This window comes from Alitibacter langaaensis DSM 22999 (assembly GCF_003096995.1).
GTDB lineage: Bacteria > Pseudomonadota > Gammaproteobacteria > Enterobacterales > Pasteurellaceae > Exercitatus > Exercitatus langaaensis.
In genome coordinates this window covers 1-57,671 of sequence record NZ_QENU01000010.1, presented here as the reverse complement: position 1 = coordinate 57,671, position 57,671 = coordinate 1, and the positions used below count along the sequence as shown (strand labels likewise).

Sequence of the window (57,671 nt, the reverse complement as noted above, 5' to 3'; positions counted from 1 at the left end):
GTTAAATTGAGACTTTGCAGCTAGGAACTTTTTCGCTATGATTCATCACATCAAGTAATTGCTTGATATTCATAAAGTTCCTAAATAAAAATAATCATAAATAAATATAGCTAAACTACTTTCCTACCACTCTTCGGAGTGGTTTTTTTTATTCCCAAAATTCTGTAAAATACGACCGCACTTTTTAGATAAATAGGATAGAAAATGTCATCACAATTTGTTTTTACGATGCATCGAGTCGGTAAAGTCGTGCCACCGAAGCGTCATATTCTTAAAGATATTTCTTTAAGCTTTTTCCCTGGTGCGAAAATTGGTGTGCTTGGTTTAAACGGGGCGGGTAAATCAACGCTATTACGCATTATGGCGGGCGTAGATAAAGAATTTGAAGGTGAAGCACGTCCACAACCGGGCATCAAAATTGGTTATTTGCCGCAAGAGCCAAAGTTAGATCCGCAGCAAACCGTCCGCGAAGCTATCGAAGAAGGGGTTTCGGAAGTAAAAAATGCATTAACTCGTTTAGATGAGGTTTATGCGTTATATGCCGATCCTGATGCGGATTTTGATAAGTTAGCGGCAGAACAAGCTAACCTAGAAGCGATTATTCAAGCCCATGATGGTCACAATCTTGATAACCAATTAGAGCGTGCAGCAGATGCCTTACGCTTGCCAGAATGGGATGCCAAAATCGAACATTTATCGGGTGGTGAACGCCGCCGTGTGGCACTTTGTCGTTTATTGCTCGAAAAACCAGATATGCTGTTGTTAGATGAGCCGACCAACCACTTGGATGCGGAATCAGTCGCTTGGTTAGAGCGTTTCTTACACGATTATGAAGGCACTGTGGTGGCAATTACCCATGACCGCTACTTCTTAGATAATGTCGCAGGTTGGATTTTAGAGCTTGACCGTGGTGAGGGTATTCCTTGGGAAGGAAACTATTCTTCTTGGTTAGAGCAAAAAGAAAAACGCTTAGAGCAAGAAGCGGCGGCAGAATCAGCACGTCAGAAATCCATTGCCAAAGAGTTAGAATGGGTGCGTCAAAATCCTAAAGGTCGTCAAGCGAAAAGCAAAGCTCGTATGGCACGTTTTGATGAACTTAACTCGGGCGAATATCAAAAACGTAATGAAACAAACGAACTCTTTATTCCACCTGGTCCACGCTTAGGGGATAAAGTTATCGAAGTCACTAATCTAACAAAATCTTATGGCGACCGCACGTTAATTGATGATTTGTCATTCTCAATTCCCAAAGGTGCAATCGTTGGGATTATAGGTGCCAACGGTGCGGGTAAATCAACCTTATTCCGTATGCTTTCAGGTCAAGAACAACCAGACTCGGGCTCAATCGTGATGGGAGAAACCGTAACATTGGCTTCGGTCGATCAGTTCCGTGACTCAATGGACGATAAGAAAACCGTTTGGGAAGAAGTGTCGAACGGACAAGATATTCTGACAATCGGAAACTTTGAAATTCCAAGCCGTGCTTATGTTGGGCGTTTTAACTTCAAAGGCGTAGATCAGCAAAAACGTGTGGGCGAATTATCAGGTGGTGAGCGTGGTCGCTTGCACTTGGCAAAACTGCTCCAACGTGGTGGAAACGTATTATTGTTAGACGAACCAACTAATGACTTGGACGTTGAAACCTTGCGCGCCCTAGAGAATGCAATTCTAGAATTCCCCGGTTGTGCCATGGTTATCTCCCATGACCGTTGGTTCTTAGACCGTATCGCAACCCATATTTTAGATTACGGTGATGAAGGCAAAGTTACGTTCTACGAAGGCAACTTCTCTGATTATGAAGAGTGGAAAAAGAAAACCCTAGGTGATGCGGCAACGCAACCTCATCGTATCAAATATAAACGTATTGCGAAGTAATCTCACATAAGCAACTCACGAATAAGCCGCTGAATTGATTCTAAAATTCAGTGGCTTTTTGATATTTAAGATCATCCAATATGCTCTTTAAGAACTTTCTTATGGCTGTTAAGCTAACAGCTTATGAAATGAAACAAGAGATAGCCATTCATTACTGATAATTCTTAAAAGTGCGGTCGATTTCAACCGCACTTTTTGTTACAATTCTCCACAATTTTTTATCTTCAACATCGATTTTATTTACAATCAAATTATGGCTACGCAAAATCAATACGCTTCTGAAAATATTACTGTTCTCAAAGGGCTTGAGCCTGTTCAGGTTCGCCCAGGTATGTACACTGACACCACTCGCCCAAATCATTTGGGTCAGGAAGTGATTGACAATAGTGTGGATGAAGCATTAGCGGGATATGCCACGAAAATCGAAGTGATTTTGCACAAAGATCAATCCCTTGAAGTGACTGATAATGGGCGTGGTATGCCGGTCGATATGCACCCGACAGAAAAAATGTCAGGCGTAGAAGTGATCATGACCAAATTGCATGCGGGCGGCAAATTTTCCAATAAAAATTATGAATTTGCTGGCGGTTTGCACGGTGTGGGTATTTCCGTGGTTAATGCGCTTTCAGAACGTGTTGATGTAACAGTAAAACGTGATTCGCAAATCTATCATATCGCCTTTGCTAACGGCGAAAAGGTTGAAGAATTAGAAGTGATTGGCACTTGTGGGCGCCGCAATACAGGCACTACCGTTAAATTTAAGCCAAATTCAAAATATTTTGACAGCGATAAATTTTCCGTCACTCGTTTACGCCATTTATTACGCGCCAAAGCCGTGCTTTGCTCGGGTTTAGAAATTAAATTTATCGACAAAGTCAACGATACGGAAGAAAGCTGGCTCTATCAAGATGGGCTTTCTGATTATCTCACTGAAACTGTTGGTGAGTTTGTCACTTTGCCCGAAACGCCATTTATTGGCGAATTTAAAGCCTCTAACGAAGCCGTTGAATGGGCATTATTCTGGTTGCCAGAAGGTGGTGATCTTATTAGCGAAAGCTATGTAAACTTAATTCCCACCATTCAAGGCGGAACGCACGTTAATGGATTGCGCAAAGGTTTAATTGACGCCATGGTGGAATTCTGTGAATTCCAAAATCTGCTCCCAAAAGGGGTGAAATTAACCGCGGATGACTTGTGGGATCGCTGTGCTTATGTGCTTTCACTCAAAATGCACGATGCTCAATTTGCTGGGCAAACCAAAGAACGTTTATCCTCCCGTGAAAGTGCGGTGTTTGTTAGCGGTGTTGTAAAAGATGCGTTCAGTTTATGGCTAAACAACAACATTGAACTCGCCAAACAGTTAGCCGAAATGGCGATTACTTCTGCGCAACGCCGTTTGCGTGCCGCTAAAAAAGTGGTGCGTAAAAAGCTCACTAACGGCCCTGCCCTGCCGGGAAAATTAGCCGATTGTTCGCAACAAGATTCTAGCCGCTCCGAATTATTTTTAGTCGAGGGGGATTCTGCGGGCGGTTCAGCCAAACAAGCTCGTGATCGTGAATATCAAGCCATATTGCCATTGCGCGGCAAAATATTAAACACTTGGGAAGTGTCTTCTGAACAAGTATTAGGCTCCGAAGAAGTGCATAATATCGCGGTGGCGTTGGGAATTGATCCAGACAATGATGATCTCAGCCAACTTCGTTACGACAAGGTGTGTATTCTCGCCGATGCGGACAGTGATGGCTTACATATCGCTACGCTACTCTGTGCCTTATTTTTGCGTCACTTCCCGAAATTAGTGCAAGAAGGGCATGTTTATGTGGCAATGCCACCACTCTATCGTATTGATTTGGGGAAAGAAGTTTTCTATGCCCTAGATGAAGCGGAAAAAGAGGCAATTTTAGAACGTTTAAGCACTAAGCGTGGTAAACCAAATGTACAGCGTTTCAAAGGGTTAGGCGAAATGAACCCGAGTCAATTGCGCGAAACCACGATGGATCCAAGCACTCGCCGTTTAGTTCAACTCACTTATGCTGAAACGGTTTTAGATGAATCACTTCCAGAACCACTTTCGGCACCACTTTCAAAGCAAAGTGTGGTGAAAAAAAGTGCGGTGAAAAAAAGCGAAGATTTATCCAATGAAACCATTGAATTAATGGATATGTTGCTCAGCAAAAAACGTGCGGAAGATCGAAAAAATTGGTTGCAATCAAAAGGCGATCAAGCAGATTTAGAGCTATAAAAACTCGCGTTTCTATTTCCCAAACAAGCCCACAAAACAAAAAGCATTTGGGAAAATCTTAAATTAAAATGAATTGGAAATATTATGAAAAAAACAGCCATCGCTATTCTACTCGGTATCACACTGCCCTTCTCAACCAGTATTTTGGCTGATAACAGTGAGTCAAAAACTACGCAAAATTCGACCGCACTTACAGCGGAACTGCCCGTAGTTGAAGCGGAATTAACCTTTGCACCGAATGTGCCAAAACCGATTAATCGCAAAGAACCTGCCCGTGTGGTCGTGAAGCTAGAAGCCCTTGAAAAAGTAATGGAAATTATGGGCGGTGTGCAATTCAAATATTGGACATTTAATGGCGCAACCCCAGCGCCTTTCATTCGTGTGCGTGAGGGAGACACGGTGGAAGTGCATTTGTCTAATCCAGTCAATTCCAAAATGGAACATAGCATTGATTTCCACTCAGCCGCAGCGCCTGAAGGCGGCGCGATTGCGAGTAATACTAAACCTGGGCGCACCAGTGTGTTCGCTTTCCAAGCGTTACAACCGGGATTGTATCTGTATCACTGCGCCGCCTTTCCTGGCGCCGCCACGCATATTGGCAAAGGTATGTTTGGCTTAATGTTAGTCGAGCCGAAAGAAGGCTTGCCAGATGTGGATAAAGAATTCTACATTGTGCAAAATGAGTTCTATACCAACGCAGGGTTTGGCGAAAAAGGGCTGCATGTGTTTAGTATGGAAAAAGCAAGCTATGAATTACCAGATTATGTGGTGTTCAACGGACATTACGGCTCGATGATGGGCGAAGATGCCTTAAAAGCCAAAGTTGGCGATAAAATCCGTTTCTTTGTTGGCAATGCAGGGCCTAACAAAATATCCTCATTCCATTTAATCGGCAAGCCATTTGATACCGTTTATATCGAGGGCGGCACTCTTCAAAATCATAATGTGCAAACCACGTTAATCCCAGCAGGTGGCGCAACCATTGCCGAAGCGCAAATTCAGGTTCCGGGGCAATATACCTTTTTAGATCACAGCATTTTCCGTGCGGATAAAGGCGCGAAAGGGATGTTAATTGTCGAAGGCAAAGAAAATCCTGCCATTTATAGCGGTAAAATTAAAGACGAAGCTTACGATAAACGAAATCCCGATGCCGATGTGGAAGTGGATTTTCATTTGAAATAGTTTATACATAAAGTAGCGCCAAGCACACCACTTCGCTGCTTTCTGAATGATTGAGAATTTTTAACGCAAAATTTCAAAGAGTCTAAATATGCTCGAATATTAAATAAAAGTGCGGTCAAAAATTCAATTATTTTTCTCACTTTTTCTGACGTATAAAACAAGCCGTCATCGGCAAAATGATTTTAACATAAACATAAAATGGTGAACTCCCATTCACCCTAAACTGCTACACACCTATGAGCAACAACATTAACTATGAAGGCATTGAACAAATGCCACTGCGCACTTTTACCGAAAGTGCTTATCTCAATTACTCCATGTATGTCATCATGGATCGTGCCTTGCCGTTTATCGGTGATGGCCTAAAGCCCGTACAGCGCCGCATTGTCTATGCGATGTCTGAATTAGGCTTAAACGCGCAAGCTAAATATAAAAAATCCGCGCGTACCGTGGGGGACGTTTTAGGTAAATTCCATCCCCATGGCGATTCCGCCTGCTATGAAGCCATGGTGCTAATGGCGCAACCCTTTAGCTACCGCTACCCATTGGTAGATGGTCAGGGCAACTGGGGGGCGGCAGATGATCCAAAATCATTCGCCGCTATGCGTTATACGGAATCTCGCTTATCCAAAATTGCCGAAGTTTTACTCGGCGAATTAGGACAAGGAACTGTCGATTATCAGCCGAATTTTGACGGAACCTTAGAAGAGCCACAATATTTGCCTGCTCGCTTACCGCATATTTTATTAAACGGTACCACGGGAATTGCCGTGGGTATGGCAACGGATATTCCCCCGCACAACATTAACGAAATTGCAGATGCGGCAATAATGTTATTGGATAATCCGAAAGCAACCTTAGACGACCTACTCACCGTGGTGCAAGGCCCTGACTTTCCAACAGAAGCGGAAATTATCACGCCGAAAAGCGAAATTCGTAAAATCTATGAACAAGGGCGTGGCTCGATCAAAATGCGCGCGACTTGGAAAAAAGAAGACGGTGAAATCGTGATCACAGCGGTGCCACACCAATCTTCGCCAAGCAAAATTCAGCTGCAAATTGCCGAGCAAATGAATGCCAAAAAATTGCCGATGGTGGAAGATGTGCGTGATGAAGCGGATCAAGAAAACCCTGTTCGCTTGGTGATTGTGCCTCGTTCAAACCGTGTAGATATCGACGCGTTAATGGCTCACCTATTCGCCACCACCGATTTAGAGCGCAGTTATCGTATTAATATGAATATGATCGGTTTGGATCACAAACCTGCCGTGAAAAATCTCGTGGAAATTCTCAGCGAATGGTTACAATTCCGCCGTACCACTGTCACACGCCGCTTACGTTATCGTTTAGATAAAGTATTATCACGCTTGCATATTCTTGAAGGCTTGATGATTGCGTTCTTAAATATTGATGAAGTCATCGAGATTATCCGCAACAAAGATGAGCCAAAAGCGGTATTAATGGCGCGCTTTAATTTAACGGATGAGCAAGCCGAAGCGATTTTGAACTTGCGTTTGCGCCATTTAGCGAAATTAGAAGAGCACGAATTGCAAGCAGAAAAAGCAAAACTTGAAGAAGAACGTGTTCATTTAGAAGGACTTCTTGGTTCGGAACGCCGCCTTAACACATTGATTAAAAAAGAAATCCAGCAAGATGCAAAAACTTATGCCAGCCCACGCCGTTCTGCTTTAGTGGAACGGGCGGAAGCCAAAGCCATTTCTGAAGCTGAAATGTTGCCCGCAGAACCAGTTACCGTCATTTTATCCGAAATGGGCTGGGTGCGTTGTGCTAAAGGCCATGACATTGACGTGCAAGGGCTGAGCTATAAAGCGGGGGATAAATATCTCGCTCATGCTTATGGCAAAAGCAACCAAGCCGCAGTCTTTATGGACAGCACTGGTCGCTCTTATGCCTTAGATCCGCTCAGCTTGCCATCCGCACGTTCTCAAGGCGAACCATTAACGGGTAAATTAAACTTACCGTCTGGCGCTAATGTGGAGCAAGTGCTCATTGAGAATGAAGGGCAATCATTATTGATGGCATCAGATGCTGGCTATGGCTTTATTTGTAAATTTGAAGATTTAGTGGCGCGCAACAAAACAGGAAAAGCAGTGCTCACCTTGCCTGAAAATGCCAAAATCTTGCCGCCGCAAATTATCAAAAATGACAACGCACTTTTAGTTGCCTTAACTCACGCGGGCAGAATGCTTATCTTTCCAGTGCAAGATTTGCCACAGTTAGCCAAAGGAAAAGGCAATAAAATCATCAGTATCGCTGCCGCCGATGCCAAAGTGCGGTCAGATTTCATCGTAAAATTATTGCTTATTGATGAAAATGCAAGCCTAGTGTTCCATTCTGGCAAGCGGAAAATCACCCTAAAACCTGAAGAACTACAAAAATTCCGTGCCGAACGTGGACGCAAAGGCTCTAGCCTGCCACGCGGACTACATAGTGGTGTGGAAATTGAAGTGCTAGAAGGGTAGCCGAATAAGAGTGATAAAAAGATAATAACATCGCAAAGCCGACATCAAGTCGGCTTTTTATTCACCAAAATTTTTGAAAAATCCCACCGCACTTTTTAAGGTATTACCATAAAAAATCAATGGAATACGATTTCGTTGCCAGGTTGGCACATTGAGTTTTTGCCAGACTTTTTTGATCTCGCGGTTGAGATCCTGTTCTTTGACCTTCACTTTGCCTGAATAACCAAATCCCACACGGATTTTTTCTTCGGTGAACGGCAAATGCGAGCGAAATTCTTGAGCGCAATTTTCGTCACGATAATGCCAAAGTGCGGTCAAATTTTGTGAAGTTTTTAATAGTTCAAGCGTGCCTAAGCCATCGGGCAAAAGAAGTGGTTCGCCAATTTTTAATTCTGCTTGAAAATGGCTAACATCAGCAAACTGCGGCGTTAAATAAAGTTTATGCTGATAACGACGAATCATTTTTCCCTGCAATTGATATTGCGGATTGGCATCTGATTTCGCCAAGATCACATTCTGAACAATAATGGACAACGGCAATTCGCCAAGCATCGGCAGCCCTAATTCCGCTAGCCACATTCGCAATAAGGCATATTGTTTATGCACACTATATTGCTCAAACTTTGAGATGTTAAAAGTGCGGTCAGTTTCATCATAATTTTGCTTAAATTCATCATTGAGCAATTCATTCACTAATTGCTGTTGGTTATAACAATGCTGCGCCGCCATTGTTACCATATCATCAAAATGAGCCCAGCGTTGGCGCAACAGCGGCAACACTTGGTTGCGCAAGAAATTGCGATCATAACGGCTATCCCCATTGCTTTCATCTTCAACCCAAGTGAGATTTTCTGCGCGCACAAAGGTTTCTAACTCATCTTTTGTGTAATTCAATAAAGGGCGAAAAATTGGCATAGCAAAAAGTTCACTTTCTGTCTGCATTGCTCCCAGCCCTTTCACGCCGCTGCCCCGTTTCAAGGCAAGGAAAAAGGTTTCTGTTTGATCTTGCAAATGGTGCGCGGTTGCCACAATTTCATCGGCTAAACGTGTTTCTAAAATCCCTTGATAACGCGCTTCCCTTGCGCCTTGCTCAATGCCATTTTTTTTATTGATATGCACTTTTTTCGTGATTAATGGAATATTTAACTGCGCACAGATTTGTTCGCAATGTTGCTGCCATTTGTCTGCATTTGGGCTTAAACCATGATGAATATGAATGGCACGCAATTGTAAGTGCGGTCGGTTTTCTCGCGATTTTGCGAAAAGTGAAAGCAAGGCAGTCGAGTCTAAACCACCGCTGAATGCGATGAGATATTTCTGATGCTTGAGTTTAGACTGAAATTCGGTAAGTAGGCTCATTTTTCTTTGGGAGTGTGACATCCCGTATCCAAGATCAATAAAATAGGGCGCATAATTACGCCCCTATAAATATTACAACAATATTACGCCACTTTTTCTGCTGTAAATTGCGCTTTAGGATCCATAATGGCGTGGCGGGCCTCGATAAGTTGCAATTCATATGAACCCAGTTTGTGAGTGATTTCCATTACTTCGTTCACGGCATTTCCCATACGTTCAAAGGCTTCAAGCTCTGATTTTCCATTTAACAAATTCGCAAGGAATAAGCCTGCGGTTAAATCGCCCACACCCACAGGATCTTTCGCAAATGGATATAATGGGCGGCTTAACAACCACACGCCATTTTGCGTGCCAAGCAACATATCAAACTTGCCTTGGTATTTTCCTGCTGAACCTAAATGTTTCACCACCACCATTTTAGGGCCTTTGCCCAGCAAATGTTGCACCGCATTAATGGCTTGCTCAAAATTGCTCACTTCCAAGCCGGAAAGTTGCTGTAATTCAAATAGATTTGGGGTAATAATATCCGCATGCGGTAATGCAATGTCGATCAATTTTTCACGCACGCCATCTGCAACGACACAGCCTTTTTCTTCACTGCCCATAACGGGATCGCATAAATACAGCGCATTTTTATTGTGTGTTTTCACTTGATGAAAAGCTTTAATAATTTCATCCACTTGATCCGCAGAGCCGATATAGCCCGAGATCACGGCATCACAATTTTTCAATTCACCAATGGCCTCAATCCCGTTCACAATTTCAGGAATTTGTTGGTGCGGAATCACCATACCTGTCCATTTGCCATATTGCGTATGGTTAGAAAATTGCACCGTATTGAGCGCCCACACATCAATACCATTTAACTGCATTGGGAAAGTGGCTGATTTGTTGCCTGCATAGCCAAAGACAACGTGTGATTGAATGGAAAGAACGTTTTTCATAGACTTCCTGTATAATAATGATGAAATTAAAAATAAAAAAAGTGCGGTTTAAAATAACCGCACTTTTATAAATTTGCAACTAATTTTTATTAGCAATAACCATAAGACATTAAACGTTGATAACGACGTTCAAGTAAGTCATTATCATCTAACACATCTAACTCCGCCAAATCAGCCACTAAGCGTGTTTTTAAATTTTGCGCGATGGCCACATAATCTCGGTGCGCACCACCTAAAGGCTCTGGTACGATATTATCAATAAGATTAAGTTCTTTTAAACGTTCTGCTGTCAGCCCCATCACTTCCGCTGCGGTTGAGGCTTTGTCTGCACTTTTCCACAAAATTGAGGCACAACCTTCAGGGGAAATAACCGAATAGGTTGAATATTGCAACATATTCACTTTATCGCCCACGCCAATTGCCAAGGCACCGCCTGAACCGCCCTCGCCGATCACCGTACAAATAACCGGCACGCTCAATTGCGCCATTTCTCGCAAGTTACGCGCAATGGCTTCAGCTTGGCCACGCTCTTCAGCGCCCACGCCTGGGTATGCACCTGGGGTGTCAATAAAGGTAATAATTGGCAATTTAAAACGCTCAGCCATTTCCATTAAACGTAACGCTTTGCGATAGCCTTCTGGTGCAGGCATACCAAAATTGCGCATCACTTTTTCTTTGGTGGTGCGCCCTTTTTGGTGACCAATCACCATCACTGGACGTCCGTCTAAACGAGCTAATCCGCCCACAATCGCTTTATCATCCGCAAAGGCACGGTCACCCGCTAATTCTTCAAATTCAGTGAAAATATGTTTGATATAATCTAAGGTGTATGGACGATTAGGATGACGAGCCATACGAGAAATTTGCCACGCATCTAAGTTCGCAAAGGTTTTTTTAGTTAATTCTGTGCTTTTCTTTTGTAAACGCTTAATTTCATCTTTTAGATCAATTTTCCCTTCTGTTTCAGACACAGAACGTAAAGATTCAATCTTCGCTTCCAGCTCCGCAATCGGTAATTCAAAATCTAAATATTCTTGGCTCATTCTTCTTTCCTAATTGTTATTCGTGCATAAATTTGCGCGTTATTCTATGCTTTTTCACAGAAAATTGCAGTAATTTTTCAGCTTTTTTGGTTAAACCAGCTGACATAATCAAATTGATCATAATATTTTTTACCCAACCAACCTGAATATTCATATAAAGCACCCACTTGGCTTTGCTGTTCAAAGCCACGAATATACACCGCAGATTTTATTTCAGGATAAGGTTTATGCACAAAAACGACTTTGTGCGTATAAGGCAAGGCATCAAAAGCTTGCAAATCGGCTTCGGTAAAGCCATCACGGTCGGTCATTATGATAAAAAGATTATCCCAATTAATACGCGCTGAACGCTGTTGCCATTTTTCTCTCGCATCTTGCTCGGAATGATAATGCATAAAATGCAAGCGAATGTCCGCCAATGTGGCGACAGGATAAGGCTGCTCGGTTTGTTCAAATTGCAAAATCTGCGTGTGATAAAAGGTGGGGTTCTGTAAATATTTAATAAAATCTGCAGGCGCAAGATATAAATTCACAAAGGGGGAACGAAATTGCTCGCCCAAATCATGCAACATCAGCGCGCCATTGCAATTACTTGAAATGACTGACATTTGATGATTTTTTAAACGCGCTCGCAGCTTTTGATTGATACATTTTCGTAACAAGCGATTGCTGATTTTTTTGATTAAGCTAAACATAAATTATCCTTAAAAACTTGTGATATTTTACGCGATTTTAACAGTAAAAACAAAAATCGCCTGTGAAAAGAATCTGGCTATTGCCTTAAGAACGCTTGATTATTTTAAAAATCACGCTAGACTTGAACCGTTCTCATCGGGGTGCTGACTGTTTTGATTATGTAGCTGAGAAAATACCCGTTGAACCTGAACCGATTAACATCAGCGTAGGGATTTGAGAAACGGAAATTTCACAAAATTTGACCGCACTTAAATTCCTTTACTGTGGCGATAAACCTACTTTAAAGGATTTTTTATGTCTAAAAAACTGTTCTTTTTGACCGCACTTTCTGCCTTTTCAACCAATGTGTTTGCTGCGCAAACCGTCAATGTTTATACCGAAGAATTTTTTGGCTCGGATTGGGGCCCTGGTGGCGAGGTTAAAGCCGCCTTTGAAAAGCATTATCCGCAATGTGAAATTCACTATACCGTTTTTAATGAAAGTAGCACGTTGCTGAATCGTATTCGTTTAGAAAAAAATAAATTGAAAGCTGATGTCGTCTTAGGATTAGAAAATTCACAATTTGAAGCGGCAGAAAAAACGGGATTATTTACCGAAACGGGCGTAGATCTTTCAAAATTAGATTTACCTGAAAAATGGCAAAATCCATTATTTGTGCCTTATGAATTTGGGCAATTTTCCTTTATTTATGACAAAACTAAGTTGAGCAATCCGCCAAAATCATTGCGAGAATTAGTGGAACGCCAAGATCTCAAGGTGATTTATCAAGATCCACGCACCAGCAGTATGGGGCGTGGTTTTGTGGTGTGGATGAACAGCGTATTCAATGCGGATCAAATAACGCAGGCTTGGCAAACGCTCGCCAAACATACGCTAACCGTGGGCAAAGGCTGGACAGAAACCTATGGTGCATTTTTGAAAGGCGAAGGGGATTTAGTCTTTAGCCATAGCACTTCGCCGATTTATCACTTGCTAAAAGAGCAAAAAGATCAATATGCCGCCACACAATTTGCGGAGGGCGCACTCTATCAATACGAGGCGGTGGCAAAAGTCGCGGGCAAACAAAACGCCTGTGCGGACAATTTTATTCAGTTTATCTTCACCCCCGAAGCGCAAAAAATCATTACCCCGAAAAATGTGATGCTTTCTTCTATTTCAGCAGAAATAGAACCGCACTTTGATGCCTTAAAAGCTAGCCAAAAAGGCAGCAAAACATTGGATAGCCGTGATGCCAGCGATGCGAATATCAAAAACTGGATTTCCACTTGGCAAGCCGCACTGGCTCAATAACAATTCCGATGATGTCATTTTTGAAAGTACGCACCCATTTTAATCTATTCCGCTCACGTCATTATTTGGGCGGCATATTGGTGTTATTGCTGCTCATTGCGATTTATGGCGTTTCATTGAATGCGGTATTTAGCACTGGCGAACCGCTCCCTTGGCAAAATCTTTGGCAAGATGATTACATTGTGCGTGTTTTGCAATTCAGCATAGGGCAAGCCTTTTTAAGTGCCGCGCTTTCTGTCATTGTTGGGCTGTTATTTGCTCGGGCATTTTTCTATCAGCCCTTTAGTGGCAAAGCATTTTTATTACAAATTTTCTCCGTCACTTTTGTATTGCCCGCTTTAGTGGCAGTCTTTGGGATTTTAGGGGTTTACAGCAGCGCAGGCTGGCTAGGACAATTCAGCCGCCTGCTCGGCTTTAGCTGGCAGCCGCAAATTTATGGTTTAACAGGCATTTTGCTTGCTCATTTATTTTTTAACATTCCCCTTGCTGCGCGCATGTTTTTGCAAAGTTTTCATGCGATCCCCAATCAACAACGGCAACTCGCCGCACAGCTCAACTTGCGTGGCTGGCAATTTATCCGCTGGCTTGAACTCCCCTATCTACGCCAACAATTTTTGCCGACTTTTGTACTTATTTTTATGCTCTGTTTCACGAGTTTTGCCATTGTGCTTGTGCTAGGCGGCGGCCCTAAATTCACCACCATTGAAGTGGCAATTTATCAAGCCATTATGTTTGATTTTGATCTGCCCAAAGCCGCCTTGTTTGCTTTATTGCAATTCGTATTTTGCTTTGTGTTATTCGGCTTAAGCGCTGTTTTAACTAAATTGCCCGAAACCAACCTAAGCCAAAAAGATCTTTGGCTTTCGCCCCAATCAAGTGCGGTCAAATTTTGGCAAATTTTTTGTTTAATTAGCGTGAGTGCCTTTATTCTGCTGCCACTCAGCAATGTCGTAATAAGTGCGGTCAATTCTGGCGCAATTTTCTCGGCTTGGAAAAGTCCGCAATTATGGCGTGCTATCGGCTATTCTTTTAGCATCGCGCCCCTTTCTGCGATCTGCGCATTATTAATGGCAATGGCGTTGCTACAACTTTCTCGCCGTTTGCATTGGCTGCATTTCAACCAATTCGCCAATTGTTTGCTCAACACCAGTATGATCGTGCTGAGCGTGCCGATGTTAGTTTTATCTATCGGCTTGTATTTATTGTTGCAAGAAATTGAATTTACTCATTGGCATTTATTTGCCATTTTAGTAGTTTGCAATGCCCTTGCGGCGCTGCCATTTGTTGTGCGAATTCTTGCTGTGCCGATGAATCAAAATATGCAATATTATGAAAAACTATGCCAATCTCTGGCAATTAAAGGCTGGGCGCGTTTTCGGCTTATTGAATGGCACAATCTCAGTGCGCCGATCAAATATGCATTTGCGCTGGCTTGTGCCCTTTCGCTGGGCGATTTCACTGCCATTGCATTATTTGGCAATCAAGATTTCAGCTCACTCCCCTATTTGCTTTATCAACAGCTTGGCAGCTATCGCAGTGATGATGCCACAGTAACGGCATTGATTTTAATGGCGGTTTGCCTCGGGTTATTTTTTATGGTGGAAAAAAAAACGTGATTAACTTAGATCAAGTCAGCTTTCAATATAAAGAAATGCGTATGCAATTTAATCTGCACGTCCGTCCGCAAGAAAAAATGGCGATTGTGGGCGCAAGTGGTGCGGGCAAAAGCACGCTGTTAAATTTAATTGCGGGTTTTGAACAGCCAGAAACGGGAGAAATTTGGCTGAATGGAGAAAATCATACCCATAGCGAACCGCACTTGCGCCCTGTTTCTATGCTGTTTCAAGAGAATAATTTATTTCCGCATTTAACGGCGTATCAAAATATTGGTTTAGGCATCAAGCCCAATTTAAAACTAAACGACAAGGAAAAGGCGTGCATACAACAAACCGCAAGCGCACTTGGTTTAACCGAATTTTTAACACGAAAACCGACCGCACTTTCTGGTGGGCAAAAACAACGTGTTGCCATTGCCCGTTGTTTGTTGCGCAACAAACCCATTTTGTTACTCGATGAGCCCTTTTCTGCGCTCAATCCTGAATTGCGTTTGGAAATGCTAGATTTAATTATTCAACATTGCAATGAAGAAAAATTAACATTATTATTGGTCACCCACCAACCAAGCGAATTAGTAGGAAAAATCGACCGCACTTTAGTGGTAGAAAACGGGCATTTAATTTACGAAAAATAAATAGCCTCGAACCTTCGTTCATAAGGAATTGATATGAAAACAACACTACATCTTTCTTCAATCACCCCTCATCCACAGACAGAATATTGGTCTGTGTGTAAAGTAGAGGCGCTGTTTGAAACGCCATTTTTAGAATTAATTCATCGTGCAGCTTTGGTGCACCGCCAACACTTCAACCCACAAGCGATCCAACTTTCTACCTTAATGTCGATTAAAACTGGTGGTTGCCCTGAAGATTGTGGCTATTGCCCGCAATCCGCACGCTATCAAACAGGTGTGCAAAAACAAGAATTGTTAAATGTAGAAGATATTCTTGCGAAAGCAAAAATTGCCAAATCGCGTGGTGCAAACCGTTTTTGTATGGGCGCAGCATGGCGCGGCCCGAAACCTAAAGATATGGGTAAAATCAAAGAAATTATTGCGGCGGTGAAATCAATAGGCTTAGAAACTTGCGGCACCTTTGGGATGTTAGAAGATGGTATGGCGGAAGATCTGAAAGACGCGGGGCTGGATTATTACAATCATAACCTCGACACTTCGCCAGAGCATTATAAAAATGTGATTGGCACTCGTGGCTATGACGATCGTTTAAATACTCTCGGCAAAGTGCGTAGCGCAGGGTTAAAAGTATGTTGTGGCGGTATTATTGGTATGAATGAAAATCGCAAAGAACGTGCGGGCTTCATTGCCAGCCTTGCGAATCTTGATCCGCAACCTGAATCTGTGCCGATTAATCAGTTAGTAAAAGTAGAAGGCACGCCACTTGCCGACGCCGCAGAATTGGATTGGACAGAATTTGTACGCACCGTTGCGGTGGCTAGAATCACGATGCCAACCAGTTATGTTCGTTTATCTGCGGGCCGCCAAGGAATGTCTGAAGAAATGCAAGCGATGTGCTTTATGGCGGGGGCAAATTCGATTTTCTATGGCGATAAATTATTAGTGACTGGCAATGCAGACGAAGATGTCGATAGAATATTAATGGCAAAATTAGACCTTGAGCCAGAAACCGCAGAGAATCGTTATGTTCCTACTGAAAATGTAGAGAATTAATCTGATTATGCATTAACAATACAAGGAAATCAGCAATAAAAAAGCCACGTGGCGATGCTATAATCCACGTGGCTTTTATTATGAATCAATTAATAATTAAAGTTCATTAGCATGTTGTTTTAAGAAACGTGCAACACCTTCTGGGTTGTCTTTCATCCCTTCTTTACCTTTTTCCCATTGTGCAGGGCAAACTTCGCCGTGTTCTTCGTGGAATTGTAAAGCATCAACCATACGTAACATTTCATCGATGTTACGGCCTAATGGTAAATCGTTCACAACTTGGTGACGAACGATACCGTTTTTGTCGATTAAGAATGACGCACGTAATGCCACGCCAGCTTCTGGATGTTCAATACCATATGCTTTTGCAATTTCATGTTTTACGTCTGCAGCTAATGCATATTGCACGGCACCGATACCACCACTTTCAGTTGAAGTGTTACGCCATGCGTTATGTGTATATTGTGAATCGATTGATACACCAACAACTTCTACACCACGTTTTTTGAATTCTTCATAACGGTGATCAAATGCGATTAATTCAGATGGGCATACAAATGTGAAATCTAATGGATAGAAGAAAATCACGGCTGCTTTGCCTTCAATGTGTTTTTTAAAGTTGAAATTGTCAACGATTTCGCCATTACCTAATACGGCAGATGATGTGAAATCTGGCGCTGGACGAGTTACTAATACCATATATATTCTCCTAAAGTGAGTGGTTGGAAAAAACTTTTGCACCAAATTCAATTAGAGTGCAAAATTAACGTTGAAAATTTTATGAAAATTGACCGCACTTTGATAGTCGATTTTATCTATTAAATTAATTAATCATACCTAACAGGAAGTATTATGACAGAAAAATATTCATTAGCCACTACTCTCGTGCATGCAGGGCGCAATAAACGTGTGACCCAAGGTTCTGTAAACCCTGTGCTACAACGCGCTTCATCATTAGTTTTTGATAATCTTGCTCATAAAAAAGAAGCCACGATTAATCGGGCTAAACAGGCATTATTTTACGGACGTCGTGGCACATTAACGCACTTTGCCTTGCAAGATTTAATGTGCGAAATGGAAGGCGGCGCAGGGTGTTATTTATATCCTTGTGGCACGGCTGCGATCACCAATGCTATTTTAGCCTTTGTGCAAACGGGCGACCACATTTTAATGACTGGCGCTGCCTATGAACCTACTCAAGATTTTTGTAACAAAATTTTGAGTAAAATGGGGATTTCGACTACTTTTTATGATCCACTAATCGGAAAAGATATCAAAGCTCTCATTCAACCGAATACGAAAATTTTATTCTTAGAAAGTCCAAGTTCGCTCACAATGGAAGTTCAAGACGTGCCTGCTATGGTAAAAGCTGCACGAGAAGCGAATCCTGATATCGTGATTATGCTCGATAACACATGGGCGGGCGGTATTTTATTTAAAGCATTAGAACATGGCGTGGATATTTCTATTCAAGCGGCAACCAAGTATTTAGTCGGCTGCTCAGATGTGATGATCGGCACCGCAGTATCCAATGCGCGCTGCTGGGATCAATTACGCGAGAATTCTTATTTTATGGGGCAAATGGTGGATGCAGATACGGCATACACCACGGCGCGCGGGATTCGCTCATTAGCGGTGCGTTTCAAACAGCATACAGAAAGCAGCATTAAAGTGGCAAAATGGTTGGCTGAACGTCCTGAAGTTAAAGCGGTTTATCATCCTGCGTTATCAAGTTGCCCAGGGCATGAATTCTTTAAACGAGATTTTACAGGCTCTGCGGGATTATTCTCATTTGAATTGCATGAAAAACTTAGCCACGAGAAATTAGCTGCCTTTATGGATCACTTTAAGCTTTTTAGTATGGCATATTCATGGGGCGGATTTGAAAGTTTGATTTTGTATAATCAACCTGAAGAAATCAAAAAAATTCGCCCAAATATTGACCGCACTTTAACGGGGACACTCATTCGTGTTCATATTGGTTTTGAAGACGCCGATGAATTAATCGCAGATCTAGAAGCAGGTTTTGAACGTTTAAAAAGTTAGCCATAAAACAAAAGGGAGCAGGCTCCCTTTTTTACTTTGAATTAATTAACTATATAAAATATGCTTTAACCAAGCTGAAAAAGAATATTTTTGTTTAATCTCGTAAGGAATAGGCTGATAAGGTAAAGCTAAAAATTGAGCTAACTCTTCTGCGGTAGTATTTTCCTGCCATACTAAAATATTATTTGGATGATAAAAATCATATTCTACCACTGTCATATTAGTGGTAATCAACTTCTTATCAAATCGCAATGCATCAAAGCTACGGAATGAAAGCCCTTGGTCTACTGTATTTAAAAAATCCACAACAACACAGCTTTCTTGTACTTTATAAAGGTTTTGCTCAAAAGAAAACGCTTGGCTTGAATGTACATAATGAATTGCTGGATCCGAATCAAAGGCAATCCGTGCACGCTTATCTTTTGCCACAATATAGAAATCTAACAATAAATCTAATGTTTTAGCTTTGGCAATAAAATCTTTAATTTGTCCTACTCGACTTGCCTGATGACCACCTAAAAAGAATAGCGCCGCCGTTGATTGTGTGGCTTGTGGAATATCATAATCAAAATAGAAATTAGTAATATGTCTAAGTGCATATTGCGGATATTTTTTAATATCGTTTGGATCAAATACAAAGAAACGATCAAAATATTCCATATATTCTAAAATATCAGGATGTGAATCAATGCCATCCCATTGAAAATTCACACAAGTCTTTGTATTTTCCCGAATCAAGCTAATTAACGATTTAGGATAAACATTGGCTCTGATACAAAGTGCGAAATCTGCTTTTTTATTCCCTAATAGGGAAAGTTTATACTCAATATCATCAGCATAGCGAGAATACGTTTTACTTTTTTCATACTCTTTATACTTTGCTCTGCCATAAAATAATTTAATTAACCAACTTTTTATATGATGCAATATCGTAGGATAATAGCTTCTACTATCATCGTAACAAAGATTAATTACATCATAACCTAAATAACGTAGATTCTTTTCAATACATTGGTCTAAACCATATAAATACGGCAACGCTAAAATAATTGTTTTAGCCATAATTCTTTATATTTCTTTTATAAAATCATTTATATAGATACATCAAAAGTTCAGCAATAATAAAATCTATTAACGTTTATTATTAAGCATAATTCACCATTCTATTTGGGCGAATCACATTGTTTTGATCAATCTCAGCCACACCTAGAAACAAATTCTCTGGGGAAAATAACCGCACTTGTCCATAAATTTGCTGTTCATTGCTGAATTTAACACGCTGACCAAAACCAACGGCTTTAGTTTGCACTTCTGTTAAGTAAAGTGCGGTCAATTTTGACACTGCTGTATCAAGGGGTAATAAATGCTGATCTAACAAGGCTAAATCTTGCTTTTCCGCAAGTTGTTGTAACTGTTCCCAAGTTAACATTTTTTCGTAAGGATAATCGGATACCGCAATACGGCGTAGCATCGTAACGTGCGCACCACAGCCAAGATATTCGCCTAAATCATCAATGAGTGTACGAATATAAGTTCCTTTTGAACAATGGACTTCCAGTGTAAGATTAGGGGCGTCATAACTCACAAACTTTAATTCAAAAATCGTGATGGGGCGCGCATCTCGCTCCACTGTAATACCTTGGCGAGCATATTCATAAAGTGGCTTGCCGTTATGCTTCAATGCCGAAAACATAGTCGGCACTTGCATTAAATCCCCAGTAAAATGCGGAAGTGCGGTCAAAATTGTTGATAATTCTACATTAACAGAACGCGTTTCAACAATTTGGCCTTCAGCGTCAGAAGTATCCGTACGCTCACCTAATTTCGCCGTTACCAAATAGCGTTTATCTGCATCTAATAAAAATTGCGAAAACTTGGTAGCTTCTCCTAAACAAATAGGCAACATTCCTGTTGCTAATGGATCTAATGCCCCCGTATGGCCTGCTTTATTTGCCTGATAAACCCGTTTTACTTTCTGTAAAATATCATTAGATGACATACCTTGGGGTTTATCGAGCAAAAATACGCCGTGTATATCACGGCCTCGTTTACGGGGCTTTGACATTATTCTTCCTTATATTTGTTATTCAGTTCAGGATCTTCGATGTGACGCTCTTCATCTTTACGAATGACATCGCTGACGAGGTTTGACATTCGCATTCCTTCCACTAAAGATTGGTCATAGACGAAACGCAATTCTGGCACGATGCGTAAACGCATTGCTTTACCAACAAGACTACGAATGTATGGGCTTGCTTTCTCTAGACCTTTCATACCTTGTTCAATTGCGGCTTTATCGTGATCAAATAAAAAAGTCACAAAGATTTTTGCATAAGCCAAATCCTTTGAAACTTCTACATCAGAGATGGTTACCATGCCGATACGCGGATCTTTAACCTCTCGTTGTAAAATCACAGCAATTTCTTTTTGTAGCTCTTGCGCTACACGATCGCTGCGTTTAAATTCTCTTGCCATTTTATTTTTCCTTTATTTAAAAATGAAGATTTAATGAATACTTTTGCCATGCAATATGGGCAAAATTAAAGATCTCCATAACTGGAAAACTGTGAGTTTTAAGTAAAATAAAGTGCGATTAAAAATTTTATGAATTTTAACCGCACTTTAATCATCATCTAACGAATTAGATTGAACGTTTGACTTCGACCACTTCAAATACTTCGATTTGGTCGCCAACTTTCACATCATTATAGTTTTTCACGCCGATACCACATTCCATACCATTACGCACTTCAGCAACATCGTCTTTGAAACGGCGGAGAGATTCTAACTCGCCTTCAAAGATTACCACGTTATCGCGTAATACACGGATAGGGTTGTTACGTTTTACTACACCTTCCGTTACCATACAACCAGCGATTGCACCAAATTTCGGATGACGGAATACATCACGGACTTCCGCCAAACCAATAATTTCTTGTTTAAATTCAGGCTGTAACATACCGCTCATCGCGGCTTTGATTTCATTGAGCAATTCATAAATGATTGAATAATAACGCAAATCAATATGTTCATTTTCAATGACGCGACGCGCTGATGCATCTGCACGCACATTGAAACCAACCATAATTGCATTGGAAGCGGCAGCTAATGTTGCGTCTGTTTCAGTGATCCCACCGACACCAGAACCTACAACATTAACTTTAACTTCTTCTGTTGAAAGCTCTACTAATGCTTGGCAAATGGCTTCCACCGAACCTTGTACGTCTGCTTTAACAATCACGTTAAGTTCCGCAACATCGCCCGCACTCATATTGCTAAACATATTTTCAAGTTTCGCTTTTTGCTGACGAGCAAGTTTCACTTCGCGGAATTTACCTTGACGGAATAACGCAACTTCACGCGCTTTTTTCTCATCGCGAACCACAGTGGCTTCATCACCCGCTGCTGGCACGCCTGAAAGGCCTAATACTTCAACAGGAATTGACGGACCAGCTGCGTTAATCTCTTTACCATTTTCATCACGCATTGCGCGTACACGACCGAATTCAAAGCCACAAAGTACGATATCGCCACGTTTTAACGTACCAGATTGAACCAAAATAGTCGCCACAGGACCACGACCTTTATCAAGGTAAGATTCAATCACCACGCCTGCTGCCATACCATCTTTCACCGCTGTTAATTCAAGAACTTCAGATTGTAACAAGATCGCATCTAATAATTCGTCAACGCCTGTCCCTTTTTTCGCAGAAACATAAACAAACTGAACATCACCACCAAATTTTTCAGCGATCACATCATATTGTAATAATTCTTGCTCTACGCGATCTGGGTTAGCTTCAGGCTTATCAATTTTATTGACCGCAACAACTAAAGGCACACCTGCTGCTTTGGCGTGTTGAACCGCTTCAATAGTTTGTGGCATAACACCATCATCTGCGGCAACAACAAGCACCACGATATCCGTTGCTTTCGCACCACGAGCACGCATAGACGTAAAGGCGGCGTGTCCCGGCGTATCTAAGAACGTAATCATTTTACCGTCATTGGTTTCAACATGATACGCACCGATATGTTGCGTGATACCACCCGCTTCGCCTGCGGCAACTTTCGCTTTACGAATATAGTCGAGCAATGAAGTTTTACCGTGGTCAACGTGCCCCATAATGGTTACCACTGGTGCACGCGTGACTTTTTCAGTATTAACATCACGATCTTCCATTACCGCATCTTCAAGTTCATTTTCGTTGCGTAAAATAACTTTATGCCCCATTTCTTCCGCAACAAGCTGCGCAGTTTCTTGGTCGATAACTTGGTTAATGGTAACCATTTCACCCATTTTCATCATGGTTTTGATGATTTCAGTGGCTTTAACGGCCATTTTATTTGCAAGTTCAGCAACCGTGATGGTTTCACCGATAACCACATCAGCTTTGTTTACCTGAACAGGTTTGGTAAAGGCTTGTTGTAAGCTGCTACCACCTTTTTTGCCGAATTTGCCTTTGCCTTTTAAATCTTTTTGATTACGGCGATCAGCACTACGCTCATCTTTAGAGCCGTTGTCATCACGACCGCCTTTCTTCGCTTTGGCAACTTTATTTTTGCCCGTGCGACTATTGGCTTCGCGGCGACGATTGGCTTCATCTTCAGCTTCACGCGCATAGCTTGAAGTTAAGTTATAGTCGGAATAATCTTCAGTAGTTTCTGTGACTTCACCACTTTCTTCTCGCTCAGCATAACGGCGGGCTTCTTCAGCTGCACGACGTGCTTGTTCTTCTGCTTTTTGGAGGGCAAGTTCTTCCGCTTTACGACGCAATTCAGCTTCTTCCGCTTTGCGTTTTTCTTTTTCAGAATCTACCGTTTTTTCGACCGCACTTTTTTCTTGTTTTGCCGTTGCTGTTTTGGCTTTTGCGTCTTTTTCTGCCTGCGTTTTAGCCGCCGCTTTGGCTGCTTTTTCAGCTTGCTCTTTAGCGGCTTTTTCTTGAGCCGCTTTTTTGGCAGTTTCCGCTTCTTGTTGCGCTTTTAATTTTGCTTCTTCTGCGGCTTTACGTGCAGCTGCCGTATCAATTTTGCGAGATTTGCGTACTTCTACTTGTACTGCTTTCGCTTTACCGCTCGCAGTTGTTGCACTGACAGTTGTTTTCTCACGGCGTTTTAAACTTAGTTTTTTTGGTGCGTTTTCCGCATTTTTTTCTTTATCAGTCATATTCTGCTCCTATTACTCACCAAACCAACAGATATTACGTGCTGCCATAATTAATTCAGCTGCTTTTTCTGCACTTAGCTCTTCGATATCCGCTAAATCGTCCACGCCTTGTTCTGCTAATTCTTCAAGTGTGATGATTTGTTTTTCGGCTAATTTAAATGCGATGTGACGCTCCATACCTTCAAGGTTTAATAGACGTTCTTCGATATGCGCATCTTTTAACGCTTGTTCTTCAGCCAACGCCACAGCAGTAATCGCATCTTTTGCACGAGTTTGTAATTCTTCAATGAGATCTTCATCTTCAAGACCATCAATTGCCGTTAATTCACTTACAGGCACATAGGCTAATTCCTCAAGCGTAGTGAAACCCTCATCAATGAGAATTTGTGCAAACTCGTCATCAATTTCAAGTGCGGTCATAAATAAGTTTAAAATCTTATTATCTTCTGCTTGGTGTTTTTGTTCTAACTCTTCTGTTGTCATCACGTTAAGCGTCCAGCCCGTTAACTGAGTCGCTAAACGCACGTTTTGCCCGTTGCGACCAATCGCTTGGGCTAAATTCGCAGATTCAACCGCAATATCCATTGAATGATTATCTTCATCCACCACGATTGAGCTAACATCTGCTGGAGCCATTGCGTTGATCACAAACTGTGCAGGATTATCATCCCAAAGCACGATATCCACTCGCTCACCGCCTAGCTCGTTAGTGATTGATTGCACTCGAGAACCACGCATACCCACGCAAGCGCCTACTGGATCGATACGTTTATCGCTTGATTTCACTGCAATTTTTGCACGAGAACCTGGATCACGCGCAGCACCTTTAATTTCAATGATTTGCTCACCAATTTCAGGCACTTCTAAACGGAATAATTCCTCTAGCATAACTGGTTTTGCGCGGGTAACAAATAATTGGAAGCCTTTGCTTTCCAAATTAATTTTATAAAGCACCCCACGCACGCGATCGCCTGGGCGGAAGTTTTCACGCGGAAGCATATCTTCACGCATAATCACCGCTTCTGCTTTGGCTGGATCTTCTTTATTCCCCGTCAGCTCAATAATAATCATCTCACGGTTTACTTTTTTCACCGTACCAATGACGATTTTGCCTTCTTCATTGATAAATTGTTCAACCACACGACTACGTTCTGCATCACGGATTTTGGTGCTGATCACTTGGCGCGCTGTTTGCATTGTAATACGGTCAAATGCCACTGATTCAATTTGATCTTCAACGATATCGCCAACTTGAATATTTGGATCATCTAAACGAGCCGCTTCTAATGTGATTTCTTTTGTTGGATTTATCACTTCTTCAACCACAGTCCAACGGCGAAATGTTTCAAATTCACCTGTTTTCGGGTCAATGGCTACACGCACATCAATATCAGATGGCTTTTCTACGCCTAAACGTTCTTGTTTTTGTGCATGTTTTTTCTTTGTTGAAAGCGCAATCGCCGCTTCCAACGCTTCAAAAATCACTTCTTTTGGTAATGATTTTTCGTTTGATACCGCTTCAGCGGCGAATAAAATTTCTTTGCTCATATTGCTAAATACCTTATCGCTTACAATAATCTAAAATTTGGGAACCACATTGGCTTTTTGAATATTTCCAAAAACAAAAACTTGCTCTTGTCCATCTACCATTAATGTCAACATATCGTTGTCAATTTTTTCTAATTTACCTTGCCATTTACGACGATCCGAAATGGGAATGCGCAAATGTACACTAATTTCTTGCCCCACAAAGCGAGCAAATTGTGCAAGGGTAAATAATGGACGATCTAACCCCGGTGATGACACTTCTAAGTTATATTTATCTGCAATCGGATCTTCCACATCTAAAATAGCACTAACTTGACGACTCACATCTGCGCAATCATCAACACCTACGCCACCTTCTTTATCAATAAACAAACGCACGGTCATAAAACGACCTGCACGTTGACATTCAATGCCCCATAATTCACAGCCCAAATCTTCGACTGCTGGGGTGAGCATTTCTTGTAAACTTTGTTCTAATGTTGCCATTTTTTCTCCATTTTTCGTAAAATAAGTCTGCGTTTAAGGGAACTAAATCCTTATCGCATCAAATTTCAGATACAAAAAAAGCGCTTAACGCGCCCAGTGAAATTCTTCCAAATTTTACGTACAAAAAAACCCAAATTTCAAATTTGGGTTTCACTGAACCGTTATTTCCTTCTTAAATTAAGAAGTGGTTGCGGGGGCCGGATTTGAACCGACGGCCTTCGGGTTATGAGCCCGACGAGCTACCAAGCTGCTCCACCCCGCGTCCGAAATATGGGACGTATTATAAGCGAAATGTGATCAATGTCAAGTTTTTCCTTAAAATTAATTCAAAATTGACCGCACTTGATAGCAAACTAAAAAATTAGAATCCAATTCCTGTGCCCAAGCTGACACCCGCCCCGCCATTACCTGCGCCAAAACTGCCACCAAAGCCACCGATACTTCCAGAAGATGAACATCCAGCCAAAAGTGCAGTCAAAAATACGGCTAAAATTACTTTTTTCATAAAATTCCCTCAAATTAATGATTAGAGCATAACGAAACCAGTATAATAGCACAATTAACTTTACAGTGATTTACATAACATTCAACACAGGAATCCACATGAAATTATTTCGCCAACTCGTTTTTATTCTCACTCTATGCGTGCCGATGTTTGCGCAAGCCTTTTCGGTGAGCGAAGATGAAATAAATAGCTATTTATCCAAGAAATCAGAGATTGCGGATACGCTAGGGTTACCAGGCTTATTTTCCTTCGATTATAAATTGCAAAATTTACACACTAAAATTGGTCAAAATAATTCAGAACGTGTAGAAATCAGCGGTTTGCTGGATGGCTTGCTTAAAGTGAAAAAGCAAGAAATGGCGGGCAAGCTCAATCTGACGATTGATACGATTCCTTATTATGATGCAGAAAAAGGGGCGGTTTATTTACGCGATATTCGTATTCTACAATGGTCTGGCGAGCCTGAAAAATATATGGCTCAGCTGCAAACAATCATGCCGTTTATAAATGAAAGTGTCGCGGCTTTAATGAGCACAATGCCAATTTATACATTAGACGAAAGCAAACCTAAAGAATTATTAATCAAGAAATTTGCTAAAGGTATCCGTGTGGAAGAAGGGCGATTATCCTTAGATGCGGGCGTGCTTTAAAGCTAACTAAACCGTCTGCTGTTTTATGAGTAAACAATCTGCGACTATTCGCTCTATCTCCAAATTTAATAAAGGCACGTTGAGTTAAACGTGCCTTTGTTTTATTCAAGTGCGGTGAAAATTATCACATTTTTGACCGCACTTTGGGCTATTTCCACAAACGTGGATCAATGCCGCGTTTTTGTAGTTCTGGATAATTTTCCACTTTAAATTCGGGCGTTTTGCCTGCTTTCAATTGTTTTTGGAAATCTTTCAGCAATAGCCACACCAGCGGCGATAAGGCGATCAATGCAATTAAGTTGATAAATGCCATTGAGCCCATTACCGTATCGGCAAATGCCCACACAATCGATCCTGAGTTTACGGCACCGAAATAAACAAAGAAGAGCACCACTAAACGAAAGAGAAAGACGCTCCATACCCGATTTTTCAAGAAGCGGATATTGCTTTCGGCATAAGCATAGTTGCCAATAATGGATGAAAAAGCGAACAATAATAAAATAAATGCTAAGAAATGTATGCCAAATTCGCCAATATGATAACGCAAGGCATTTTGAGTGAGAGAAATGCTTTGTAAATTCTCGCCACCATAGTTATCGGACAGTAAGATAATAATTGCGGTGCAAGTACAGACCATCATGGTGTCCACAAACACACCTAGCATTTGAATTAGCCCTTGATTTACAGGGTGTTTCACTTCGGCGGTTGCTGCGGCATTGGGCGCAGACCCCATACCCGCTTCATTAGAAAATAAACCACGTTTAATCCCCATTAACATCGATTTCGAGAAAATGGCGCCAAACATTCCCCCTGCCATCGCAGAAAAATCAAAGGCATTGGTAAGAATTAATTGAAAAACTGAAGGCAATTTTTCGATGTTCATACCAAGAATGATCGCAGCCGTGAGCAAATAAAATAACGCCATTACAGGCACAATACGCGCGGAAACCACGCCAATACGCTTCACGCCGCCGAAGATCATGATCGCCGTGAGCCCGACCAATGCAATCCCCACATAATGCCCATCCCATTTCCAAGCGTTATGTGTCGCCTCGACAATAGAATTGGCTTGCACAGCATTAAAGGCAAAACCGAAAGTAAAGATTAGGCTCACCGCAAAGGCTGCTGCCATACAACGAGATTTTAAGCCCATACTAATGTAATACGCAGGGCCCCCACGATAAGTACCGTCTTGATCTTTAATTTTGAACAACTGGGCTAAAGAAGATTCCGCAAAGGCACTAGACATTCCTAAAAATGCGGCAAGCCACATCCAAAAAACCGCACCTGGTCCGCCTAATGCAATGGCGGTGGCAACCCCACTGACGTTTCCCACGCCAACACGGCTTGCCAATCCTGTGGCAAAGGCTTGAAATGGGGTTAGTGCATTTTCTGCGGCAGCACGCCCGAACCACATTTCTCGCAAACTTTGTGGAAATAGGCGTAGTTGCACGAAACCTGTTGAAAGGGTGAAAAACAAACCGACACCAAGAAGCATGACGATAACAATGCTCCATAAAGGTTCATCTACATAATTGATAAACCATTGAATAATGGTTTCAAAAAAACGCAATAAATCTGACACAGTAGTTCCTAATTATTCATTCAAATTAAGGCGTGCATTGTAAGTTTTTTTCAGAAAAAGGCGAGAAATTTTATCTCAGATGAGAAAAGTGCGGTCAGAAACAAGATAATTTCTAAAAATTTGCGATTATTTTAGATAAAAATAAAAACACGCCGATGTTGACGTGTTTTGAAAGGTTAATCTAGGGAAGTTAAACGTTCAATCTCCGTAATAAAATGCCCAAGTTCTTGTTTTTCAGGGCGATGAATATAAGGAATTTTCCCCAACAATGGCGCATCAATTTTACGCTCTAAAGAGGCTAAAATTTCCGCATAATGACTCAAGCCCGGGTTAATGCGATTTGCGATCCAGCCCACGAGTTTCAATCCCATTTTTTCGATAGATTGCACCGTGAGCAAAGCATGATTAACACAGCCCTCTTTAATGCCTACCACGAGCACAACGGGCATTTGGTGGCTTGCAGCCCAATCGCCGAAAGTTAATTCACGGTTGATCAAACTCAACCAGCCGAATGACCCTTCCACCAACACATTCTCATAGCTCTGCGCAAGGCGAGCTAAATCTTGATCTAATTTCGCTTGTTGAATGCGCTCGCTCTCAATCGTAATCATCGGCACGCTATGCGAAAAAGTATAGCTGTTCACATCGCGATAATTGACGTTTTCTTTCGTTGAATCCATTAAAATAAGCACGTCACGGTTATCTTCTTTACCGTAATCACTGCTTGCGTCATCTAAAATATCGGTATAAACAGGCTCGTCCTGCCCTGTTGCGATGGGTTTATAGCCAACAATTTGTTTTCCTGCATCTTGCATAGCTTGCATAATAGCGCGACTTGCGATGGTTTTGCCCACGCCGGTATCCGTACCTGTCACGAAAAATACGCTCATTTTTTATCTCCCTGCCACCTGTATTCTTCTTTAATATGGTATTTGCAAGGAAATTCTAAGGGATTTTATGAAATGAAATATTGAGATAACACAAGTTTTTGTCAACTTTATGTATTTTTTCCCGTCATTGAACGAGAAAAATAGCGCAAACCGCTCACATCGCCCTGTTTGAGCATTGCTTGCATGGCTTGAGTTGGTGAGTGCAATAATTTATTCGTCAGTTTTTGACTAAATTCTTGCAAAATTTGCTCCGCACTTTCCCCTTGTTGTAAGGCTTGCAAGGCTTTTTCCAACAATTCTTGGCGAATTTCGTCCGCACTTTGACGATAATCACGAATCACATTAGCGGATTGATGCAGTTTCAACCAATCAAAGAAATCTTGGCATTCTTCAGCAATGATGATTTCAGCCTGCGTTGAGGCTTTTTCGCGCTCATTCATATTCTGTTGAATGATATTATTTAAATCATCCACCGTATAATGATAGACGCTATCAAGCTTATTCACGCTTTCATCCACATCGCGCGGCACGGCAATATCCACAATCAACATTGGTTTATGGCGGCGTTCTTTCTGCGCGACTTTCACCATTTCTTGATTGATTAATACATTGGGGCTTCCTGTCGAAGCGATCACGATATCCGCTTGATTTAATCCTAATGGTAATTCATCTAAAGAAAAGGTATCAATGGGCGTATTGCTATCGAGTTTTGCCACTAAATCCTGCGCACGGCTTAAAGTGCGGTTAGAAATCATCAATTTTTTTACACCATGACGCAGTAAATGACGCGCCACTAGCTCAATGGTTTCCCCTGCGCCCACAAGCAAAATGTTCAGTTCACGCAAACTTTCAAAAATTTGACGAGCAAGGCTGCAAGCCGCATAAGCCACTGATACGGCACTTTCGCCAATATTGGTTTCTGTGCGCACGCGTTTAGCCGTTGAAAAGGTTTTCTGGAATAGGCGTGATAATTCGCTTGAAATGCCCGAATGTTGGGTTTCACGATAATAATCTTCACTCATTTGATAGGCTTGTTTCACTTGCCCTAAAATTTGGGGTTCGCCAAGAATCAATGAATCAAGTCCGCAAGCAACCCGCATTAAATGCTGCGCGGCCTGCTGATTTCGGTATAAATAAAGATATGATGTTAATTCAGAAAGCTCAAGTTGATGAATTTTAGCAAACCATGCTACACATTCATCACTCCATTGCGCCGTTTGTTCTGGGGTGATTTTTTTATTGTGTAAATAAATTTCAGTTCGGTTACAAGTGGATAAAATTATTGCACTTTGTCCTAGTTTAAACTGCTGAATTTGTTGCAAAGCAATCTGACGTTTTTCATCTGAAAACGCCACTTTCTCTCGCAATCCCACCGTTGCAGTTTTATGGTTAACACCTAGAACTAAAATTGTCATAAATTTGAATACACAATAAAAAAAAACCAAGCCATTTTAATGCAATTTATCCTATCTGGGCAAATTTAACGACTCGGCGATGTGATAAATACTCAATTTGAGTTAGTTTTGCGTTGTAGATCTTTGCTATATATCACGCCTGTTGGATTGGTATTATCAAAGCCTTTAATTGTCGGCGAAATATAACTATTTTGCGTATATTGGAAAATAGGCAAAAACACGCGTTCTTGTTTAACTATGCTTTGGATTTTGCTATAAATCGCCGTTCGTTCTGCTTGTGTTTGCGCTTTCAAAGACTGTGCAAGTAAATGATCCACTTCTTCATTTTTAAAGCCAGCGGTGTTATCGGGGTGCTGAGAATAGAGCAACTGAAAAAAAGCAGAGGGCTCATTATAATCGGCACACCAACCAGAGCGAATCACCTGAAACTCCCCTTTTCGGCGTTTTTCTTGCAATTGTGTCCAGCTCATAGGATCAGGCTCCGCGCGAATCAGATCGGATTGCGACCATGCCCGCACTAAACGGTTGGCGATGCTCGAATGAATCCCCTCTTGATCATAACTGACTTTCAACTGCAAGGGTTTGGTTTCTGAAATGCCCGACTGCTGTAATAGCTGTTCGACAAGGCTCGCTTGCCAATTTGAATTCTCTTGCAACTGCATATTGCGCGGTAAAAATTCATTAATCGGTATACCATTGATATGCTCATTTTGCACAATACTTTGAGGCGAAATCATCGAAACAAGCGCCGTTCTGACCGCACTTTGGCGCAATTTTGGATCGTTCAAATTAAATTCATAAAAATAAGTGCATAACTGTGGAAATTGCTGATTAGCCTCCCCTTTATGAATAGGCTCCGCCACCACATCAAGATCGGTAACGCTTTGATTTTCGCCTAATTTTTGATATATCACCTGATCAAAATGAACGTTCTCGTGATCCCAATATTGGGGATTTTTTTCTAAGGTAATAAATTTCCCTTGTAACCCCACAAAACGATAAGCACCGTTACTTTCAAATTCAGCACGCTTACCATATTTCATTGGCAACAATGCAACATGGACGAGCATTTCCGGCAAAGAAGGGGTTGGCTTGTCTAATTCAATTTCCAATGTCAAATCATCAAGAGCCCGAACGCCCAGTTGATCAAGGGGCATTTCACCTTTCATCACCGCAGCAGCATTCTTTAAATTAATAAAACTCAAATACTGTTTTAACGCTGTGGGTTGTTGTGTTAAAAATTGCCAACTTTGCACAAAATCATGGGCGGTGACAGGATTTCCGCTAGACCATTTTGCTGTTTTGCGTATTTTAAATCGCCATATTTTATTGTCTTTTGTGCTCCAACTTTCTGCCACGGCAGGAATGATATGTCCTTCGCGATCATAGATCACCAAACCTTCCAACAAATCGCGCAAAAAGCTCGCTTTATTATGATTATTCACATCATTTATACTCAGCGTTAAATCTGAATACACGCCGCGCAACAATTGATTTGTCGTAAATGTAGGCTCCTCAACCGCCTCTGCTTGTTGAGTGGTTTTCGGCTGATGATGCGCTAATTTGTCACAGCCCCATAGCCCGAATATACTCATAAAAATAAGCGAAAAACGCACCGCACTTTGGGGCAAATTTAAAGAGAATTGTGTGCTGAATTTAGACATAAAATGGCTTTTATTAAATATGTAACAGGCTAAATATGTAAAAGGCTTTTAGCCGAAACTAAAAGCCCTATTAAAGATACACCAAATTAAAGTGCAGAAACGTTAAGGCTTGAGCCACCAACAATACGCACACGCGCACCTGGTTTCAAACTTGCATCTGCTTTTTGTACAACAACAATTTCATTGCCATCATCTTTTTTGATCACTAATTCTAGTGCATCAACTTGGCTTGCTTTTTCTTCTATTTTGCTACCCACGACAGCGCCAGCAATCGCTCCTACCGCACTCGCCACAGCACGTCCAGTGCCGCCACCAATAGCTGAACCTGCAATACCACCTAATGCGCCACCGCCAACTGTGCCAATCACACCTTGATTGTCCGCCTGAATTTTAACAGGACGTGATGATACAATAGTACCATAGCTGATCGAGCGCGCTTCTTTTGATTGATTAGCAGAGTACACATCCCCACCAAAAATATCAGTATTTGCACAACCCGTCATACCAAGGCTTGCCATAAGTGCTAATGCAATAGTTAATTTTTTCATTAATAAATACCCTTCTAATTAACTTGTTCCGATAAAACCACGGTTTTAATGGAATAAGGATGAATTTTTACTGTTGTATGATTTAACGATTTATCTACAAAACTCACCGCAATAGACGGATTCGGCAATTGTTCCCTCTCCGCTTTCGGTGCGCTCACTTTGAGTTGCAAAGTTTGCGAATAGTTCAAATTAAATTGCGTTATTACTCGCTCTTGCCATTCATCAATGGACTCATTAAGCAAAAACGGCACAACAAATTCAATATGTTCCCAACCATCTTGAGGATAAATTTTATTTTTAGGAAACGGCAATTCGATTATTGATACTTTCTGCCCTAAAAAATCTAAAGGCTCATCCAGTTCAATCAAATAAATCACTCGCCCATTCACCACGTTATCGCAAAAAATTTTACCGCATTGCGTCAACGCTGTCAGCCAAATTTCCGCATCTTTACAATTATTTACTCTCACCGCCAAATGATCAATTTCATATTGTGCAAAATTAACCTTCATCTCTGCGCCCAAATCAGAAATAGCACGCTCAAATTTAATAAAATCATCATAAAGTGCGGTCGAATTTTGAAATAATTTATGAGTGTATTTTTTATACATAATAGTTTACTAATTTATAAAGCCTATACCTCAAATTTATAGCACATTTGCTCTTTTTAAAGCGTCTTCAACTTCTTTTCTTAATTTCATCTCACTCATTCTGCAAAGCTCCGCTATCTCCATTTGGTCTTTAGGTACATCTGGCGAGTAAGCATCTACGCATAAAAAGATCGTAGCCTCTGCTGCCGCTTCTTCTTCATTTGAAGACTGCTTATTGTCATAAAACAAATCGAAAAACAAGTCCGCAAATTGTGTGACGGGAACATGCCCTTTGTGAAAATCAAGTGCATATTGCAACATTAAACTCTTCGCCATCTTAATATTTTATCCTTTAAGCTACTACGCTAGTATTAGCCTTAGTATAAAGCAATTACAAATTTTTAAGCAATTAATAACAACCAAATTTACTCTTGATTAACAATAATGTTTAATTTTATTCTCTTGCTTGAGTGTGACTTGAGTTGTAGCTCACTTTTTCATTTTGCGGTGCTATAATGGATTTTGGAGATACTCAAGTTGATATTGAAACATAGCTTATTAATGAGTTAGAGTGTAAATTTCATATTATATATGAGGCGATTTAATGAATAAAAATCAGATTTTTAATAACTTATTACATTTATCAGGTATTGCTAATGAAACGGATAAAATATTGAATCTTTTGCAAGAAAGGGGTTATCAAGTTTCTGCTAATCAGCTTAGAAATTGGCGAAGAGGAGTTGAAAATCGACATTTTCGACATGTGCCTGACTACGCTTTAGAAATTATTTTCGACTACTTATTCGAACAAAAACGTAATCATCAAGGTTATTTTACTGAAAATAAATGATGTCTTATTTTGGCTGTATTTGATTATCCCTAAATTCAAACAAAAAAGTGCGGTCAATTTGACCGCACTTTTATCTCTGCTCATTATAATACTTTGATTAATTACAACGTTTTAATCATTACAACGCTTCGATCGCTTTATACTGACCTTGCAATTTCTCTAAACCGCTTTGATACTCTTGCATTTTCTCACGTTCTTTGGCAATCACCTGTTCTGGGGCTTTGGCGACAAAGGCTTCGTTGCTGAGTTTGTTTTCAATACGGGTGATTTCACCACGCATTTTTTCGATTTCTTTTGTTAATCGAGTAAGCTCTGCTTCTTTGTTGATAAAGCCTGCCATTGGGATAAGCACTTCCACGTTGCCGACTAATTTGGCGACAGAAAGTGGCGCGGTTTCATCCACGCTTAGCGTTTGCACGCTGTCTAATTTCGCCATTGCTTTTAACAAGCGGTCATTTTCCGCAAGAATTTTGCATTGTTCATCAGAAATGTTGCGAACAAGACATTCTAAACCTTTGCTTGGTGCGATGTTGCTTTCTGCACGAATGTTACGCACGGCGATAATCAACTCTTTGATCCAGCTGATTTGCGTTTCCGCCGCTTCGTCTAATTCGCTTTCCACCACTTTCGGGAAAGGTTGTAGCATAATGGTGTCGGCTTCAATGTTGGCAAAGCCTTTCACTTTTTGCCAAATTTCTTCAGTGATGAATGGCATAATCGGGTGGGCTAAACGTAATAATTTTTCTAGCACACGTACGAGTGTTTGGCTTGCTCCGCGTTTTTGTGCGTCTGTGCCGTGAGCAAATACGGGTTTAGTCAGTTCTAAATACCAGTCGCAGAATTCGTTCCAAGTGAAGTCGTAAATAGCGTTCGCGGCTAAGTCGAAACGATATTGGCTTAATGCGTCACGGAATGTGCCAACAGTGCGGTTGAATGCGGACTCAATCCAGCGATCTGCAAGGCTGTATTCCACTTCGCCTGCGGATAAATCGAGCTTATCGTTGGTTAATACGAAACGGCTTGCATTCCATAATTTATTACAGAAATTACGGTAGCCTTCTAGACGTTTCATATCCCAGTTGATATCACGGCCGTTGCTCGCCAATGCTGCAAGTGTGAAACGCAACGCATCTGTACCGTGTGCCGCAATGCCCCCCTCTGGAAGAGTCGGGGAAGAGCCAAATTCTTTACGTGTGGCTTTGGCAATTTTCTCTGCAAGCTGTGGCTGCATCATATTGCCCGTGCGTTTTTCCAGCAAGGCATCAAGCGAGATACCGTCAATCATATCGATTGGGTCAAGCACATTCCCTTTCGATTTTGACATTTTTTGCCCTTGTTCATCACGGATCAGCCCTGTTACATACACGGTTTTGAATGGAACTTGCGGTTTGCCATTTTCATCTTTAATGAAGTGCATCGTAAACATAATCATACGAGCGACCCAGAAGAAAATAATATCAAAGCCCGTGATCAACACATCGGTTGGGTGGAACATTTTTAATTCTTTCGTTTGTTCTGGCCAGCCTAAAGTAGAGAATGTCCATAAACCCGATGAGAACCAGGTATCAAGTACGTCTTCATCTTGTTTTAAGGCGACATCCGAATTTAACTGATATTTTGACCGCACTTCGGCTTCATTACGTGCCACATAAATATTACCTTGCTCATCATACCAAGCAGGAATACGATGCCCCCACCAAAGCTGGCGAGAAATACACCAATCTTGAATATCACGCATCCAAGAGAAATAAAGGTTTTCGTATTGTTTCGGCACAAATTGAATTTCGCCATCTTCCACCGCTTTAGTCGCTACTTCCGCAAGCGGTTTAACCGACACATACCATTGGTCGGTGAGCATTGGCTCAATCGGCACGCCACCACGGTCACCGTAAGGCACTTTCAAATCGTGCGGTTTAATTTCATCCAATAAACCCAACGCATCAAAATCGGCGACTACTTTTTTACGGGCAACAAAACGCTCTAAACCTTGGTAATCTGCGGGAATGTTTGCTTCGTAAGTGGTGAGCGGTTTACCATCTGTGCCAATAATTTCTGCTTCTGCACGAATATCGGCATTCATCGTCATCACGTTGACCATTGGCAAACCGTGACGTTTCCCCACTTCATAGTCATTAAAATCGTGTGCTGGCGTAATTTTTACCACGCCTGTACCAAATTCACGATCCACATACTCATCTGCGACAATCGGGATCTCACGGTTGGCAAGTGGCAGCACGACTGTTTTGCCAATTAATGATTGATAGCGTTCATCTTCTGGATGAACCGCCACAGCAGTATCGCCTAGCACAGTTTCAGGACGGGTTGTAGCAACAACTAAATAGTCTTTACCGTCTGCGGTTTTTGCCCCGTTTGCGAGCGGATAGCGGAAATGCCAAAGCGAACCTTTACTCTCTTTGTTTTCCACCTCTAAATCGGAAATCGCCGTGTGAAGTTTTGGATCCCAGTTTACTAAGCGTTTACCTCGATAAATCAAGCCTTCTTCGTGTAAACGAACAAACACTTCTTTTACCGCGTTGGATAACCCTTCGTCCATTGTGAAACGCTCACGATCCCAATCAATCGAGTTACCTAAACGCCGCATCTGTTGGCTGATCGTCCCACCTGAATAGGCTTTCCAATCCCAGATTTTATTAATAAAGGCTTCACGACCGTAATCGTGGCGAGTTTTCCCCTCTTCTGCCGCAATTTTACGCTCCACCACCATTTGGGTTGCAATCCCTGCGTGGTCTGTTCCCGCTTGCCAAAGGGTGTTATTCCCTTCCATACGGTTAAAACGGATTAAGGTATCCATTAACGTTTGTTGGAATGCGTGCCCCATATGCAAACTCCCCGTCACATTTGGCGGCGGAATCGCAATACAGTAACTTGGAACGTCAGGATTTTCAGACGGCTTAAAATAGCCCTGCTCTTCCCAGTGTTTATAAAGTGCTTGTTCGACTGCAGACGCATCAAAACGATCTGCCATTTGGAATTGTTTTGTCATTTATTGATCTCTTGTTTATGTATGTCTCGTTTTATATTCTGAAATATACCTTCTATTGTTTCTCTGGATGAAGCATTGCCATTAGTATTATTATGTATACGAGTATCAACATCTATATTTCCTTGAGCAAAGATATTTCTGTTCTTACAGCCTAATGGTATAAATCTAATCTCTTTTAATCTATTTTCTCTTTCTAATAAAGATATATAATTTTTTAAGGTATATTCAGCTTCATTTATATAGAATTTTTCATGACATAATATATCAGCTATCTTTAAGAAACTTTCTTCATTGTAAGGAAAACCATTTCTACCATCAGGATAATCATTTAACAATTCATCTAAACTATCTTTTATAGTCCAAAACAATTTTAAATTATCCTTATGTTTATTTTTCATATATTCAATATACTTATCTATTTCATTTTTTTCTTTAAGATTAATCACATATTGAACATCCTTAAGCTCCAATATAAATTCATCTATTTTTTTAAAAACGTAGCCATATCCTCTCTTATTTTAAATTCTAATGCATTCTTTCTCCTTATAATATCTCTTTTAGTCAATATATTTGATTCCGTACTTATTTTATTTGACTCGCTAGCTATTTTATTTGACTCACTAGCTATTTTATTTGACTCGTTAGATATTTTATTTGCATCATAAGAAAATATAAGTGCGACTATAGATACCGACAAGGATAAAACAGATATTATTGGTGATATATATTTATTAATAAATGAATCATTTTCTTTACTTTCTTTTGACATATCTAGACCCCTTAGTTTATTATTTAAACAATCGGCATCATATTTACCCATGATAAATATTTTTAACATACATAGTATAAACTCAAGCTACATTTTAATTTTACCTACTTCCAGATACAAATTAACCATTCAAGTTAAATAAGCATAATTTTATGATATACTTATCAAGGTAAAATCAATATTTCCAATCCATTTTTCGCAATAAAAATTGCTACTTTATATTTCTGTATGTTAAATCAATATTATTTCGTCATATACATAATACTCAAATAGTATCATCATTTTTTGCTGATAAGCCACAATATTACGATTACGCTTCCATTCATCTAATTAAATAGCACTTATGTAATGTTTTTTTTTGAAAATTTCTTCTTTAATTCATCATTCGTCATCAAACTCTATTTGCATATCCAAATGCGGTATTCCATCTTCCAAATACACATCTGAAACAGGTTTAAAGCCCAAAGATGCATAAAAATCCTGCAAATAAGCTTGGGCTTGTACGAAAAGCGATTTATTGGGATATTGCTGTTTTGCTAATTCGATTGCCTTTGTCATTAGCTCGCGTGCTAAACCTTTGCCACGGGCTGATTGCAAAACTAAAACTCGTCCAATTTTGACCGCACTTTCAGTATTAATAATGCGGCAATAGGCTTGGATTTCACCCTTTGATTCTAACCAAAAATGTTGCGCGCTTTTGTCTAATTCATCCACTTCTTGATAAGGGCAATTTTGTTCTACCACAAATACCGCCACCCGAATTTGATAGATTTTCCATAGCTCAAGTGCGGTCAAATTTTCAAATGTTTTTGTTTGCCACATCAAGCTTTCTCCATGGACATTTCAAACCCTAGCTGACGGTAGATTTTGTAACGCTCGCGGGCAATGGCTTTTTGTTCTTCTTCCGTAGGCACAAAATCAATCACTTGATTAAAACTTTGCGCAAAGTCTGGCACATTGTTTTGTAATGAAATTAAGACATCACGGCGTTGTGCATTGCGCTTGTCAATCCAGCTAATTTCAATCGGCGTAGCAAAATTGGTGGCTTCGCCTGATAAATTATGGGGCACAAACTCGCTTGGATCACGCTGCCATAAGGCTTCATCTAAACGCAACGCTTGTTGTTCAGTTTCACAAGCAAGCAAAATGCGTTTACCTGCACGCCATAATTGGGCAGCCACATCACAGGCGAGAGTTTCTGCTGCGGAAAGCTCGCCCTGTGGTTGTGTCGTTTCAATAAGATAAAATTGAGCTTGTTTTGCCATTTTGCATTTCGTTTAGCCTAAAATTAAGCGTGAGATTTTAACGAAAATTTGCCGAGAAATAAAGGTTTTTACTTGTACTTCGCTGCAAATCAAAATAGACTACGACAAAAAATTTTATGGCAAAAACTATGTTAGTATCTGATTTCCATTTCGACTTACCTGATGAACTGATCGCTCGTTATCCTAAACCTGAACGCACGGCAAGCCGTTTGTTACAATTAAACGGCGAAAATGGTGAAATTTTTCACCGCACTTTTAGCGATGTGTTAGAACTAATCAACGAAGGCGATTTGTTGGTTTTTAACAATACCCGAGTGATTCCTGCGCGAATGTATGGGCGCAAAGCCAGCGGCGGCAAAATTGAAGTCTTGGTCGAGCGCGTATTAAGCGAAACCACTTTTTTAGCCCATGTGCGTTCTAGCAAAGCCCCGAAAACAGGCGCAGAGCTGATTTTAGGGGAAGACAAACTCGGCGAGGGCAATGGCGTGCGTGTGAATATGCTTGGCCGCCAAGATGCCTTGTTTGAATTAGAAATTGCCGATAAATCCACCGCACTTTTAGAGGTTTTACAAAAAATTGGACATATGCCGCTTCCGCCGTATATTGATCGCCCAGATGAAGAAGCCGATCAAGAACGCTATCAAACGGTGTATAACAAAGTGCCGGGCGCTGTGGCTGCCCCAACGGCAGGCTTGCATTTTGACAATGAATTATTGGCAAAACTGAAAGCGAAAGGCGTGAATTTTGCTTTTGTCACGCTCCATGTGGGGGCGGGCACCTTCCAACCTGTTCGCGTGGATAAGATCGAAGATCACCATATGCACGCAGAATATGTGGAAGTACCGCAAGATGTCGTTGATGCTATTTTAGCCACAAAAGCCGCAGGGAAACGCGTAATTGCCGTTGGCACAACGTCCGTTCGCTCTATCGAAAGCGCCGCTCTTGCCGCCGAAGAAAAGGGTTCCGCACAAATCATCGAACCATTTTTCGCTGATACGTCTATCTTTATTTACCCTGGCAAAAAATTCCGCGTTATCGACTGCCTTATCACCAATTTCCATTTGCCAGAAAGCACACTAATTATGCTCGTTTCCGCCTTTGCTGGCTATGAACACACGATGAACGCCTACAAAAGTGCGGTCGAAAACCGCTATCGTTTTTTCAGCTATGGCGATTCAATGTTTATTAGTAAAAAATCATAATAAGATTCATCATTAACCTAAGGAGAAATATATGGAATTAATTCTTGGTTTAATTGCCATCGTTATTGTGGGCTATTACGTCATCAAAGGCTATTCTGCCACAGGTGTGCTAATGAGCGTTGGTTTATTGCTATTGCTCGCCAGCGTGATGATGGGCAAAAGCATTTTGCCTGACAGCGTGAAATCCACTGGCGAAGTGTATTTAGATATTTTCGAATATGTGAAATATCTATTAATGAACCGCGGCGGAAATTTAGGGATGTTAATTATGGTGTTATGTGGCTTTGCCGCCTATATGACCCATCTTGGCGCAAACGATATGGTGGTAAAACTCGCCTCTCATCCACTCAAATACATTAAATCACCTTATATTTTAATGATTGCCGCTTATTTCTTAGCGTGCTTAATGTCGCTCGCAGTGCCTTCTGCCACAGGATTAGGCGTGTTACTCATGGCGACACTTTTCCCGATTATGGTGAATGTTGGCATTTCTCGTGGTGCTGCGGCATCAATCTGCGCCTCGCCTGCTGCCATTATTCTCTCGCCAACATCAGGCGATGTCGTATTGGCGGCGGAAGTCTCCAAAATGCCATTACTTGAATACGCCTTTAATCTAACTTTGCCAATTTCCATTTCCGCAATTATTGCGATTGCTATTAGCCATTATTTTTGGCAACGTTATTTAGATCGTAAAGAAGGACATTTAGCGGAAAAATTAGAGATCCACGAAATTCAAACTAAAGTTCCTGCTTTTTATGCCTTATTTCCGTTTACGCCGATCTTCGGGGTCTTAATTTTTGATGGTAAATTCGCGCCAGAACTCAATATTATTACCATTATTGTCATTTGTTTAGCGCTTGTTGCCGTTGTGGATTTCTTACGTTCATTCAGTGCAAAAACGGTATTTGATAACTTAAATGTTGCCTATCAAGGCATGGCTGATGCCTTTTCCAGTGTCGTCATTTTGCTTGTTGCCGCTGGAGTATTTGCTCAAGGGCTAAGCACCGTGGGCTTTATTCATGCATTAATTGATTCCGTACAATCTGCAAGCAGTGGTACATTCTTAATGATGCTAGCTCTTGCATTGATTACAGCCCTTGCCGCAATTGCGACAGGTTCAGGCAACGCACCATTTTACGCATTTGTAGAACTTATCCCAAAACTAGCTCACCAAATGAATGCAAACCCTGCTTATTTAACCACACCAATGTTACAAGCCTCTAATATCGGGCGTAGTTTATCACCTGTTTCTGGTGTTGTTGTTGCCGTGTCTGGTATGGCAAAAATCTCACCATTTGAAGTAGTAAAACGCATTTCAGTGCCTATGATCGTCGGGATGATTGTGGTGATTGTTGCCACCGAGCTCTTAGTTGCCGCATAATGGCAATTCATGGCGTAACTGAAAAAACTCACAAAAACTAAAAAGTGCGGTCAATTTTTCCAAAGTTTTCAAAACTCTGCTAAAATTGACCGCGCTTTTATCGTATAAAACAACGACGCTATAAAACGCTTATGTAAAACAATATTAAACCGTTAGACTGTTTTTCTAACAAAAGGAAATCTATGAAATTTAAGTTAAAAACCACCAGCGGCACCGCTCGCCGTGGTGAGATGATTTTTGAGCGCCCGAATAAAGAGGGTGAAATCACTGAATTTAAAGTGCAAACTCCTGCGTTTATGCCAGTTGGTACTTACGGCACGGTGAAAGGGATGACACCAGAAGAAGTGCGCGCGACGGGTGCGGAAATCTTACTGGGCAATACCTTTCATTTGTGGCTACGCCCTGGACAAGAAGTGATGCGTAAACATGGTGATTTGCATGATTTTATGCAATGGCATCGCCCTATTTTGACCGATAGCGGCGGTTTCCAAGTATTTAGCTTGGGGAAATTGCGCAAAATCAAAGAAGAAGGCGTGACTTTCCAAAACCCAATTAATGGTGAACGCATTTTCCTTTCCCCTGAAAAATCGATGGAAATTCAATATGATTTAGGCTCTGATATTGTGATGATTTTTGATGAATGCACACCTTATCCTGCCACATTTGATTACGCCAAAAATTCTATGGAAATGTCGTTGCGTTGGGCAAAACGTAGCCGTGATCGCTTTGATGAGTTGGAAAATCCCCGCGCCTTGTTTGGGATCGTGCAAGGCGGAACTTATGAAGAATTGCGTAAAATTTCTGCCGAAGGTTTAGTGAATATCGGTTTTGACGGCTATGCTGTCGGCGGATTAGCCGTGGGTGAGCCGAAAGAAGAAATGCACCGTATTTTAGAATTCACCACGCCATTGTTGCCCGCAGATAAACCGCGTTATTTAATGGGGGTCGGCAAACCCGAAGATTTAGTGGAAGGGGTTCGCCGCGGCATTGATATGTTTGACTGCGTAATGCCAACGCGCAACGCACGCAACGGGCATTTGTTTGTGAGCAATGGCATTGTCAAAATTCGTAATGCAAAATATCGCGAAGATACGACCGCACTTGATCCTGAATGCGATTGCTACACCTGCAAAAATTACACCAAAGCTTATTTATATCATTTAGATAAATGCGGTGAAATTTTAGGGGCGCGCTTAAACACCATTCATAATTTACGTTATTATCAACGTTTAATGGATCAAATTCGCACTGCGATTGAAGAAGATCGTTTCGATGATTTTGTGCAAGAATTCTATGCCAAAATCGGTAAAGATGTGCCACCGTTACAACAAAATTTAAAATAACAGCACGGGCGGGCTATTAAGTCTGCCCCATTTTTACTGGAAATATGATGATTACAATCCAACCTGATGCGTCTGCCACTTGGGCAGAACCCATTGATATGCTGTATGCCTGCCACGGGCGAGTCAAAAATTTCTGCCGTCAGCTACGCATTTTGCCTGACTACTTAGCCCAAAATGGCATTAATCAAGCGGTGAAAAATGATGTGCAACAAATTCTCAATTATTTTAATCTTGCTGCACCATTGCATCATGATGATGAAGAAAAAGATTTCTTCCCAGCCCTTGTGCAAGTTGCGCCACAAGCTCAAGCGAATATTAATGAACTTGAACGCCAGCATATAAAATTACATGAAAATTGGACCGCACTTGCAAAACAATTAAACGCACTCATTCAAAATGAATGCGATGAGGTGGATGTGCAACTCATTGAACAATTTATTGCGGGTTATGATGTTCATATCGCCCTTGAAGAACCCTTGTTTGAAATGGGCAAACAATATTTAAGCGCGGAACAATTGCATGCAATAGGCAAAATTATGGCGGCAAGACGTAAAATTTCATGAGCCAAATTCTTGATTTACGCCACTATCACTGCCCTATTCCATTATTAATGGCAAAACAGGCGCTTGAAAAATTAGAAAAAGGGCAATATTTAACCATTTGGTTTGGTGGCACAAGTGCGGTGAAAGACTTTGAAATATTATGCGCAGAGTTAAAACTCCATATCATTTCACAAGAAATGTTGACCGCAGTTGATGAAACGCTAGAATACAAAATGAAAATTAGCAATTAGCCTGATTTTATGCTATTTTAGCGCCCTAATTTATCTTCATTTTAACTAACAAAAAGGAAAAAACATGGAAGCTCAACAAGGCAGCCCAATGTCAATGTTAATTATTTTCGCCATCTTCGGTTTGATCTTTTATTTTATGATTTACCGTCCGCAAGCGAAACGTAACAAAGAACACAAAGCGTTAATGGAATCATTAGCCAAAGGTACTGAAGTATTAACAGCTGGTGGCTTAGTCGGCAAAATCACTAAAATTACTGAAGGTAGTAGCGAAGTGGTTGTGCAATTAAACGCTGACAGCGAAGTCACTATCAACCGTAACTATATTGCGGCAGTATTGCCAAAAGGCTCTGTAAAAACTCTTTAATCCTAAAGGTATTTAACTTATGTTAAACCGTTTCCCTTTATGGAAGAATCTAATGGTGATCCTTGTGATCGCCATTGGTGCTTTATACGCGCTTCCAAATATTTTCGGTGAAGATCCCGCCGTACAAATCTCGGGAACTCGTGGGCAACAAGCTAACACGCAAACTTTAGCTGATGTGAAAAATTTGCTTGCAAGCAGCCAACTCCCGACCAAATCTATCGTATTAGAAAATGGCTCAATTTTAGCCCGTTTCGACAATACAACAGATCAACTTCTCGCAAAAGATAAAATTGCTGAAAAATTAGGTAATAACTACTCTATCGCCCTTAACCTTGCGCCATCAACACCTGCTTGGCTTAGAAGCATTGGGGGCAACCCAATGAAATGGGGCTTAGACTTACGCGGTGGTGTGCGCTTCTTAATGGAAGTGGATATGAACACCGCATTAAGTAAGGGACAAGAGCAGTTACAAGACAGTGTAAAATCTGAACTGCGTAAAGAAAAAATTCAATACACCGCAGTGAAAAGCGCAGAAAATTACAGCACGCTGGTTACCTTAGCTAATCCTGAACAACGTTTCCAAGCTGTGCAATTATTGCGTCGCCAACACCCTAATATTGATATTAAAGAAAGTGGCGATAATAGTTTCTCTATGCGTTTATCTGACGCTGGCTTATTAGAAGCGCGCAATAACGCTATTGAGCAAAACCTAACTATTTTGCGCAAACGTGTAGAAGAATTAGGTGTGGCTGAAGCGGTTATTCAGCGCCAAGGGGCTGAACGTATCGTGGTTGAATTGCCGGGGATCCAAGACACTGCTCGTGCCAAAGAGATTTTGGGGGCAACGGCAACCTTGGAATTCCGTTTAGTCAATGTAAATGTAACGCCTGAAGCAATGCGCCGTGGCACTGTGCCTGTGGATACGGAAGTCAAATTAGATAAATCTGGTAATCCAGTTGCATTATTACGCAAAGCGATTCTTGGCGGTGAGCATATTATTAATGCTACCTCGGGCATCGATCAAAATACCGCTTCGCCACAAGTCGATGTGACTTTAGATGCGCAAGGTGGTGATGTTATGTCTGAAACCACCAAACTTAATCTGCAAAAACCAATGGCTGTGCTTTATGTTGAATATAAAGATAACGGTAAGAAAGATGAAAACGGCAAAGTCGTGTTAGAAAAACACGAAGAAGTGATTAGCGTTGCCACCATTCGTGGACGTTTTGGCAGCCGTTTCCAAATCTCTGGTGTAGGCAGCCCCGCTGAGGCTCAAAATCTTTCTGTTCTTCTTCGCTCTGGTGCATTAATTGCACCAATCCAAATTGTGGAAGAGCGCACCATTGGTCCATCACTAGGTGCACAAAACGTTGAACAAGGTTTAACCGCAGGGCTTTGGGGATTGGCTGTGGTCATTCTTTTCTGTTTAGTTGTGTATAAACTTTTCGGGCTTATCGCAAGCCTTGCGTTATGTGCCAATATGATCTTGGTGGTTGGCTTAATGTCATTGTTACCAGGGGTAACTCTAACCATGCCGGGGATTGCAGGGATTATCTTATCGGTGGGGATGTCTGTGGACGCAAACGTGCTCATTTTTGAACGGATTAAAGAAGAAATCCGTAATGGTCGCCCAATTCAACAAGCAATTAACGAAGGTTATAACGGTGCGTGGACATCTATTTTTGATGCAAACTTAACCACCATTTTAACATCTGTCGTGCTTTATGCCGTGGGTACAGGCCCTGTCAAAGGCTTTGCCATCACCCTTGCTCTTGGTGTAGCCATTTCAATGTTTACTGCAATTACTGGTACACGCATACTCGTGAACTGGGTTTATGGCGGCAAACGTGTTGAAAAATTATCGATTTAGTGCGGAGAAATATTGTGAGTTCAATAAAACAACAGCACGAATATAAAGGCATCGGTTTACCATTTAAATTGGTTAACTTTATGCAATATCGTAAATTTGGTTATTTATTTTCGATTTTGCTAACAAGTGCTTGCTTATTCTTTATTTTCACTAAAGGCTTCAACTGGGGGCTAGATTTCACAGGTGGTGTGGTGATTGACACGCACTTTTCGCAACCCGCAAATCTTGAGCAAGTACGTTCAACACTCCATGATAATGGCATAACCAGTGCTTTAGTGCAAACCACAGGATCTACCAGCGATGTGATGATTCGTTTGCCTGCGACAGGATCTGATGCTGCCATTGGTACAAAAGTAAAAGATATGATGACCGCACTTGATCCAAATATTCAAGTTCGTTCCGTCGAATTTGTGGGGCCGAATGTGGGTGATGAATTAACCGAAAGCGCAATTTATGCCACTCTCGCTACATTGGTCTTATTGCTCGGCTATGTTGGTATGCGTTTTGAATGGCGTCTTGCCACGGGCGGTGTGCTTGCCCTTGCCCATGATGTGATCGTAACATTAGGTGTATTCTCATTCTTGCAAATTGAAATGGATCTGACCTTTGTCGCGGCAATCTTAACCGTAGTAGGTTATTCATTAAATGATAGTATTGTGGTATTCGACCGTGTGCGTGAAAACTTCCGCAAAATTCGTCGTTTAGAAAGTGAAGAAGTGATTAATATTTCATTAACACAAACCCTATCTCGTACCATGATGACATCTATCACCACGCTATTTGTGGTATTTGCTTTGCTATTCTGGGGTGGTCCTACAATTTATAGCTTCTCCCTTGCCCTATTATGCGGTATCGCATTTGGTACTTATTCATCAATTTTCATTGCTATCGCTCTCGCCTTTGACTTAGGTTTAAAACGCGAACATATGCAAATTAAAATTGTAGAAAAAGAAGAGTTTGAAGAAGGGTTTTAATCCCCCCTAAATCATAAAAAGCGATGAGTTAATCAACCCATCGCTTTTTTATTGCTACAAATATCATCACTCGAAATAGCAACAATCCATGTGTCGAAAAATCAAAAAAATTGACCGCACTTTTAACGAAGTGCGGTCAATTTGACAAAAGTTTTATTAATTATTTTTTGCCTAACTGTGGTAACACCGATTCTTGACCAGCGATAAGCAGACCTGCTTTGGAATAAACGCCTAATTTATCGCGCGTATCCACAATATCTAAGTTACGCATCGTTAATTGACCGATACGATCCACTGGATCGAATGGTGCATCTTCAATTTTTTCCATACTTAAACGTTCTGGCACATAAGTTAAGTTTGGCGATTCTGTATTTAGAATTGAATAGTCGTTACCGCGGCGTAATTCTAAGGTTACTTCGCCAGTAATCGCACGAGCAACCCAGCGTTGTGCGGTTTCACGCAGCATTAATGCTTGCGGATCAAACCAGCGACCTTGGTATAACAAACGTCCTAAACGCAAACCATTGATACGATACTGTTCAATCGTATCTTCGTTATGAATACCTGTAACTAAACGTTCATAAGCAATATGTAATAACGCCATTCCTGGGGCTTCATAAATGCCACGAGATTTCGCTTCGATGATACGATTTTCAATTTGGTCTGACATACCTAAACCGTGGCGACCACCAATGCGATTGGCTTCTAAGAACAGCTCCACTGCATCAGAGAATGTTTTGCCGTTTAATGCCACTGGCACACCTTCTTCAAAACGCACTGTTACAGTTTCCGCTGACACTTTGACATTTTCATCCCAGAATGCGACGCCCATAATTGGTTTCACAATTTTAATGCCTGAGTTTAATAATTCTAAGTCTTTCGCTTCATGGGTTGCGCCCAACATATTTGAGTCTGTTGAATAGGCTTTTTCCACTGACATTTTATAATTAAAGCCATTTGCGATTAAGAATTCTGACATTTCATGGCGCCCACCCAACTCTTCAATGAATTGGTCATCTAACCATGGTTTATAAATTTTTAAATTAGGATTTGTCAATAAACCGTAACGATAGAAACGTTCAATATCATTCCCTTTGAATGTTGAGCCATCACCCCAAATATTCACATCGTCTTCTTTCATTGCCGAAACAAGCATGGTGCCAGTAACCGCGCGGCCAAGTGGTGTCGTATTAAAATAGGTAATGCCACCTGTTGAAACGTGGAATGCTCCCGCTTGAATCGCGGCAATCCCTTCATGGGCTAATTGCGAACGGCAGTCAATTAAACGGGCATTTTCTGCGCCATATTCCATAGCCTTGCGCGGAATTGCATTGTAATCATCTTCATCAGGCTGACCAAGGTTTGCAGTATAAGCATAAGGCACTGCACCTTTTTGGCGCATCCATAATAATGCCGCACTGGTGTCTAAACCGCCAGAAAATGCGATACCGACTTTTTGTCCTTTAGGAAGGTTTTGTAAAATTGTGTTTGACATGGTTATTCCTACTGTTGCTAGTTAATCGTTTGCAGTCGCGATATTATGCGTGGAAATCGCTTTTTTTTCAATAAATTTGACCGCACTTTTGCTAAGAAAAATGGAGATTAAATCGGATCTTAAAGAGATTGATCGTTTTAATCCATAACATCTCAACTCATTGCATAATCTCCGCCTGTTCTAACAGCAATAAAGAAAAGTGCATTGCTCACTATTTAAGGTAATTTTTCTTCTCTAGTCTTTCATCACTAAAAAGTTTAAGTCTATTCAAATCTTCATCACATTTTCTCCAAGTTAATAAGGCTAAGAATAATGTACAATCAATTTTCTCTAAATTGCCCGATATTTTAGTAACATTAACTCATCACATTACATTGAAAACCTTTCAGAAATTTCGTTCATAATCACTAGAAACTTTATTTGGATTTTTCTAAAAAATTACACCTACACGTTCAATATTAGCAAGCATCTTGCGCCGCTAAAGCCGAGCCTAGACGTGTTTCTCGCCTAATACTTACTTTCACAAAGTGCGGTCAAATTTGGAAAAGTTTTTCATTAAAGAATGGAGAAAAAATAATTAGGTTATTCTTATTAGTGTATAAAGAAACTTATTCTAAAAAGAAGACAAAAAACCCGATCCTAAGATCGGGTTTTCTAATTTGTATTCTAATCTAACAATTAGAAGAATACACGTAAACCTACACCATAGATGTTGTCTTTTTGAGTTTCACCACTAGAATCTTTAGTGTTTTCACGTTCATACATTGCGTATGTGATTACGTTTTTGTGTAATTTGTAATCCACACCAACTTGGTAACGGTTTTTGATTTCATCTGTGACATCTTGACCGTCAACACGGCTGTCTAAACGCTCCCATTGTGCAAATACTGCTGATGGTTCAGAGAATTGATAACGTGCATCAACCATTGCATAACGACCTTTCTCATCTTTGTCTGTTACTAATGCTACAGAATTTCTATAAGCATTTTTGGTTTGCCCATAGTTTAACGCTAAATATAATGGACCATAAGTATAGCTACCGTGTAATAACCATGCTTTATTTTTCTGCAAATTATCATTTGAAATATTATGGTCATCATAGTTATCTTGAGTATAACCCGCCGCAAACTCTAATTTTTGGTCTTCTGCAAGATCATAATGATAAAAAGCAGTTAAACCAAAACCGTTTTTATATTCAGGATTAAAGCTAGTTGCGGCACTAGAGCCTGCTTTAGTATCTGGATGACCAAATAAATAATCAGCACCAAATGCGAAACCATTCCATTCAGCCGATTTGAATTTAACTGATTTATCTGAACGAGTTGTTAAGATATTATATGCACCAGAACGGTAATAAGTTGCATCTTGTAATACATCATCCGCTGTAGTTTGTTGACGACCAAATGTTAACGTACCGATATCTTTATGCGCTAAACCTGCATATAATTCACGAGTGCTTGGTTCACCCCAGTCACTCTCTGAACCTTTATTTGCTTCTTGTTGGTTATCAGGTTTTTCAGTAAAACGGATTTGATAGCCTGCTAATGCAGATAAACCATTACCTAAATCTTGACGTACTTTCACATATACGCGTGAACCGTCATTTTTTAAATCACCACGTTCATCACCCACTTTACCAAGGAACATACGTAATGAACCGCTTAATTCTACTTTTGCGCCGTCTTGTTCATAAATTACGGCTGCGTTTGCTGTTCCAGCCACTGCTGCTGCAGCTACTGCTAATGCTACTAATGTCTTTTTCATAATTTAATTCCTTATCAGAATTTATTTTTATACAACTCCCATTTGAACTTTTAGTAAAATCAAAAGTCAAATACCGCTTAATTTTTTAAGCTGTGCTGATATTGCCGAAAAAAAATCTACGCGTCAATCAAAGTTCCCAATAAATTTTCATTTTTCTGATCAAGATCACATTTTTCTCATCATTATTTAGAAAATCAGAACAATTTTTGAACAAACTGAATGGTTTTAGCTGAAAGGAATAAAGAAAAAACGGTTATTTCAAAAAACTTTTCATATTTTGACCGCACTTTATAACAATAAATTAGGCACTAAGTTAACCTAAATTTCACACAAAAATCGTAGTATCTTTACTATTTTTGTTAATATAACAAAGTTAAAAGAAACCTAAAGTTTTAGAAAACTGGGAGACGTTAAGCTAATCTAAAGAATTGTAATGCTAATGAAAATGCTCCCGTTTACTGGGAGCATTTTCATTTTCTAGAATTGGTAATTAAATGTTGCAATCATTTTACGTTCTTGGTGATTATTGGTTTGTACACTAAAATCAAAGGTATAATTACCGATATTTTTAGTCACCCCAATTTTACCAATCCATTCTTGTCTTGAACGATTTAATTCATACTCTTTTCCATTTAGTTTAAGATGATATGAATCATCTAGATTGACTTTCCAAGTAGGTTCAACATAAAGTGCTACGCCACCGATATGATAGTTAAATTTGCTTGATAACTGTGTTTGCACAGCAAAATGATTATCAAGTTTACCGTTATCTGGTAATTTATTATCTAGCAGATAGGAGCCTAACACACCTACTCGTGGCTGAATGGAAAGTTGATTAAAGGTAAATGTTTTATCATAACCAAGATAAAGATCTAAATAATCTGCATGAGCAGAACGATCAAACACATGGCGGTAGCGGATAAAACTTGAAAAGTCATACCATCTCGCATTCGCACCCAATCCCAACTGGTTAATATCATTATAACGATATTCCGCAAATGCTCCTATCTTTGTATGGTTATTTAAAGATTGGTTAAACCCTGTTTGGAATCTTCCACCTAAGCCGTGTTTATTACTTTCGCTTAATGTCGCTGTGAAATAATGATCATAGTTGAAATTATCGATGATAGAAATATCCACATCAGTCATATTTTTTAGCATTTTAGCATATTTATCTAAGTACATTTGGCTAAACGCAATTTGTTCTGATGAGGTTTGATCAATAAGCTGTTCTTCCTCACTATCAGACTCCTGTACACCTTCTACGGCTACTTCATTATTATTTGATGTATCTTCAACTACATTCTCTGATGTTTCTACGTTTGTATCGACAATATTATTTGTAGCTACTGTAGAACTATCTTCTGAATTTTCTTGCGAAGTTGATGCTGTAGAATTTCCTGGTGAATCATCTGTATTATTAGAGTTTATAGTCTCTTGAGTTATTTCACTAGTCTCTTGGCTTTCTTCAACGGCAGAAAAATATTTTTGATGATCATCAAGTTTAAAAGTAAATTTTGTCTTATCATCTAAAATTATGCTAGTGACATTATTACCCTCTTTTAGCAGATATTTACCAAGCACGGATAAATTAATTTCATCCTCAATCAGCAATGTTGGATCTGCAGCATAAATATCTAAACGTCCATTCTCTTCTATCTTAATCACTGAAAGTGGTTTATCTACCGATAAATTGCCAACCTCTCCAGCTTCAAAGAAATTGACAAATAGACTATTACCTACTTTTACAGCATCTTGTTGAGCATTTTGCTTCAGAATTTGGATCGTAGCCTTATCAAAACGGTTTACTTCATCAGCGGTGTAACCTGGCATAATAAGATAAGCATAGCTTGCATCCTTAGGCTTTTTACCGTGATTTACCCATATTTTGGCAAATTCTGTTGAGTTGTCTTGCCCTTTTTCAATTAGGGTTTTAATCTCAGCATTATCAAGGACTTTATAGCTAATCGTTTGCAATGTAGCAGGATCAGTAAAATAAACGGTATCTCCAGATTGAGTTAACGTTTGTTGCCCATTTAGGACTCTATTATCAATGGTAGTGATAACTTCTTCTTGATCTTCACTAGTAATATTTGAACCAAGCGCTAAGACCATATCACCTAACATTACCCAAGATTTTTTTGCGGTGGTTTTATCATTGTAAGAAGTGAAATCCATTGCGATAATAGCTTTGTCCGCATTGCCTTGTGAGCCATCAATTTTAATACCATTATCGACCCCACCCACAAAAGTTTTACTACTACGATCTTTCAAATATCTGCGCTGACCAGAGCTATTTTTTCGAGCATCTCTACTTTCGGTTGTTCCTGGAATCATATAAGGGTCAACATTATGCCAATAGTTGGTATATGAATCTGTACTTTGGTTATCATAGACATAAGTCATCCCATCACCGGTATACCAGCCTTGAAGGTTTTCGCCATTCATACTCTCATAGGCTGCGGTACGATTAGAATGCATCGCAATAACCACTGTCCCCTTGTCGCTTTTTTGTACTACACGATCCATAAATGGAAACCGTTTCACTCCAACGGTTTGCATCGGCTTAATATTGTCATCTTCTAAAATATTTCTCAAAATATTCCGAACCGTATCATTAGGAGCATCTTTTAATTCATAGTTTTGTTCCAGTAATGTGCGTTTTATCAACCCTTGCAAGTCTGATTTATATTTTTCTGGCGCACCATCCATAAATAAGGAGATACTATTGATAAAACTTTGGGCTCGGGTAACATCGCTACTTTTGGCTCGGGTGATTGCTCGCCCATTTACAGAATCATTCATTCCCCCATTCACTAAAAGCCATTTATATCCATTAAGAATGGATTCATAAATATTATCGATTTTAGGATCAGAGAACTGAAAACTTGGTGAATCTTTCAGCATATAGGCAAAAAGCCCTAAGCCTTCGATTAATACAGAAGCATAAGTACCGCTGTAAGCCACTGACGAGTGTTGAATGAATGAACCATCGTGATAAAAGCCATCATTTAGTGTCGCATCATTTGTATCTCGAATACCATTTTGTAATTCGCCAACATCGTAAATGGCTTCAATTGCACGCTTAACTTCCCCTTCATCACGCGTTAATAAGCCCCGCCCTAATGAAACTGTTGAAGTATCAGTGCGGTTTCCGCCTGTACTGACCCTCACATTTTTTGACGTTGAATATTTCGCCCCTTCAGAAACCCCACTGTACATAGGATCAGGCTGAAAATAAGCTGTTGCACGAATTAATTTTTGTTTTAAATCATCAGGTACTTCATCCCCCATTAAAATAAGCACTTCATTTAATGATTTTGGAATTCCAATCTCCCAATTCCACCAGTTACCGTACTCTTTCCCTCCTTCTTGATAACCACCACTATGAATTTTTTCTAAGGATGAAATAATCAACTGCTTTGCATCCTGATCTTGATAAAACGTTGAACCTAATCTGTTATAATTTACTGCTAAATCTCTAATCGTATTTACAGTTGCGCGAATTTTCACCCCAGATGAACTCTGCTCGCTAAAATCAAAAGAATTGTTATCTAACAGTGTTTGCTGGGCCTTATTTGCAAGCTTATTTGTAGCATCAAGTGATACACTAGTGAGATGAGTTTTCCACTGTTGAAGTACTTGATCATAATCATCGTGGCTTGTGGCTTGTAACCTGCTCTGTGGTTAGTACTGGATTTACAGCATAAACTGGTAACGTGGGTATGCCAGCAAGCATAGTTGGCGCAAGCAGGCACATTACTTTTGATAAACGGAAGTACGCCATTTTTTCTCCTTCAATAATAATGATATGCGCGACATGCTATGTTGCGATGAAATAAAATTCAATCTGAATATTTTAAAAATGAGAGGTTCATCACAATAAAATAAAAAAATGTTTTAATTTTATTGAGTAAGGGTGTTATTACAGCAAAAATATGACGAATTACTGCCTTCTGACTATGCTAAATCGTATTCGTTATATAGAAATTGATATTACTAAGATTTGTAAACTTTTAAGAATTGCCTCTGTAATACTTTTGAAAGAGACAGATCAATATGCCGAATTAAATCAATAAATAGAATTTCAGATTTAGAAATGATACGAGAAGATAAGACATCTTTAAATGTAAAAATTCATAATATTATGCGGTAGAGAAGTTCATAACCACTCAAAGTGCGGTTAAATATTGGTGAATTTTACAGCGAATAAATGAGAATTTGAAATTTGTACTTGCAAGGCTTTTGAATAACCGTATAATGCGCACTACACACCTAAATGATATTTATCAATAAAGCCAGTGTGACGAAATTGGTAGACGTAGCGGATTCAAAATCCGCCGCCCTTAAAAGCGTGTCGGTTCGAGTCCGACCACTGGCACCATCTCTAAGAGCTTTCTTTTAAAAGCTAACATTCCTTAATGTATCAATATCTTCTATTCAAAATAGTAAATCATAAATTTATTATAAAACTCTTCAAATAACCCCTTTATACAGCAGTTAACTTATAGCTCCCTCAATACAAATACTAAGGATATGACTGTATTTTCGCTCAATATAAGTTTAAAACTTTTCCCATTAAGAGCGATACTCCCTCTCTCAGCTCTTATTATACTCTTAAATATTCAAACTTAAGTATCATACAAAAGTGCGGTCAGAAAATAAAAAATTTTAGGTACTATCCTAGAAAGCGTGCTCCAAAAAGCACTTTAAAAGCGGTTTTAACACATTATGTTTACTCGTGATTATTACCTAAGATCAAACTAAGATAATTTTAAGAGCAATAAATTCTAACTAGCCCACCACTCATAGTATAAGAAATGAAAAATGGATAAAAACAGCCTGCTTGATCAATATTAACCAAGCAGGCATATCCATACATATCTAGCTTCTTACGAACGTTTAAAGTGAAGTGTGTTGCTCATTTTTTCGTTCCTGAAGTTAGAACTGTCCTTTAAAGGAAGAGAGTTTACATTACCATTGGTACATATAACCTGCGGCAACAGTATTGTTACGCTGTGAGTCATAAGAACCAGATAATTTAATAATATGTTTACCATTATCACTCGCTCTTGAATACCCTATAGCCATAGCACCTTGTCCATGACGTGATGCAGCACCAATACCAAGACCAGATTTACCCGGCAAAATAACTTGTGGAATAGTACTCATCGCAGCAACGCCTGCAATACCCGCATCATTACGTTTACGGTTTTTATGCACTCGATCGCCTAGATCGTCAACACGTTTATTAATAGTGTTATTTACACTTCTTAATTGGCTCATATTGACAGCATCACTGTCATTCTCACCATTAGCAACATTTGTCACTTTTTTATCACCAGCATTGATACCATCTTCAGAAATACTTACTGTATTACCAACCTTAACCGTATTGAATTTCACATCATCTTTGGTTGCAACTGAGATTTTACCGTTTTCTTGTGTTAACTTAATATTCTTACCAGCATCAAAAGTTACAGTTGAACCAGCTTTTACATTGTGTGTACTGGTTGTTCCTTCACCTTCTGAAACTGTTGTTGCTAGGTTGAAACCTTTTTGCAATTCAGTAATATTAGTTACATTGTTGTTAATACTATTTTTTACTGATTTAATGGCATCATGAACTGTATTCTCACCAGTATCCCCTATATTACTCACTGTAATCGAACCATCATTATTTACAGTTGCGTTTCCACCTAACACCTTAGCAGAGCTTTGAGCAACATTACCAATTGTTTGTTGAGTTAAGTAAAGTTGGCTACCATTGATCGCATCTGTTGAAGTTTCTGAGATTTTACCTGCTGCAACATTAATGATTTGACGTTCTTTGCCAACATCACCTACACTAACTACACCATTAGCAGCAGAGCCTTGCCCAGCAAAAGTACCGTATGTCACACCATTGACCTGAACATTAGATTCTGTTGTAGCTGCTCTATCTGTTGATAAATTTCCCAAAATAACACTGTTATTTTGACTTGCTGTAATATTGTTACCTAAAACAAAGGTATTATTTCTAGCAATATTATTAGCGTTACCAATAGCATAACTATCATTACCTGAAATATTATATTTACCTTCGTTCGTATAGCCACCATAGCCAATTGCTCCAGAGCTTCTGCCATCTACAGTATAACCGCTACCAATAGCTGTAGAAGAACGACCATTAGCCTTCGTATAAGAACCAACTGAAAGGCTACCCGCATCTTTTGCCACTGTATGACTACCAATAGCAACTGCATCATTTTCCACAGCTTCTGCTTCTCCACCAACAGCTGTACTGTATGCACCTGATGATTTGCTATAAAGCCCAAATGCTGATGAAACTTGCCCTGTGGACTTGGTTTCATTCCCTACTGCAATTCCCAAAGTTCCTGTTACCTCAGCATTATGACCAATTGCCACTGAGCTATCTATCATTGCTTTTGTCCCAGTACCAATTGCGATAGTATCACCTTGTAAAGCATTTGAATTTTGACCTATTGCAACTGACCGAACTCCACTAGCTTGACTATCTAAACCGACCGTAACAGCGCCAATTTCTGAGCTAGTTGTGTTAGTTCCAATTGCTATACTATTTACAGCACTTGCTGTTGCCGAACTAGCGTCAATATTGATTCCGTTAGTTCCCCCAATAGTAACAGAAGCAGAGACTGAAGAAATGCTTGATAAACTAGTCATAGATACAGCTAGAATACTTTTTAAGATTATTTTCATGTTAATAACTCTCTTATAACCCTTAAATATATTATTCTTTCTAATTAAGAATAACTCAATTACTAATCATTATAAATGAAAAGAATAGTAAAATGATTTCAAGCCAATATTTAGCATTGTATATTTTCATCTCAATATCAGCTTAAATTTTACCTAATGATAGGTAACAAATCAAACACTATCAGATATTATTCTAAATGATCTTAATAAGATAAGCAAGAAATGTTACTTAACTTAATAAAAGGGAATTTAAGCTTAGCTTTGTTATAGGGGCTGACGTAGATTAGCCCTAAATTTCACACCATTTTCGCAATGTTTTTAGCTGCATTTTGGGTGTTCCAAAGTTAAACCGAAATTCACATTCC

The 57,671-nt window shown here is 40.2% G+C and carries 48 protein-coding genes, 2 tRNA genes, 2 pseudogenes and 1 riboswitch; of the genes and pseudogenes, 20 read left to right on the top strand and 32 right to left on the bottom strand.

Annotated elements, in window-relative coordinates:
• The first annotated feature begins 204 nt into the window (after positions 1-204).
• From ettA to parC, 4 genes are all read left to right on the top strand, one after another.
• Positions 205-1,875, top strand: coding sequence for an energy-dependent translational throttle protein EttA (gene ettA / locus C8D76_RS07300; RefSeq protein WP_116632134.1), 1,671 nt, complete (start codon positions 205-207; stop codon positions 1,873-1,875).
• Positions 1,876-2,128: 253 nt separating this feature from the next.
• Positions 2,129-4,117 (top strand): DNA topoisomerase IV subunit B, encoded by a 1,989-nt coding sequence (parE, locus tag C8D76_RS07295; RefSeq protein ID WP_116632133.1) that lies wholly within the window; start codon positions 2,129-2,131, stop codon positions 4,115-4,117.
• Between the two features lie 84 nt (positions 4,118-4,201).
• On the top strand, positions 4,202-5,299 hold the full coding sequence (gene nirK / locus C8D76_RS07290; RefSeq protein ID WP_116632132.1) for a copper-containing nitrite reductase: 1,098 nt from the start codon (positions 4,202-4,204) through the stop codon (positions 5,297-5,299).
• Positions 5,300-5,535: 236 nt separating this feature from the next.
• Positions 5,536-7,782: a DNA topoisomerase IV subunit A gene (gene parC / locus C8D76_RS07285; protein WP_116632131.1), complete on the top strand. Its 2,247-nt coding sequence runs from the start codon at positions 5,536-5,538 to the stop codon at positions 7,780-7,782.
• A 57-nt stretch (positions 7,783-7,839) separates the two neighbouring features.
• Here the strand turns inward: parC and tilS are convergent, their stop codons facing one another.
• The 4 genes from tilS to C8D76_RS07265 all read right to left on the bottom strand — a co-directional run bounded on the left by tilS (position 7,840) and on the right by C8D76_RS07265 (position 11,823).
• On the bottom strand, positions 7,840-9,141 hold the full coding sequence (gene tilS, locus C8D76_RS07280; RefSeq protein WP_116632130.1) for a tRNA lysidine(34) synthetase TilS: 1,302 nt from the start codon (positions 9,139-9,141) through the stop codon (positions 7,840-7,842).
• A gap of 83 nt (positions 9,142-9,224) precedes the next feature.
• Complete coding sequence (gene pdxY, locus C8D76_RS07275) at positions 9,225-10,085, bottom strand: pyridoxal kinase PdxY (protein WP_116632129.1); 861 nt, start codon at positions 10,083-10,085, stop codon at positions 9,225-9,227.
• An 89-nt stretch (positions 10,086-10,174) separates the two neighbouring features.
• Complete coding sequence (accA, locus tag C8D76_RS07270; RefSeq protein ID WP_116632128.1) at positions 10,175-11,128, bottom strand: acetyl-CoA carboxylase carboxyl transferase subunit alpha; 954 nt, start codon at positions 11,126-11,128, stop codon at positions 10,175-10,177.
• A 77-nt stretch (positions 11,129-11,205) separates the two neighbouring features.
• A complete protein-coding gene (locus tag C8D76_RS07265; RefSeq protein ID WP_116632127.1) occupies positions 11,206-11,823 on the bottom strand; it encodes a DUF1919 domain-containing protein in 618 nt (205 codons plus the stop codon).
• A 127-nt stretch (positions 11,824-11,950) separates the two neighbouring features.
• Positions 11,951-12,054: riboswitch (TPP riboswitch) on the top strand.
• Between the two features lie 64 nt (positions 12,055-12,118).
• Between C8D76_RS07265 and thiB the strand changes: the two genes are divergently transcribed.
• From thiB to bioB, 4 genes are read left to right on the top strand one after another with little or no spacing between them, the layout of a single operon-like run.
• Positions 12,119-13,114, top strand: coding sequence for a thiamine ABC transporter substrate binding subunit (thiB, locus tag C8D76_RS07260; protein ID WP_116632126.1), 996 nt, complete (start codon positions 12,119-12,121; stop codon positions 13,112-13,114).
• Between the two features lie 8 nt (positions 13,115-13,122).
• A complete protein-coding gene (gene thiP, locus C8D76_RS07255) occupies positions 13,123-14,730 on the top strand; it encodes a thiamine/thiamine pyrophosphate ABC transporter permease ThiP (protein ID WP_423802751.1) in 1,608 nt (535 codons plus the stop codon).
• Positions 14,727-15,365: a thiamine ABC transporter ATP-binding protein gene (gene thiQ / locus C8D76_RS07250; protein ID WP_116632125.1), complete on the top strand. Its 639-nt coding sequence runs from the start codon at positions 14,727-14,729 to the stop codon at positions 15,363-15,365. The genes thiP and thiQ overlap by 4 nt, the downstream gene beginning before the upstream one ends.
• Before the next feature lie 33 nt (positions 15,366-15,398).
• Positions 15,399-16,418, top strand: a complete 1,020-nt coding sequence (bioB, locus tag C8D76_RS07245; RefSeq protein ID WP_116632124.1) for a biotin synthase BioB — start codon at positions 15,399-15,401, stop codon at positions 16,416-16,418.
• A gap of 96 nt (positions 16,419-16,514) precedes the next feature.
• Here the strand turns inward: bioB and C8D76_RS07240 are convergent, their stop codons facing one another.
• Positions 16,515-17,117 (bottom strand): peroxiredoxin C, encoded by a 603-nt coding sequence (locus C8D76_RS07240; RefSeq protein WP_116632123.1) that lies wholly within the window; start codon positions 17,115-17,117, stop codon positions 16,515-16,517.
• Positions 17,118-17,270: 153 nt separating this feature from the next.
• Here C8D76_RS07240 and metC point away from each other — a divergent pair, with 153 nt between their 5' ends.
• Positions 17,271-18,464 (top strand): cystathionine beta-lyase, encoded by a 1,194-nt coding sequence (gene metC / locus C8D76_RS07235; protein WP_116632122.1) that lies wholly within the window; start codon positions 17,271-17,273, stop codon positions 18,462-18,464.
• Positions 18,465-18,509: 45 nt separating this feature from the next.
• Here the strand turns inward: metC and C8D76_RS07230 are convergent, their stop codons facing one another.
• The 8 genes from C8D76_RS07230 to C8D76_RS09915 form a co-directional block, all read right to left on the bottom strand.
• Positions 18,510-19,526 (bottom strand): WaaS/CpsH family glycosyltransferase, encoded by a 1,017-nt coding sequence (locus C8D76_RS07230; RefSeq protein ID WP_116632121.1) that lies wholly within the window; start codon positions 19,524-19,526, stop codon positions 18,510-18,512.
• Between the two features lie 82 nt (positions 19,527-19,608).
• On the bottom strand, positions 19,609-20,529 hold the full coding sequence (truB, locus tag C8D76_RS07225) for a tRNA pseudouridine(55) synthase TruB (protein WP_116632120.1): 921 nt from the start codon (positions 20,527-20,529) through the stop codon (positions 19,609-19,611).
• Positions 20,529-20,939 (bottom strand): 30S ribosome-binding factor RbfA, encoded by a 411-nt coding sequence (gene rbfA, locus C8D76_RS07220; RefSeq protein ID WP_116632119.1) that lies wholly within the window; start codon positions 20,937-20,939, stop codon positions 20,529-20,531. The genes truB and rbfA overlap by 1 nt, the downstream gene beginning before the upstream one ends.
• Positions 20,940-21,105: 166 nt before the next feature.
• Positions 21,106-23,631: a translation initiation factor IF-2 gene (infB, locus tag C8D76_RS07215; RefSeq protein WP_116632118.1), complete on the bottom strand. Its 2,526-nt coding sequence runs from the start codon at positions 23,629-23,631 to the stop codon at positions 21,106-21,108.
• Positions 23,632-23,643: 12 nt separating this feature from the next.
• The gene (gene nusA / locus C8D76_RS07210) at positions 23,644-25,179 is read right to left on the bottom strand and encodes a transcription termination factor NusA (protein ID WP_116632117.1); all 1,536 of its coding nucleotides are present in this window, start codon (positions 25,177-25,179) and stop codon (positions 23,644-23,646) included.
• Positions 25,180-25,209: 30 nt separating this feature from the next.
• Positions 25,210-25,665, bottom strand: coding sequence for a ribosome maturation factor RimP (gene rimP / locus C8D76_RS07205; protein WP_116632116.1), 456 nt, complete (start codon positions 25,663-25,665; stop codon positions 25,210-25,212).
• A gap of 185 nt (positions 25,666-25,850) precedes the next feature.
• A tRNA-Met gene (locus tag C8D76_RS07200) sits at positions 25,851-25,927 on the bottom strand.
• Positions 25,928-26,026: 99 nt separating this feature from the next.
• The gene (locus C8D76_RS09915; RefSeq protein ID WP_165814355.1) at positions 26,027-26,170 is read right to left on the bottom strand and encodes a lipoprotein; all 144 of its coding nucleotides are present in this window, start codon (positions 26,168-26,170) and stop codon (positions 26,027-26,029) included.
• A gap of 98 nt (positions 26,171-26,268) precedes the next feature.
• Between C8D76_RS09915 and C8D76_RS07195 the strand changes: the two genes are divergently transcribed.
• A complete protein-coding gene (locus C8D76_RS07195) occupies positions 26,269-26,820 on the top strand; it encodes a YceB family lipoprotein (protein ID WP_116632115.1) in 552 nt (183 codons plus the stop codon).
• A 148-nt stretch (positions 26,821-26,968) separates the two neighbouring features.
• Here C8D76_RS07195 and C8D76_RS07190 read toward each other — a convergent pair whose 3' ends face one another.
• The 7 genes from C8D76_RS07190 to C8D76_RS07160 form a co-directional block, all read right to left on the bottom strand.
• Positions 26,969-28,405: an alanine/glycine:cation symporter family protein gene (locus tag C8D76_RS07190; RefSeq protein ID WP_243405827.1), complete on the bottom strand. Its 1,437-nt coding sequence runs from the start codon at positions 28,403-28,405 to the stop codon at positions 26,969-26,971.
• Between the two features lie 176 nt (positions 28,406-28,581).
• Positions 28,582-29,295: a dethiobiotin synthase gene (bioD, locus tag C8D76_RS07185; RefSeq protein WP_116632114.1), complete on the bottom strand. Its 714-nt coding sequence runs from the start codon at positions 29,293-29,295 to the stop codon at positions 28,582-28,584.
• 107 nt (positions 29,296-29,402) lie between these two features.
• Positions 29,403-30,710 (bottom strand): glutamyl-tRNA reductase, encoded by a 1,308-nt coding sequence (gene hemA / locus C8D76_RS07180; RefSeq protein WP_116632113.1) that lies wholly within the window; start codon positions 30,708-30,710, stop codon positions 29,403-29,405.
• A gap of 92 nt (positions 30,711-30,802) precedes the next feature.
• Positions 30,803-32,374 carry a peptide ABC transporter substrate-binding protein gene (locus C8D76_RS07175; RefSeq protein ID WP_116632112.1) on the bottom strand — a complete coding sequence of 524 codons (1,572 nt, stop codon included), beginning with the start codon at positions 32,372-32,374 and terminating at the stop codon, positions 30,803-30,805.
• An 86-nt stretch (positions 32,375-32,460) separates the two neighbouring features.
• Positions 32,461-32,922, bottom strand: coding sequence for an outer membrane lipoprotein (locus tag C8D76_RS07170; protein ID WP_116632111.1), 462 nt, complete (start codon positions 32,920-32,922; stop codon positions 32,461-32,463).
• A 14-nt stretch (positions 32,923-32,936) separates the two neighbouring features.
• Positions 32,937-33,533 carry a VOC family protein gene (locus tag C8D76_RS07165; protein ID WP_116632110.1) on the bottom strand — a complete coding sequence of 199 codons (597 nt, stop codon included), beginning with the start codon at positions 33,531-33,533 and terminating at the stop codon, positions 32,937-32,939.
• 36 nt (positions 33,534-33,569) lie between these two features.
• A complete protein-coding gene (locus C8D76_RS07160) occupies positions 33,570-33,848 on the bottom strand; it encodes a colicin immunity domain-containing protein (protein ID WP_116632109.1) in 279 nt (92 codons plus the stop codon).
• A 268-nt stretch (positions 33,849-34,116) separates the two neighbouring features.
• Between C8D76_RS07160 and C8D76_RS07155 the strand changes: the two genes are divergently transcribed.
• Positions 34,117-34,362, top strand: a complete 246-nt coding sequence (locus C8D76_RS07155) for a hypothetical protein (protein WP_116632108.1) — start codon at positions 34,117-34,119, stop codon at positions 34,360-34,362.
• A 118-nt stretch (positions 34,363-34,480) separates the two neighbouring features.
• On the opposite strand, the gene C8D76_RS07150 is transcribed toward C8D76_RS07155, so the two are convergent.
• The 5 genes from C8D76_RS07150 to C8D76_RS07130 form a co-directional block, all read right to left on the bottom strand.
• A complete protein-coding gene (locus C8D76_RS07150; RefSeq protein ID WP_116632107.1) occupies positions 34,481-37,366 on the bottom strand; it encodes a valine--tRNA ligase in 2,886 nt (961 codons plus the stop codon).
• Positions 37,363-37,812 (bottom strand): hypothetical protein, encoded by a 450-nt coding sequence (locus C8D76_RS07145; RefSeq protein WP_116632106.1) that lies wholly within the window; start codon positions 37,810-37,812, stop codon positions 37,363-37,365. The genes C8D76_RS07150 and C8D76_RS07145 overlap by 4 nt, the downstream gene beginning before the upstream one ends.
• Positions 37,813-37,847: 35 nt before the next feature.
• Positions 37,848-38,135: a hypothetical protein gene (locus C8D76_RS07140; RefSeq protein WP_133241337.1), complete on the bottom strand. Its 288-nt coding sequence runs from the start codon at positions 38,133-38,135 to the stop codon at positions 37,848-37,850.
• Between the two features lie 381 nt (positions 38,136-38,516).
• A complete protein-coding gene (locus C8D76_RS07135) occupies positions 38,517-38,957 on the bottom strand; it encodes a GNAT family N-acetyltransferase (protein WP_116632104.1) in 441 nt (146 codons plus the stop codon).
• Positions 38,957-39,400, bottom strand: coding sequence for a DNA polymerase III subunit chi (locus C8D76_RS07130; protein ID WP_116632103.1), 444 nt, complete (start codon positions 39,398-39,400; stop codon positions 38,957-38,959). Before C8D76_RS07130 ends, C8D76_RS07135 begins: the two co-directional genes overlap by 1 nt.
• Before the next feature lie 128 nt (positions 39,401-39,528).
• Between C8D76_RS07130 and queA the strand changes: the two genes are divergently transcribed.
• The 8 genes from queA (at position 39,529) to secF (ending at position 47,327) form a co-directional block, all read left to right on the top strand.
• Positions 39,529-40,602 carry a tRNA preQ1(34) S-adenosylmethionine ribosyltransferase-isomerase QueA gene (gene queA / locus C8D76_RS07125; protein ID WP_116632102.1) on the top strand — a complete coding sequence of 358 codons (1,074 nt, stop codon included), beginning with the start codon at positions 39,529-39,531 and terminating at the stop codon, positions 40,600-40,602.
• 31 nt (positions 40,603-40,633) lie between these two features.
• Positions 40,634-41,983 carry an anaerobic C4-dicarboxylate transporter DcuC gene (dcuC, locus tag C8D76_RS07120; protein WP_116632101.1) on the top strand — a complete coding sequence of 450 codons (1,350 nt, stop codon included), beginning with the start codon at positions 40,634-40,636 and terminating at the stop codon, positions 41,981-41,983.
• 182 nt (positions 41,984-42,165) lie between these two features.
• Positions 42,166-43,326: a tRNA guanosine(34) transglycosylase Tgt gene (tgt, locus tag C8D76_RS07115; RefSeq protein WP_116632100.1), complete on the top strand. Its 1,161-nt coding sequence runs from the start codon at positions 42,166-42,168 to the stop codon at positions 43,324-43,326.
• Between the two features lie 47 nt (positions 43,327-43,373).
• Positions 43,374-43,889 (top strand): hemerythrin domain-containing protein, encoded by a 516-nt coding sequence (locus C8D76_RS07110; RefSeq protein ID WP_116632099.1) that lies wholly within the window; start codon positions 43,374-43,376, stop codon positions 43,887-43,889.
• A complete protein-coding gene (locus C8D76_RS07105) occupies positions 43,886-44,119 on the top strand; it encodes a sulfurtransferase TusA family protein (RefSeq protein WP_116632098.1) in 234 nt (77 codons plus the stop codon). Before C8D76_RS07110 ends, C8D76_RS07105 begins: the two co-directional genes overlap by 4 nt.
• Before the next feature lie 64 nt (positions 44,120-44,183).
• Positions 44,184-44,483, top strand: coding sequence for a preprotein translocase subunit YajC (gene yajC, locus C8D76_RS07100; protein WP_116632097.1), 300 nt, complete (start codon positions 44,184-44,186; stop codon positions 44,481-44,483).
• A 19-nt stretch (positions 44,484-44,502) separates the two neighbouring features.
• Entirely contained in the window at positions 44,503-46,353 is a 1,851-nt protein-coding gene (gene secD, locus C8D76_RS07095) for a protein translocase subunit SecD (RefSeq protein WP_116632096.1), read from the top strand.
• An 80-nt stretch (positions 46,354-46,433) separates the two neighbouring features.
• The gene (gene secF, locus C8D76_RS07090; RefSeq protein ID WP_243405829.1) at positions 46,434-47,327 is read left to right on the top strand and encodes a protein translocase subunit SecF; all 894 of its coding nucleotides are present in this window, start codon (positions 46,434-46,436) and stop codon (positions 47,325-47,327) included.
• A 160-nt stretch (positions 47,328-47,487) separates the two neighbouring features.
• Here the strand turns inward: secF and argG are convergent, their stop codons facing one another.
• The 5 genes and pseudogenes from argG to C8D76_RS10075 form a co-directional block, all read right to left on the bottom strand.
• The gene (argG, locus tag C8D76_RS07085) at positions 47,488-48,822 is read right to left on the bottom strand and encodes an argininosuccinate synthase (RefSeq protein ID WP_207775010.1); all 1,335 of its coding nucleotides are present in this window, start codon (positions 48,820-48,822) and stop codon (positions 47,488-47,490) included.
• Positions 48,823-49,500: 678 nt separating this feature from the next.
• Complete coding sequence (locus C8D76_RS07080; protein WP_116632093.1) at positions 49,501-50,586, bottom strand: porin; 1,086 nt, start codon at positions 50,584-50,586, stop codon at positions 49,501-49,503.
• A gap of 477 nt (positions 50,587-51,063) precedes the next feature.
• Entirely contained in the window at positions 51,064-52,419 is a 1,356-nt protein-coding gene (locus C8D76_RS10040) for a polysaccharide lyase beta-sandwich domain-containing protein (protein ID WP_243405828.1), read from the bottom strand.
• Positions 52,420-54,189, bottom strand: a pseudogene (locus C8D76_RS10035) (polysaccharide lyase 8 family protein); the annotation flags it as partial.
• A 49-nt stretch (positions 54,190-54,238) separates the two neighbouring features.
• Positions 54,239-54,373 (bottom strand): hypothetical protein, encoded by a 135-nt coding sequence (locus tag C8D76_RS10075; protein WP_279305829.1) that lies wholly within the window; start codon positions 54,371-54,373, stop codon positions 54,239-54,241.
• A 510-nt stretch (positions 54,374-54,883) separates the two neighbouring features.
• Here C8D76_RS10075 and C8D76_RS07070 point away from each other — a divergent pair.
• Positions 54,884-54,970, top strand: a tRNA-Leu gene (locus C8D76_RS07070).
• Positions 54,971-55,560: 590 nt separating this feature from the next.
• Here the strand turns inward: C8D76_RS07070 and C8D76_RS07065 are convergent.
• Entirely contained in the window at positions 55,561-57,306 is a 1,746-nt protein-coding gene (locus C8D76_RS07065) for a YadA family autotransporter adhesin (RefSeq protein WP_116632091.1), read from the bottom strand.
• Between the two features lie 289 nt (positions 57,307-57,595).
• Positions 57,596-57,671 (bottom strand): annotated as a pseudogene (locus tag C8D76_RS07060) (IS1595 family transposase); the annotation flags it as partial.

Bases quoted from the DNA above. Each gene is read 5' to 3' on its own strand.
- ettA (WP_116632134.1), top strand. From the start codon at position 205: ATGTCATCACAATTTGTTTTTACGATGCATCGAGTCGGTAAAGTCGTG.
- parE (WP_116632133.1), top strand. From the start codon at position 2,129: ATGGCTACGCAAAATCAATACGCTTCTGAAAATATTACTGTTCTCAAA.
- nirK (WP_116632132.1), top strand. From the start codon at position 4,202: ATGAAAAAAACAGCCATCGCTATTCTACTCGGTATCACACTGCCCTTC.
- parC (WP_116632131.1), top strand. From the start codon at position 5,536: ATGAGCAACAACATTAACTATGAAGGCATTGAACAAATGCCACTGCGC.
- tilS (WP_116632130.1), bottom strand. From the start codon at position 9,141: ATGAGCCTACTTACCGAATTTCAGTCTAAACTCAAGCATCAGAAATAT.
- pdxY (WP_116632129.1), bottom strand. From the start codon at position 10,085: ATGAAAAACGTTCTTTCCATTCAATCACACGTTGTCTTTGGCTATGCA.
- accA (WP_116632128.1), bottom strand. From the start codon at position 11,128: ATGAGCCAAGAATATTTAGATTTTGAATTACCGATTGCGGAGCTGGAA.
- C8D76_RS07265 (WP_116632127.1), bottom strand. From the start codon at position 11,823: ATGTTTAGCTTAATCAAAAAAATCAGCAATCGCTTGTTACGAAAATGT.
- thiB (WP_116632126.1), top strand. From the start codon at position 12,119: ATGTCTAAAAAACTGTTCTTTTTGACCGCACTTTCTGCCTTTTCAACC.
- thiP (WP_423802751.1), top strand. From the start codon at position 13,123: ATGATGTCATTTTTGAAAGTACGCACCCATTTTAATCTATTCCGCTCA.
- bioB (WP_116632124.1), top strand. From the start codon at position 15,399: ATGAAAACAACACTACATCTTTCTTCAATCACCCCTCATCCACAGACA.
- C8D76_RS07240 (WP_116632123.1), bottom strand. From the start codon at position 17,117: ATGGTATTAGTAACTCGTCCAGCGCCAGATTTCACATCATCTGCCGTA.
- metC (WP_116632122.1), top strand. From the start codon at position 17,271: ATGACAGAAAAATATTCATTAGCCACTACTCTCGTGCATGCAGGGCGC.
- C8D76_RS07230 (WP_116632121.1), bottom strand. From the start codon at position 19,526: ATGGCTAAAACAATTATTTTAGCGTTGCCGTATTTATATGGTTTAGAC.
- truB (WP_116632120.1), bottom strand. From the start codon at position 20,529: ATGTCAAAGCCCCGTAAACGAGGCCGTGATATACACGGCGTATTTTTG.
- rbfA (WP_116632119.1), bottom strand. From the start codon at position 20,939: ATGGCAAGAGAATTTAAACGCAGCGATCGTGTAGCGCAAGAGCTACAA.
- infB (WP_116632118.1), bottom strand. From the start codon at position 23,631: ATGACTGATAAAGAAAAAAATGCGGAAAACGCACCAAAAAAACTAAGT.
- nusA (WP_116632117.1), bottom strand. From the start codon at position 25,179: ATGAGCAAAGAAATTTTATTCGCCGCTGAAGCGGTATCAAACGAAAAA.
- rimP (WP_116632116.1), bottom strand. From the start codon at position 25,665: ATGGCAACATTAGAACAAAGTTTACAAGAAATGCTCACCCCAGCAGTC.
- C8D76_RS09915 (WP_165814355.1), bottom strand. From the start codon at position 26,170: ATGAAAAAAGTAATTTTAGCCGTATTTTTGACTGCACTTTTGGCTGGA.
- C8D76_RS07195 (WP_116632115.1), top strand. From the start codon at position 26,269: ATGAAATTATTTCGCCAACTCGTTTTTATTCTCACTCTATGCGTGCCG.
- bioD (WP_116632114.1), bottom strand. From the start codon at position 29,295: ATGAGCGTATTTTTCGTGACAGGTACGGATACCGGCGTGGGCAAAACC.
- hemA (WP_116632113.1), bottom strand. From the start codon at position 30,710: ATGACAATTTTAGTTCTAGGTGTTAACCATAAAACTGCAACGGTGGGA.
- C8D76_RS07175 (WP_116632112.1), bottom strand. From the start codon at position 32,374: ATGTCTAAATTCAGCACACAATTCTCTTTAAATTTGCCCCAAAGTGCG.
- C8D76_RS07170 (WP_116632111.1), bottom strand. From the start codon at position 32,922: ATGAAAAAATTAACTATTGCATTAGCACTTATGGCAAGCCTTGGTATG.
- C8D76_RS07165 (WP_116632110.1), bottom strand. From the start codon at position 33,533: ATGTATAAAAAATACACTCATAAATTATTTCAAAATTCGACCGCACTT.
- C8D76_RS07160 (WP_116632109.1), bottom strand. From the start codon at position 33,848: ATGGCGAAGAGTTTAATGTTGCAATATGCACTTGATTTTCACAAAGGG.
- C8D76_RS07155 (WP_116632108.1), top strand. From the start codon at position 34,117: ATGAATAAAAATCAGATTTTTAATAACTTATTACATTTATCAGGTATT.
- C8D76_RS07150 (WP_116632107.1), bottom strand. From the start codon at position 37,366: ATGACAAAACAATTCCAAATGGCAGATCGTTTTGATGCGTCTGCAGTC.
- C8D76_RS07140 (WP_133241337.1), bottom strand. From the start codon at position 38,135: ATGTCAAAAGAAAGTAAAGAAAATGATTCATTTATTAATAAATATATA.
- C8D76_RS07135 (WP_116632104.1), bottom strand. From the start codon at position 38,957: ATGTGGCAAACAAAAACATTTGAAAATTTGACCGCACTTGAGCTATGG.
- C8D76_RS07130 (WP_116632103.1), bottom strand. From the start codon at position 39,400: ATGGCAAAACAAGCTCAATTTTATCTTATTGAAACGACACAACCACAG.
- queA (WP_116632102.1), top strand. From the start codon at position 39,529: ATGTTAGTATCTGATTTCCATTTCGACTTACCTGATGAACTGATCGCT.
- dcuC (WP_116632101.1), top strand. From the start codon at position 40,634: ATGGAATTAATTCTTGGTTTAATTGCCATCGTTATTGTGGGCTATTAC.
- tgt (WP_116632100.1), top strand. From the start codon at position 42,166: ATGAAATTTAAGTTAAAAACCACCAGCGGCACCGCTCGCCGTGGTGAG.
- C8D76_RS07110 (WP_116632099.1), top strand. From the start codon at position 43,374: ATGATTACAATCCAACCTGATGCGTCTGCCACTTGGGCAGAACCCATT.
- C8D76_RS07105 (WP_116632098.1), top strand. From the start codon at position 43,886: ATGAGCCAAATTCTTGATTTACGCCACTATCACTGCCCTATTCCATTA.
- yajC (WP_116632097.1), top strand. From the start codon at position 44,184: ATGGAAGCTCAACAAGGCAGCCCAATGTCAATGTTAATTATTTTCGCC.
- secD (WP_116632096.1), top strand. From the start codon at position 44,503: ATGTTAAACCGTTTCCCTTTATGGAAGAATCTAATGGTGATCCTTGTG.
- secF (WP_243405829.1), top strand. From the start codon at position 46,434: ATGCAATATCGTAAATTTGGTTATTTATTTTCGATTTTGCTAACAAGT.
- argG (WP_207775010.1), bottom strand. From the start codon at position 48,822: ATGTCAAACACAATTTTACAAAACCTTCCTAAAGGACAAAAAGTCGGT.
- C8D76_RS07080 (WP_116632093.1), bottom strand. From the start codon at position 50,586: ATGAAAAAGACATTAGTAGCATTAGCAGTAGCTGCAGCAGCAGTGGCT.
- C8D76_RS10040 (WP_243405828.1), bottom strand. From the start codon at position 52,419: ATGCCAGGTTACACCGCTGATGAAGTAAACCGTTTTGATAAGGCTACG.
- C8D76_RS10075 (WP_279305829.1), bottom strand. From the start codon at position 54,373: ATGGCGTACTTCCGTTTATCAAAAGTAATGTGCCTGCTTGCGCCAACT.
- C8D76_RS07065 (WP_116632091.1), bottom strand. From the start codon at position 57,306: ATGAAAATAATCTTAAAAAGTATTCTAGCTGTATCTATGACTAGTTTA.